General features: G+C 72.3%; 49 protein-coding genes and 1 pseudogene (1 of these 50 running past the window's edge). 22 read left to right on the forward strand and 28 right to left on the reverse strand.

Annotated features, from left to right (window positions below; translation table 11 throughout):
- Positions 1-304: 304 nt before the first annotated feature.
- Positions 305-1,075, reverse strand: a complete 771-nt coding sequence (locus JS756_RS12320) for an SDR family oxidoreductase (RefSeq protein WP_205383084.1) — start codon at positions 1,073-1,075, stop codon at positions 305-307.
- A gap of 130 nt (positions 1,076-1,205) precedes the next feature.
- The gene (locus JS756_RS12325; protein WP_307790544.1) at positions 1,206-2,240 is read right to left on the reverse strand and encodes a Gfo/Idh/MocA family protein; all 1,035 of its coding nucleotides are present in this window, start codon (positions 2,238-2,240) and stop codon (positions 1,206-1,208) included.
- 109 nt (positions 2,241-2,349) lie between these two features.
- On the opposite strand from JS756_RS12325, the gene JS756_RS12330 reads away from it, so the two are divergent.
- The 5 genes from JS756_RS12330 (at position 2,350) to JS756_RS12350 (ending at position 7,557) form a co-directional block, all read left to right on the forward strand.
- Positions 2,350-3,717, forward strand: coding sequence for a multidrug effflux MFS transporter (locus tag JS756_RS12330; protein ID WP_205383086.1), 1,368 nt, complete (start codon positions 2,350-2,352; stop codon positions 3,715-3,717).
- Entirely contained in the window at positions 3,630-4,883 is a 1,254-nt protein-coding gene (locus JS756_RS12335; RefSeq protein WP_438817303.1) for a serine hydrolase domain-containing protein, read from the forward strand. The genes JS756_RS12330 and JS756_RS12335 overlap by 88 nt, the downstream gene beginning before the upstream one ends.
- 201 nt (positions 4,884-5,084) lie before the next feature.
- Positions 5,085-5,450, forward strand: coding sequence for a hypothetical protein (locus tag JS756_RS12340; protein WP_205383087.1), 366 nt, complete (start codon positions 5,085-5,087; stop codon positions 5,448-5,450).
- 46 nt (positions 5,451-5,496) lie between these two features.
- Positions 5,497-6,507 carry a small ribosomal subunit Rsm22 family protein gene (locus JS756_RS12345; RefSeq protein ID WP_205383088.1) on the forward strand — a complete coding sequence of 337 codons (1,011 nt, stop codon included), beginning with the start codon at positions 5,497-5,499 and terminating at the stop codon, positions 6,505-6,507.
- Between the two features lie 312 nt (positions 6,508-6,819).
- Positions 6,820-7,557 (forward strand): bifunctional DNA primase/polymerase, encoded by a 738-nt coding sequence (locus JS756_RS12350; RefSeq protein WP_205383089.1) that lies wholly within the window; start codon positions 6,820-6,822, stop codon positions 7,555-7,557.
- A 21-nt stretch (positions 7,558-7,578) separates the two neighbouring features.
- On the opposite strand, the gene JS756_RS12355 is transcribed toward JS756_RS12350, so the two are convergent.
- The 4 genes from JS756_RS12355 to efeO all read right to left on the reverse strand — a co-directional run bounded on the left by JS756_RS12355 (position 7,579) and on the right by efeO (position 12,040).
- Entirely contained in the window at positions 7,579-8,586 is a 1,008-nt protein-coding gene (locus tag JS756_RS12355; RefSeq protein ID WP_205383090.1) for an SCO2278 family lipoprotein, read from the reverse strand.
- Between the two features lie 142 nt (positions 8,587-8,728).
- A complete protein-coding gene (efeU, locus tag JS756_RS12360) occupies positions 8,729-9,583 on the reverse strand; it encodes an iron uptake transporter permease EfeU (protein ID WP_205383091.1) in 855 nt (284 codons plus the stop codon).
- Between the two features lie 5 nt (positions 9,584-9,588).
- Positions 9,589-10,884: an iron uptake transporter deferrochelatase/peroxidase subunit gene (gene efeB / locus JS756_RS12365; RefSeq protein WP_205383092.1), complete on the reverse strand. Its 1,296-nt coding sequence runs from the start codon at positions 10,882-10,884 to the stop codon at positions 9,589-9,591.
- A 16-nt stretch (positions 10,885-10,900) separates the two neighbouring features.
- The gene (efeO, locus tag JS756_RS12370; protein ID WP_205383093.1) at positions 10,901-12,040 is read right to left on the reverse strand and encodes an iron uptake system protein EfeO; all 1,140 of its coding nucleotides are present in this window, start codon (positions 12,038-12,040) and stop codon (positions 10,901-10,903) included.
- Between the two features lie 454 nt (positions 12,041-12,494).
- On the opposite strand from efeO, the gene JS756_RS12375 reads away from it, so the two are divergent.
- Complete coding sequence (locus tag JS756_RS12375; RefSeq protein ID WP_205383094.1) at positions 12,495-13,139, forward strand: PhzF family phenazine biosynthesis protein; 645 nt, start codon at positions 12,495-12,497, stop codon at positions 13,137-13,139.
- A gap of 13 nt (positions 13,140-13,152) precedes the next feature.
- On the opposite strand, the gene JS756_RS12380 is transcribed toward JS756_RS12375, so the two are convergent.
- Both JS756_RS12380 and map read right to left on the reverse strand, forming a co-directional pair.
- A complete protein-coding gene (locus tag JS756_RS12380; RefSeq protein WP_205383095.1) occupies positions 13,153-13,800 on the reverse strand; it encodes a biliverdin-producing heme oxygenase in 648 nt (215 codons plus the stop codon).
- A 122-nt stretch (positions 13,801-13,922) separates the two neighbouring features.
- Positions 13,923-14,780 carry a type I methionyl aminopeptidase gene (gene map / locus JS756_RS12385; RefSeq protein ID WP_205383096.1) on the reverse strand — a complete coding sequence of 286 codons (858 nt, stop codon included), beginning with the start codon at positions 14,778-14,780 and terminating at the stop codon, positions 13,923-13,925.
- 58 nt (positions 14,781-14,838) lie between these two features.
- On the opposite strand from map, the gene JS756_RS12390 reads away from it, so the two are divergent.
- Complete coding sequence (locus JS756_RS12390; protein ID WP_205383097.1) at positions 14,839-15,072, forward strand: hypothetical protein; 234 nt, start codon at positions 14,839-14,841, stop codon at positions 15,070-15,072.
- Here JS756_RS12390 and JS756_RS12395 read toward each other — a convergent pair whose 3' ends face one another.
- On the reverse strand, positions 15,073-16,386 hold the full coding sequence (locus JS756_RS12395; protein ID WP_205383098.1) for an MFS transporter: 1,314 nt from the start codon (positions 16,384-16,386) through the stop codon (positions 15,073-15,075).
- 53 nt (positions 16,387-16,439) lie between these two features.
- Positions 16,440-17,039 (reverse strand): hypothetical protein, encoded by a 600-nt coding sequence (locus JS756_RS12400; protein ID WP_205383099.1) that lies wholly within the window; start codon positions 17,037-17,039, stop codon positions 16,440-16,442.
- A 536-nt stretch (positions 17,040-17,575) separates the two neighbouring features.
- Between JS756_RS12400 and npdG the strand changes: the two genes are divergently transcribed.
- Together npdG and JS756_RS12410 are read left to right on the forward strand one after the other, a co-directional pair.
- Positions 17,576-18,280 carry an NADPH-dependent F420 reductase gene (gene npdG / locus JS756_RS12405; RefSeq protein WP_205383100.1) on the forward strand — a complete coding sequence of 235 codons (705 nt, stop codon included), beginning with the start codon at positions 17,576-17,578 and terminating at the stop codon, positions 18,278-18,280.
- 4 nt (positions 18,281-18,284) lie between these two features.
- The gene (locus JS756_RS12410; protein ID WP_205383101.1) at positions 18,285-18,512 is read left to right on the forward strand and encodes a hypothetical protein; all 228 of its coding nucleotides are present in this window, start codon (positions 18,285-18,287) and stop codon (positions 18,510-18,512) included.
- Here the strand turns inward: JS756_RS12410 and JS756_RS12415 are convergent.
- Positions 18,497-19,264: a site-2 protease family protein gene (locus JS756_RS12415; RefSeq protein ID WP_205383102.1), complete on the reverse strand. Its 768-nt coding sequence runs from the start codon at positions 19,262-19,264 to the stop codon at positions 18,497-18,499. The two genes, JS756_RS12410 and JS756_RS12415, sit on opposite strands and share 16 nt — an antisense overlap.
- A 301-nt stretch (positions 19,265-19,565) precedes the next feature.
- On the opposite strand from JS756_RS12415, the gene JS756_RS12420 reads away from it, so the two are divergent.
- Entirely contained in the window at positions 19,566-23,387 is a 3,822-nt protein-coding gene (locus tag JS756_RS12420; protein ID WP_205383103.1) for an AfsR/SARP family transcriptional regulator, read from the forward strand.
- Between the two features lie 21 nt (positions 23,388-23,408).
- Here JS756_RS12420 and JS756_RS12425 read toward each other — a convergent pair whose 3' ends face one another.
- Together JS756_RS12425 and JS756_RS12430 are read right to left on the reverse strand one after the other, a co-directional pair.
- Complete coding sequence (locus JS756_RS12425) at positions 23,409-24,236, reverse strand: ABC transporter permease (RefSeq protein WP_205383104.1); 828 nt, start codon at positions 24,234-24,236, stop codon at positions 23,409-23,411.
- Positions 24,233-25,258, reverse strand: coding sequence for an ATP-binding cassette domain-containing protein (locus JS756_RS12430; RefSeq protein WP_205383105.1), 1,026 nt, complete (start codon positions 25,256-25,258; stop codon positions 24,233-24,235). The genes JS756_RS12425 and JS756_RS12430 overlap by 4 nt, the downstream gene beginning before the upstream one ends.
- Positions 25,259-25,693: 435 nt before the next feature.
- Here JS756_RS12430 and JS756_RS12435 point away from each other — a divergent pair, with 435 nt between their 5' ends.
- A complete protein-coding gene (locus tag JS756_RS12435; RefSeq protein WP_205383146.1) occupies positions 25,694-25,894 on the forward strand; it encodes a DUF2191 domain-containing protein in 201 nt (66 codons plus the stop codon).
- 78 nt (positions 25,895-25,972) lie between these two features.
- Here JS756_RS12435 and JS756_RS12440 read toward each other — a convergent pair whose 3' ends face one another.
- From JS756_RS12440 to JS756_RS12450, 3 genes are all read right to left on the reverse strand, one after another.
- Entirely contained in the window at positions 25,973-27,019 is a 1,047-nt protein-coding gene (locus JS756_RS12440; protein ID WP_205383106.1) for an endonuclease/exonuclease/phosphatase family protein, read from the reverse strand.
- 183 nt (positions 27,020-27,202) lie between these two features.
- Positions 27,203-27,838 carry a TetR/AcrR family transcriptional regulator gene (locus tag JS756_RS12445; protein ID WP_307790533.1) on the reverse strand — a complete coding sequence of 212 codons (636 nt, stop codon included), beginning with the start codon at positions 27,836-27,838 and terminating at the stop codon, positions 27,203-27,205.
- A gap of 53 nt (positions 27,839-27,891) precedes the next feature.
- Positions 27,892-29,481, reverse strand: coding sequence for an MFS transporter (locus JS756_RS12450; RefSeq protein WP_205383107.1), 1,590 nt, complete (start codon positions 29,479-29,481; stop codon positions 27,892-27,894).
- A 168-nt stretch (positions 29,482-29,649) separates the two neighbouring features.
- Here JS756_RS12450 and panB point away from each other — a divergent pair, with 168 nt between their 5' ends.
- Positions 29,650-30,525, forward strand: a complete 876-nt coding sequence (panB, locus tag JS756_RS12455; RefSeq protein WP_205383108.1) for a 3-methyl-2-oxobutanoate hydroxymethyltransferase — start codon at positions 29,650-29,652, stop codon at positions 30,523-30,525.
- 228 nt (positions 30,526-30,753) lie between these two features.
- Here the strand turns inward: panB and JS756_RS12460 are convergent, their stop codons facing one another.
- On the reverse strand, positions 30,754-32,616 hold the full coding sequence (locus JS756_RS12460) for a DUF2207 family protein (protein WP_205383109.1): 1,863 nt from the start codon (positions 32,614-32,616) through the stop codon (positions 30,754-30,756).
- Positions 32,617-32,959: 343 nt separating this feature from the next.
- Between JS756_RS12460 and JS756_RS12465 the strand changes: the two genes are divergently transcribed.
- Complete coding sequence (locus JS756_RS12465) at positions 32,960-34,900, forward strand: S53 family peptidase (protein ID WP_205383110.1); 1,941 nt, start codon at positions 32,960-32,962, stop codon at positions 34,898-34,900.
- A gap of 138 nt (positions 34,901-35,038) precedes the next feature.
- Positions 35,039-36,793, forward strand: a complete 1,755-nt coding sequence (locus JS756_RS12470) for an NAD+ synthase (protein WP_205383111.1) — start codon at positions 35,039-35,041, stop codon at positions 36,791-36,793.
- A 22-nt stretch (positions 36,794-36,815) separates the two neighbouring features.
- Here JS756_RS12470 and JS756_RS12475 read toward each other — a convergent pair whose 3' ends face one another.
- The gene (locus JS756_RS12475; RefSeq protein WP_307790534.1) at positions 36,816-37,382 is read right to left on the reverse strand and encodes a DUF305 domain-containing protein; all 567 of its coding nucleotides are present in this window, start codon (positions 37,380-37,382) and stop codon (positions 36,816-36,818) included.
- 41 nt (positions 37,383-37,423) lie between these two features.
- Here JS756_RS12475 and JS756_RS12480 point away from each other — a divergent pair, with 41 nt between their 5' ends.
- Positions 37,424-37,858 (forward strand): RrF2 family transcriptional regulator, encoded by a 435-nt coding sequence (locus tag JS756_RS12480; protein ID WP_205383112.1) that lies wholly within the window; start codon positions 37,424-37,426, stop codon positions 37,856-37,858.
- A gap of 58 nt (positions 37,859-37,916) precedes the next feature.
- Here the strand turns inward: JS756_RS12480 and JS756_RS12485 are convergent, their stop codons facing one another.
- Positions 37,917-39,110, reverse strand: a complete 1,194-nt coding sequence (locus JS756_RS12485; protein ID WP_205383113.1) for a globin domain-containing protein — start codon at positions 39,108-39,110, stop codon at positions 37,917-37,919.
- 302 nt (positions 39,111-39,412) lie between these two features.
- Between JS756_RS12485 and glnA2 the strand changes: the two genes are divergently transcribed.
- Positions 39,413-40,774, forward strand: a complete 1,362-nt coding sequence (gene glnA2 / locus JS756_RS12490) for a gamma-glutamylpolyamine synthetase GlnA2 (RefSeq protein ID WP_205383114.1) — start codon at positions 39,413-39,415, stop codon at positions 40,772-40,774.
- Positions 40,775-41,036: 262 nt separating this feature from the next.
- On the opposite strand, the gene JS756_RS12495 is transcribed toward glnA2, so the two are convergent.
- The 4 genes from JS756_RS12495 to JS756_RS12510 all read right to left on the reverse strand — a co-directional run bounded on the left by JS756_RS12495 (position 41,037) and on the right by JS756_RS12510 (position 45,712).
- The gene (locus JS756_RS12495; protein ID WP_205383115.1) at positions 41,037-42,182 is read right to left on the reverse strand and encodes a hypothetical protein; all 1,146 of its coding nucleotides are present in this window, start codon (positions 42,180-42,182) and stop codon (positions 41,037-41,039) included.
- 276 nt (positions 42,183-42,458) lie between these two features.
- Entirely contained in the window at positions 42,459-43,229 is a 771-nt protein-coding gene (locus JS756_RS12500; protein ID WP_205383116.1) for a transposase, read from the reverse strand.
- 43 nt (positions 43,230-43,272) lie between these two features.
- Positions 43,273-44,934: a DUF6119 family protein gene (locus JS756_RS12505; protein ID WP_240203681.1), complete on the reverse strand. Its 1,662-nt coding sequence runs from the start codon at positions 44,932-44,934 to the stop codon at positions 43,273-43,275.
- A 145-nt stretch (positions 44,935-45,079) separates the two neighbouring features.
- On the reverse strand, positions 45,080-45,712 hold the full coding sequence (locus JS756_RS12510) for a hypothetical protein (RefSeq protein WP_205383118.1): 633 nt from the start codon (positions 45,710-45,712) through the stop codon (positions 45,080-45,082).
- Positions 45,713-45,848: 136 nt separating this feature from the next.
- Between JS756_RS12510 and JS756_RS36720 the strand changes: the two genes are divergently transcribed.
- Together JS756_RS36720 and JS756_RS38550 are read left to right on the forward strand one after the other, a co-directional pair.
- Positions 45,849-47,051: a hypothetical protein gene (locus JS756_RS36720; RefSeq protein WP_240203622.1), complete on the forward strand. Its 1,203-nt coding sequence runs from the start codon at positions 45,849-45,851 to the stop codon at positions 47,049-47,051.
- 149 nt (positions 47,052-47,200) lie between these two features.
- Positions 47,201-47,287, forward strand: a pseudogene (locus JS756_RS38550) (glutamine synthetase); the annotation flags it as partial.
- Between the two features lie 345 nt (positions 47,288-47,632).
- Here JS756_RS38550 and JS756_RS12520 read toward each other — a convergent pair.
- The 5 genes from JS756_RS12520 to JS756_RS12540 form a co-directional block, all read right to left on the reverse strand.
- On the reverse strand, positions 47,633-48,652 hold the full coding sequence (locus tag JS756_RS12520) for a TolB family protein (RefSeq protein WP_205383119.1): 1,020 nt from the start codon (positions 48,650-48,652) through the stop codon (positions 47,633-47,635).
- Positions 48,649-50,031, reverse strand: a complete 1,383-nt coding sequence (locus tag JS756_RS12525) for an MFS transporter (protein WP_205383120.1) — start codon at positions 50,029-50,031, stop codon at positions 48,649-48,651. The genes JS756_RS12520 and JS756_RS12525 overlap by 4 nt, the downstream gene beginning before the upstream one ends.
- Before the next feature lies 1 nt (position 50,032).
- Positions 50,033-50,923: an alkaline phosphatase family protein gene (locus tag JS756_RS12530; protein ID WP_307790536.1), complete on the reverse strand. Its 891-nt coding sequence runs from the start codon at positions 50,921-50,923 to the stop codon at positions 50,033-50,035.
- Positions 50,924-51,340: 417 nt separating this feature from the next.
- Complete coding sequence (locus tag JS756_RS12535) at positions 51,341-51,814, reverse strand: carboxymuconolactone decarboxylase family protein (RefSeq protein WP_205383121.1); 474 nt, start codon at positions 51,812-51,814, stop codon at positions 51,341-51,343.
- Positions 51,815-51,915: 101 nt separating this feature from the next.
- Positions 51,916-53,307, reverse strand: coding sequence for an aminopeptidase P family protein (locus tag JS756_RS12540; RefSeq protein ID WP_205383122.1), 1,392 nt, complete (start codon positions 53,305-53,307; stop codon positions 51,916-51,918).
- A 156-nt stretch (positions 53,308-53,463) separates the two neighbouring features.
- On the opposite strand from JS756_RS12540, the gene JS756_RS12545 reads away from it, so the two are divergent.
- The 4 genes from JS756_RS12545 to JS756_RS12560 all read left to right on the forward strand — a co-directional run.
- Positions 53,464-55,815, forward strand: a complete 2,352-nt coding sequence (locus JS756_RS12545; protein WP_307790538.1) for a collagenase — start codon at positions 53,464-53,466, stop codon at positions 55,813-55,815.
- 62 nt (positions 55,816-55,877) lie between these two features.
- Entirely contained in the window at positions 55,878-57,077 is a 1,200-nt protein-coding gene (locus JS756_RS12550; RefSeq protein ID WP_205383124.1) for an NAD(P)/FAD-dependent oxidoreductase, read from the forward strand.
- The gene (locus JS756_RS12555) at positions 57,074-57,409 is read left to right on the forward strand and encodes a (2Fe-2S)-binding protein (RefSeq protein ID WP_205383125.1); all 336 of its coding nucleotides are present in this window, start codon (positions 57,074-57,076) and stop codon (positions 57,407-57,409) included. The genes JS756_RS12550 and JS756_RS12555 overlap by 4 nt, the downstream gene beginning before the upstream one ends.
- Positions 57,406-57,671 carry the beginning of an FAD/NAD(P)-dependent oxidoreductase gene (locus JS756_RS12560; protein ID WP_205383126.1) on the forward strand. It continues 1,180 nt past the right edge of the window, so 266 of the gene's 1,446 nt are visible here — the first part of the coding sequence; the start codon lies at positions 57,406-57,408; its stop codon lies off the right edge, out of view. The genes JS756_RS12555 and JS756_RS12560 overlap by 4 nt, the downstream gene beginning before the upstream one ends.

Here is a 57,671-nt window from a genome sequence, read left to right on the forward strand (position 1 = left end):
TCGCCCGACCCGCTCAGGATGTCGTGCGGAGGCCCTGCCGCGGGTGGGCCCTTCCGTCGCGCGTCCCGGGACCGGGGCCGGATGTGCGGCAGCCGTCCCGCGCCCCGGTGTACACCCCGCGGTCCCGCGCGGGGTCCACCCCCAGCCGGTGCAGCTGCGGGACGGCTGCCGCTTCCCCCCTCGGTATGGCTCACGGAGGGCCAGTGCTTCAACTGTGAAGCTCTGATGGAGAAGAGTTGAGCATAAGTCCCCTATCGGCTGCAATAGGGCGGATGTTCAAATTCCGCTTGTGTGGATCGAGGGCTCAGCCCCGCCCCACGTAGGGCATCGTCGTCGCCAGTACGGTGGCGAACTGGACGTTCGCCTCCAGCGGCAGCTCCGCCATGTGCCGCACCGTGCGCGCCACGTCGGCCACGTCCATCACGGGCTCGGGCACGACCTCGCCGTTGGCCTGGAGGATCCCCTCCCGCATACGGGCCGTCATGTCGGTCGCCGCGTTGCCGATGTCGATCTGGCCGACGGCGATCCGGTGCGGCCGCCCGTCCAGGGACAGTGACTTGGTCAGCCCGGTCAGCGCGTGCTTGGTGGCCGTGTAGGCGGTGGAGTGCGGGCGGGGCGTGTGGGCCGAGACGGAGCCGTTGTTGATGATCCGGCCGCCCCGCGGGTCCTGCTCCTTCATCCGGCGGTAGGCGGCCCGGGCACACAGGAACGCCCCGTTGAGGTTGGTGTCCACCACCTGCCGCCAGGCGTCGTAGGACAGCTCCTCCACCGGCACCCCGCCCGGCCCGCTCGTCCCCGCGTTGTTGAACAGCAGGTCCACCCGGCCGAAGCGTTCGACGGTGGCGGCGAAGAGCGCCGTCACGTCCTCGGGGCGGGTGACGTCGGTGCGCACGGCGAGGGAGGGGGTGCCCGGCGCCAGCGCGGCCGTCTCCTCCAGGGCCTGCGCGCGGCGCCCGGCCAGGGCCACCGACCAGCCGGCGCCCAGCAGTTCCACGGCGACCGCGCGGCCGATCCCGGACCCGGCGCCCGTCACCACGGCGATCTTGGACTGTTCGATGGTTCGCTCGGCGTTCATGGTGGGGCAGCGTAGGTGAGGGGCCACGGGGTGGGACCAGTTGTTCCGCCATGCGGCTGCCGTTCGGGTGCCGGCCGCCCCGGCGCCGCGCCCCTGCGCCCGTCCGCCCCGCCCGGACGGCGGCCCGGGCTCAGGCCGGCACGAGGCCCGGGGCGGGGTCCTCCTCGGGGGCGTCGCCCGGGTAGCGCACGCCGATGCGGTCCCGGATCGCGTCGAGCGTGCGCATCACCGCGAGCGTGCCGTCCAGCGGGACGAGCGGCGACTCGGTCTCACCGGCCCGCAGCGCGCGCATGACCTCCCTCGCCTCGTGCCGGAACGTCGTGCGGGGGCCGTCCGCCGGGTCGGCCGCGAACTCCTCGGGATCGCGGCCGTCGCGGTGCAGGACGAAGCGGTCGGGGTGGAAGAAGCCGCCCGGGACGTCGATCCGGCCCCGCGCACCGGTGACGGAGGCGGTGGCCCCGGTACCGCAGACGACGGAGCAGTGCACCGAGGCGAGCGCGCCGTGGTCCCAGGCGAGCAGTGCCCCCGTCTGCAGGTCGACGCCCTCGGCGGACAGCACGGCGTGGGCTTCGACCTGCGAGGGCTCGCCGAGCAGCAGCTGCGCGAAGGAGACCGGGTAGACGCCGAGGTCGAGCAGGGCGCCCCCGCCCTGCAGCGGGTCGCGCAGGCGGTGGGCGGGCGGGAACGGCCCGGCCAGGCCGAAGTCGGCCTGTACCGTGCGCACCTCGCCGATCGCGCCGTCCTCGACCAGCCGCCTCAGCCGCCGCACGAGCGGATTGCAGTACATCCACATCGCCTCCATCAGGAAGCGCCCCCGCCCGCGGGCCAGTGCGACCAGTTCCTCGGCCTCGCGCAGGTTCAGGGTGAACGGCTTCTCGCACAGCACGTTCCGCCCGGCCTCCAGGCACAGACCGGCGGCGGCCCGGTGCGCCGAGTGCGGGGTGGCGACGTACACCACGTCGACGTCCTCGTCGGCGGCGAGTGCGGCCCGGTCGCCGTAGGCCCGCGGGATCCTGAAGCGCTCCGCGAACGCCGCGGCCGACGCCGGGGTGCGCGACGCGACCGCCACCACCTCCGCTTCCGGCAGACCGACGAGATCCGCCGTGAAGGCCGCCGCGATGCCGCCCGTCGCCAGGATCCCCCACCGCACGCCGCCCGCCGCGATACCGCCCCGCCTCACTGTTGCACCTTCAAGCAACTCGTACGCACCTGAGAGCATAGGGGCCGCATCTGTCGCAGCGGGAGCCGGACGGCCGGACGGAAGGGAGGGGCGCATGCCCGAGGGAGGGGCACCGATACCCGAGGCGGGACGGGCGGCGGCCGTGCCGGGCACGGGGCCGCAGGCACCGGGCGGCGACGTCGCGTCGGTGACCGCCGCCGCGCAGCGCCGCACCGGCCTGCTCGTCACACTGGTCCTCGGCGGACTGGCCGCCACGCCGCCACTGGCGATGGACATGTACCTGCCCTCCTTGCCGGAGGTCACCCGATCCCTGCACGCCCCCGCCGCCACCGTCCAGCTCACCCTCACCGCCTGCCTGGCCGGCATGGCGCTCGGGCAGCTGGTCGTCGGCCCGATGAGCGACCGGTGGGGCCGCCGCCGCCCGCTGCTCGCCGGCCTCGCCGTCTACGTCGTCGCCACCGCGCTGTGCGCGATCGCGCCGACGGTCGGGATCCTGGTCGCCCTCCGCCTCGCGCAGGGACTCGCGGGTGCCGCCGGGATCGTGATCGCGCGGGCCGTCGTCCGGGACCTCTACGACGGCGTGGCCATGGCCCGGTTCTTCTCCACCCTCATGCTGATCTCGGGCGCCGCCCCGATCGTCGCGCCGCTGGTCGGCGGGCAGATCCTGCGGGTGACCGACTGGCGGGGGGTGTTCGTCGTCCTCACCGCCGTCGGGGTGATGCTCGGCGCGCTCGTGTGGTTCCGGCTGCCGGAGACCCTGCCGCCCGATGCGCGCCACTCCGGCGGCGTCGGCGAGGCGCTGCACTCCATGCGCCGGCTCCTGGCCGACCTCCCCTTCACCGGGTACATGCTGGCCGGTGGCTTCGCCTTCGCCGCGCTCTTCGCCTACATCTCCGCCTCGCCCTTCGTCGTCCAGGAGATCTACGGCGCCTCCCCGCAGACCTTCAGCCTGCTGTTCGGCCTGAACTCCGTCGGGCTGGTCGCCGTCGGCCAGATCAACGGAAAGGTGCTCGTCGGCCGGGTCCCCCTGGACCGGGTCCTCGGCACCGGCCTCGCCGTCGTCGTCCTCGCTGCGACGGCCCTGCTGCTGATGGCGGCCGGCGTCTTCGGCGAGGTGGGACTCGCGCCGGTGGCCGCGGCCCTGTTCGTGCTGATGTCCGCGATGGGCGTCACCCTGCCCAACACCCAGTCCCTCGCCCTGCTGCGCACCCGGCACTCCGCCGGCTCCGCCTCCGCCCTGCTCGGCACGTCCTCCTTCCTCGTCGGAGCGATCGCTTCCCCGCTCGTCGGCATCGCCGGGGAGCACACCGCCGTTCCCATGGCCGTCGTCCAGCTGGTGGCCGGACTGGTGGCGCTGGCCTGCTTCGTGGCAATGTGCCGTCCCTGGAGGACGCGAGCGGACGCGGAGGACGGGACCACGCCCCGTCCCGGCGCGGCCGGGAACCTGGGGGAAGAGAGCTGAGCGCGCCGAGACTGCGCAGGGACACACCCGAGCGGGCCGGACTCGACCCCGGGCAACTGCACCGCATGGTGCGCGAGGTCCGCGGCCTCGTCACCGGGAGACGGCCCTGGGCGGCCGGCGCCGTCGTCGTCGCCGGGCGCGGCCCCGTCGTGGCGGTGGAGGCGGCGGTGGGAGACGCCGTCCGGTACGCCGCCTACGACCCCGGCAGCGATGCGGGCGTCGAACTCGACGCGTCCGACCGGGTCCCGACGACCGTGGACACGCCCTTCGACCTGGCCTCCCTGACCAAGCTGTTCACCTCGGTCGCCGCCGTGCAGCAGATCGAGCGCGGCACCCTCGGCATCGACGCCCGGGTCGGCGCGTACCTCCCCGACTTCCGCGGGGCCGCCGAGCACGGTGTCACGGTACGGCAGCTGCTCACCCACACCTCCGGACTCGCCCCCGAGGTGCCGCTGTACGACTGCGCCGACGACGCGGAGCGCCTGGCGCTGCTGCGGGCCCAGGAACCGGTCGGCCCGCCCGGCGGCCACCTCTACTCCGACGTGAACATGCTGCTCCTCCAGCACCTCCTGGAACGCCTCACCGGCCGCACCCTGGACGTCCTCGTCCACGAGGGGATCACGCGCCCTCTCGGCATGGCCGACACCCGCTTCGGCCCCTGCCCCGGCGCGGCGGCCACCGAGGACCAGCGCCGACCGTGGGCCAAGGCCGACCGGGGCATGCTGCGGGGCGAGGTCCACGACGAGAACGCCTGGGCGCTGGGCGGCGTCGCCGGGCACGCGGGCCTGTTCTCCACCGGCCGCGACCTGGCGGTCTTCTGCCGCGCCCTGCTGGCGGGCGGCGCCTACGGACCGGCCCGCATCCTCGGCCCGGACTTCGTCGAACTGCTGCTGGCGCGGCCGGGGCTGGGGTTCGCCGTGGACCAGGAGTGGTTCATGGGGGAACTCGCGGGGCGCGGTGCGGCGGGCCACACCGGTTTCACCGGGACCTCGCTGGTCCTGGACCCGGCGACGGACACCTTCCTGGTGCTGCTGGCCAACACGGTCCACCCGCGCCGCCGCGCCCCGGACAGCCGGCCGCGCGCGGCGGCGGCGACCCGGCTGGCGCGGGCCGTGCGCGCGGCCCCCGGGGCGGCGGGACCGGCCGGGGCGGCCGGATCGGCGTGATCGGCAAGGCGACGCGACACGGCGGCACGGCGACGCGCCACGGTGCGCGGTCGTTCGGCGCAGGCCCGCGCGGTGCCCGGCGGTCCGGCGGGCCGGACCGCGCCGCGGCTCCGCCCCTTCGGCGGCCCGGAGCCGCGCACTATCCTGGGACCGGCCCCGCCACGTGGACGGGGCGCCGGTACGCGCGGCCAGGGGGAGCTGATGGACTGGATATGGATCGTTCTCATCGTGTTCTGGACGGGGGGATTCGCCTGGGTCGCGGACAACGTCCGCACCGCGCTGCGCAACCGCCACGAACGCCGCCTGCAGATGATGGAGGCCGCCCGGCAGGAGCGCCTGGCCGTCGAGGCCGCGCACCGCACGCCCGAGCCCGTCTGCGGCTGCACCCACCACCTCGCCAAGCACGACAAGCAGGGCCGGTGCCACGAGCGGGTGGAGGTGCCGACGGCGTGGGACGAGAACAAGAAGCCGGTGCGCTACGAGGCCGGGCAGTGCAACTGCCAGCAGTACGTCGGACCGCAGCCGTTGTCCCAGGTGTACGCCGAGGAACTCACCGACCGGGCCTGACCGTGCCCGTCACGGCCACCCGGCGGCCCGGTGAGACAATCACCGGGTGAACGCCCCCGCCTCCCCGCACGCCTCCTCGGTCTCCCCGGCCGGCGCCCTGCGCGGCGCCCTCGCCGACCTGCTCGACGGCCTCCCGCCCCGGCAGGCCGCGCAGGCCGTGGAGCGGCTGATCGGCCACTACCGCGGGGCCACCCCGACCGACGCGCCGATCCTGCGCGACCGGGCCGACGTGGCCGCCTACGCCGCCTACCGGATGCCGGCGACCTTCGAGGCGGTCCGCTCGGCGCTGGAGGCGTTCGCGGACGCGGTGCCCGGCTGGGTGCCCGCGGGGCACGTGGACGTCGGCGGCGGGACGGGGGCGGCGACGTGGGCCGTCACCGCCGTCTGGGACGGGTCGCGGCCGGTCACGGTGCTCGACTGGGCCGAGCCGGCGCTCGCCCTCGGCCGGGAGATCGCCGCCGCGAACCCGGCCCTCTGCGACGCCCGCTGGGAGCGCGCCCGGATCGGGGCGGCGCTCACCCTCGACCGTACCGACCTCGTCACCGTCTCCTACGTCCTCAACGAACTCACCGCAGCCGATCGCGCCGCCCTCGTCGACGCCGCCGCCTCGGCCGCGCAGGCGGTCGTCATCGTCGAACCGGGCACTCCCGACGGGTACGCCCGGGTCATCGAGGCCCGCGAGCGGCTGGCCGCCGCCGGGTTCCGCATCGCCGCGCCCTGCCCGCACAGCGACGCCTGCCCGATCGTGCCGGGCACCGACTGGTGCCACTTCTCGGCCCGGGTCAGCCGTTCCTCCCTGCACCGCCAGGTCAAGGGCGGCTCGCTCGCCTACGAGGACGAGAAGTTCGCCTACGTCGCCGCCGGCCGTGTCCCCGTCGCCCCGGCCCCGGCCCGCGTCGTCCGCCGGCCGCAGATCCGCAAGGGCCAGGTCCTGCTCGACCTGTGCCTCGAAGGCGGCCGCCTGGACCGCGCGACGGTCACCAAGCGGCACGGCGAGCAGTACCGGGCGGCCCGGGACACCGAGTGGGGCGACCCCTGGCCCCCGCACGCCGGCTGATCCGCCAGGCCGCCCGCGCACCGGGCCGTTGCCGAACGGGCGCCCCGGAACCCCGCCGGTGGGCACCCGGAACCCCGCCGGTCGACACCGGGTGCCGCGCCCGGTCGCCCACCCGAAGGCCCCGCCCCGCCGGACCCGTCGCCGCGCCGACGCCGCCGCCCCGCCGTCTCCGGTGACGTCCCTGACGGGCTTGATCCGGAATCATGCGCTCCTCGTACCGCCTGCCCGGATTGGGTGGTCCGGCCCCCCGATGGGCGGGAAGGTGGGACCATAGGGCATGCTGTTCTGCACGACAGCGAGGCGAGGGGATAGATGAGCGCGGAGTTCGGTGGCCGTACCGGCCTGCGGGGCAGGCTCACCCAGTGGCTGCGCGGAGGCGATGCGAAGCAGACCGCCGACGACGGCGGCCGCGAGGCCCTGCTGCTCGCCGCCGCCAGGGCCGGACTGCCTCTCGCCCCCGCCGCGCACCCTGCGCCCGGCTACCGCTGCTCCTGCGACCGCGTCGGCTGCCCCACCCCGGCCCGGCACCCGGTGTCGTTCGCGTGGCAGACGCAGTCCACCACCGACCGCGCCCAGATCGAGCGCTGGGCCCGCCACCAGCCGCAGGCCAACTTCATCACCGCGACCGGCATGGTCCACGACGTCCTCGACGTCCCGCTGGAGGCCGGCCTGGAGGCCCTGGCCCGCCTGCTGGACGCGGGGATCGAGGTCGGGCCGGTCGCCGAGAGCGACGACGGCCGCCTGCTGTTCTTCACCCTCACCCGAGGCACCCCCGAGGACGAGGACGAGTGGTGGCCGTGCGAGCTGGACTGCCACCCGGAGACCATGGACGAGCACCCCGGCCTGCGCTGGCACTGCCGTGGCTCCTACGTGCTCGTACCGCCCGCGCGGCTGCCCGGCGAGGACGGGCGGACCGTGCACTGGGTGCGCGGCCCCGAGCAGCCGCTGCCCGACCCGCTGAGCCTGCTGGAGGTCCTCACCGACGCCTGTGCCCGGTATGTCGGCGAGGACCCGCACCACGCGGGCACGGCCTGGCCCCTGCGCCACTGAGCACGGAGCGCGGCGCCCCGCTCAGCCGCCCTGGGCGGCCGTCATACCCTGGACCCGGCCCAGCACGACCACCGTGCCTCCGGCGCCGCCGGAGCCCTTCGTGGGATCCAGGGCCACCTCGCCGGAGACGAACTCCATCGTGAAGGACTGCTTGATCTCGCCCTTCGTCAGGGCGAGCACGTCCTGGTTCGGCGTCGGCACGGTGGCGCCCGCGGCCGCGGTCTGCTTGCGGTAGTGGTGGGTGGTGAAGAACACCAGCGCCCCGCCGTCCGCGGTGCGCAGCGCGAGCGGCGCGTGGTCGCCGTCGGTCAGCGGCTCGTCGATGTACTGGGTGGCCAGGCCCGGCTTGCTGGCGTTCTTCTCGCGCTGCGCGCGCCAGGCGCTGGTGTGGGCGCCGTCCGCGAAGGGACCCTTGCCGCTCTGCAGGTAGTCGACGTAGGCGGTGCTCAACTCCTCCGGGCGGACCGCCAGTTCCGGTGAGTCGGCGGGCACGGCCTCGGCGAACCCGTCGGAGTCCCGGGCGAACTGCGGCACGGCGCCCCGGGGGACCGGCGCCAGATACGACACCTGCCAGGGATCGTCCAGGTCATGACGGAGGAAGACCAGCAGCCAGCGTGCCGAGGAGCTCTTGCTGGACCGGGCGTCGGCGACGAACCAGCGCGGCCAGCCCGCCTTCTTGGGGATGGTGAACTTCGCGTCGGTCAGCTTCAGCGGCGTGTGCCGCGGGTTGCCGTCGGGGTGGTTGGCGTGCCCCGCCGTCAGCCGGGCCGTGTCGATGTCGGCCAGGGACCCGGTGGTGTAGTCGGCGTCCAGGGAGCCGTCGTAGGCCCGGTCGGCCCGGTTGTACGCGGTCGTGAACTGCTCCAGCGCCTTCGCCGCCTCGCCGGGTGTGGTGGCCGGGAGCACCGCGCGCTCCCCGTGCACCACCACGCATCCGCCGGTCGTCAGCGACAAAGCGGTCAGTGCCGCTGCTATGAGTGCGTTCCGCTGACGCCTGCGAAGGCGTCGACCGCTGCGTTGCGTGGTCATCGGGCTCCTTCACTTCCCCTTCCCGGAGGCGAAACCCTACCGGGACGGGGCGACGCGCGGGCGCCGGGTGCCCTTCTCGGGACCCGGCGGGCGCCGGTCGCGGGGAGGCGGGACGGCGATGAGCGCCGCCCCCGACACCCCGTCAGGCCTTGCCGCGCACCGGCGGAGGCGTCTGCTGCCGCTTGCCGCCGGAGGCGAACCCCGCCGGCGCGAGGAACAGCACCAGCACCGGGACCAGGTACAGCAGCCACACCGTGACCTGGAGGACGGTCGGGTCGGGCTGGAAGTTGAAGACGCCCTTCAGGAGCGTCCCGTACCAGCTGTCCGGCGGGACGGCGCCGCTGATGTCGAACGCCGTGTCGCGCAGGCCGGGCAGCCAGCCGGCCTCCTGCAGGTCGTGGAAGCCGTAGGCCAGCACGCCGGCCGCGACGACGACCAGCATCCCGCCGGTCCACGTGAAGAACTTCGCGAGGTTGATCTTCAGGGCACCCCGGTAGAACAGCCAGCCGAGCAGGACCGCCGTGGCCAGGCCCAGCGCCACGCCGATCAGCGGGCGCGGGGTGCCGTCGGAGGCGGCGTGGACGGACGCCCACACGAACAGGGCGGTCTCCAGGCCCTCGCGGCCGACGGCGAGGAACGCGGTGGCCACCAGCGCGGCCGTTCCCATCTGCAGCGCCGCGTCCAGCTTGCCGTGCAGCTCCGCCTTCAGATGCCGGGCGGTGCGCCGCATCCAGAACACCATCCAGGTCACCAGGCCCACGGCGACGACCGACAGGGTGCCGCCGAGCGCCTCCTGCGCCTCGAAGGTCAGCTCCTGGGAGCCGAACTCGAGCGCGCAGCCGAAGCCGAGGGCGATCGTGACGGCGATGCCGATGCCGATCCAGATCGGCCGGATGGCGTCCCGGCGGCCGGTCTTGACCAGGTAGGCGATGAGGATGCAGACGACGAGGCTGGCTTCCAGCCCCTCGCGCAGCCCGATCAGGTAGTTGGAGAACACGGGCCCTACGCCTCCTCGGAGAACAGGGTCCGCCCCCACCAGTCGCCCTGGTCGAGGACGCCGGGCGGGACCGCGAAGACCGCCGAACCCACGTGCTGGATGTACTCGTTGAGCGCGTCGCCGTGCGACAGCCGCTGCTGGATCTGGATGAAGCCCTTGCGGACGTCGCGCTGGTAGGCGAGGAAGAACAGCCCCGCGTCCAGGCGGCCGAGGCCGTCGGTGCCGTCGGTGAAGGAGTAGCCGCGGCGCAGGATCGCGACCCCGTTGTTGGTGTCGGGGTGCGCGAGCCGGACGTGCGCGTCGGGCTTCATCGCCTTCAGGAACGGCTCGTCCCGCTCCTCGGCCCTGCCGACCGGCGCGCCCTCGCCCTTGTCCCGGCCGAAGATGTCCTCCTGCTCCTGCAGGGACGTGCGGTCCCAGGTCTCGATGTTCATCCGGATGCGCCGGGCGACCAGGTAGGAGCCGCCCGCCATCCAGGACGAGCCCTTGCCGCCGTCCTTGCCGTCCACCCACACGAACCGCTCGAGCCGTTCCGTCTCCGTCCCGGCGATGTTGCGGGTGCCGTCCTTGAACCCCATGAGGTTGCGCGGGGTCTGCTCGTCCGGGGTGGTGGAGGAGGTCTTGCCGAAGCCGAGCTGGGACCAGCGCACGGCGACCTTGCCGAAGCCGATGCGGGCGAGGTTGCGCACGGCGTGCACGGCGACCTGCGGGTCGTCGGAGCAGGCCTGGATGCACAGGTCGCCGCCGCTGCGGTTCCGGTCGAGGTTGTCGCCCGGGAACTTCGGCAGGTCGACCAGGGCCTCGGGCCGCTTGTCGGCCAGCCCGAACCGCTCGAACAGCGACGGGCCGAAGCCGATGGTGAGCGTCAGCCGCGACGGCTTCAGGCCGAGTGCCTCACCGGTGTCGTCCGGCGGGGCCTCGGGGAGCCCGCCGTAGGCGCCGTCGCCGACCGCCTTGCCGGCGGTCATCCGGCGGGCGGCCTCGGTCCAGTCCTTCAGGAGCTGGACGAAGGCGTCCCGGTCGTCGGTCTTGACGTCGAAAGCGGCGAAGTGGAGCCGGTCCTGCACGGGCGTGGCGATGCCGGCCTGGTGGGGGCCGTGGAAGTCCACGGCCGCGCCCATGGCGGCACCGGCGGGGTCCATGTCGTCGCCGGTGCGGGTCATGGCGACGGCGCCGCCGGCCACGGCGGCACCGAGTGCGATCCCCGCGCCGCCCCAGCCGATCACCGAGCGGCGGGAGGGGGCCGTGTCGGGGCCTGCGGCCTGCGCGCCGGCGCCCTGGGTCTCCTGGGAGTCCGTCATTGCTGGGTGTCCCTCACTACTTCACGACGACGGCGGCGGCGAGCTTCGACAGCGGCTCCGCGAGCGCGTTCACCGCGTCCGAGAGCTTCTTGCGGTCGGCGTCGCCGACCTTGTCGTAGGACGTGAACACGTAGGAGCCGGAGTCGGCGCGGTAGTGGTCGAGCAGTGCGTTCAGCTCGGCGAACTGCGCGTCCAGCTCGGCCGTCAGGGCCTTGTCGTTCTCCTGGGCGACCGGCTTGAGGAGCTCGTACGACTTCTGCGCCCCCTCGACGTTGGCCTTGAAGTCGACCAGGTCGGTGTGCGAGTAGCGCTCCTCCTCGCCGGTGACCTTGCCGGTGGCGACCTCGTCGAGGAGTTCCTTGGCGCCGTTGGCCATGGAGGTCGGAGTGATCTCGGCCGTGCCGACGCGGCTCTGCCAGTCCTTGAGGTCGGTGACGAGCTGGTCGGCGAGGGCCTTCTCCTCGGCGCCGATCCTGCCGTCGTGCCACAGGGCCTTCTCCAGCCGGTGCCAGCCGGTCCATTTCTGGCCGGTCTCCAGGCCGTCCTCGCGGACGTCGACCTTGGGGTCGATGTCGCCGAAGGACTCCGCGACCGGCTCGGTGCGCTCCCAGCCGATGCGCGAGAGGGCGTAGGCCTTCTTGGCGGCCTCCACGTCGCCTGCCTTGACCGCGGCGGCGAACGCCTCGGCCTTGGGCAGCGTCTCGTCGGCCTGGGTTTCGGCGTACGCGCGGTAGGCGGCGACGGCCTTGTCCAGGCGCGGGTCGCGCGCGGCGGCGGCCTCACCGGTCACGCTGAGCTTCTGGCGGATGCCGTGGCCCTTCATGCCGGGCAGGCAGGCGATCTCGTAGTCGCCGGCCTTCACCTCGGCGGTCAGCGTGTACTTGGTGCCGGGGCCGATGTTCTCCTTCTCGGAGACGATCCGGTCGTCCGGGAAGAGGATCTCCACCTCGGTCGCCTTGGAGCCCTTGTTCTCGATCTTCAGCGTGACGTGGCCGGCGGGCACCGACGCGACGGACGTCTCGCAGGTGCTGTCGGCGGCGGTCACCTGGATCGTACGGTCGTCGTCCGCTTCGCTCTTCTGGGTGCAGCCGGTGACGGCGGTCAGGGCCGCCGCCGTGGCGACGACGGTGACGACGGGCAGTCTGGCGGCTCGCATACGGGCTCCTGGCAGATGACTTCTACGGCTGAAAAGCGTCGTGACAGCCCTCACGGGATTTGGTGAGGCTCGCCTAACTTATCTAAGCCTTGCCTGTCTGATAACCGTGCGTGCCGTGATTCACCTCTCATGGGCGGCGCAGGGGTACGAGGTGATCTCGGCCATGCCAAGTGAACGCCATGGGATGGTCAAAGAAAGGTCAAGAGGTGTGTTGTGGGTCCTCTCCCGTCACTCGGTGAACGGGGTGACGGATGGCCGCGGGCCGCGGCACGGCGGGCGCACGGGATCACCGCCGGCGGCGGGCGGCGGCGGTGAACCCCGTTTCGTGCACCGCCGTGGCCCCGCGCCCCCGGCGAGCGCCCGGCCCGGTGCCCACCCGGGCCCCGACCCCCCGCCGGGCGCCTCCGCGGGCGGGGGACACCCCCGCGGCGCCGTGCGATGCTTCAATGCCCGGGTGACTGACTACGACGTACTGCGCGTCTTCTGTGCGCCGAACGGCGGATACGGCAACGAGCTCGGCGTCGTCCGGGACGGCTCCGTCCTGCCCGGGCGGGACGACCGGCAGGCCCTCGCCGGCAAACTCGGCTTCAGTGAGACGGTGTTCGTCGACGACCCCGAGCGCGGTGTCGTCGACATCTACACCCCCACCCTGCGCCTGCCGTTCGCCGGTCACCCCTGCGTCGGCGCGGCCTGGCTGCTCGACGTGCCCGAACTGGTCACGCCGGCCGGGGTGGCCGGTGCCCGGCAGGACGGGGAGTTCAGCTGGATCGAGGCGCGGGCCGAATGGGCCCCGCCGCGCACCCTGCGGCAGTACGGCAGCGCCGCCGAGGTCGACGACCTGCCCGTCCCGCCGCCGGGGGAGTGGATCTACGCCTGGGCCTGGGAGGACGAACCGGCCGGGCGGATCCGCGCCCGCGCCTTTCCCGGTCGTGGCGACGGTATCGAGGAGGACGAGGCGACCGGCGCGGCGGCCCTGCTGCTCACCGCGCGGCTCGGCCGCGCCCTCAACATCACCCAGGGCGCCGGCTCCCAGATCCTGACCGCACCCCAGCCGCACGGCTGGGTGGAGATCGGCGGACGGGTGTTCCTGGAGCGCTGAGTCCGGCAGGGGCTCACGCGCTCAGCGGGAACTCCTCGCCCAGGTCCCGGAGCACCGCCGTGTTGAACGCGAACGCCCGACCGCACTCGGCCACCACCCGCTGCCGCTCCAGCTCGTCCGCGCGGATGCCGTCCAGCAGCCGCCGGTATTCGCGCTTGAACGCGGCCGGATCGGGGACCTGCTCGAAGACGTAGAAGCGGACCCCATCGCCCTTGCGGGTGAAACCCCAGGTCCGCTCCGCCCGGTCGCGGATGACCTGGCCGCCGGACAGGTCCCCCAGGTACCGGGTGTAGTGGTGGGCTACATATCCGGCGGGCCACCGCTCGGCGCACTCGCGCACTCTGCGGGCATACGCCTCGGTGGCCGGCAGCGCGCTCAGGCCGGCCCGCCATCCGGGGCCCCGCAGGTGCGCCAGGTCCCGCTCCAGGGCCGCGAGCCGGAACAGCTCCGGCCGGACGAACGGCCCCGCCGCCGGATCCGCCGCCAGCCGGTCGGCGGCCGCCTCCAGGGCCTCGTACACGAACCACAGCTGCTCGGTGTACCGGGCGTACGCGTCGACGCCGAGCCGACCGCCGAGCAGGTCGCTCATGAAGGTCGAGGTCTCCGCCTCCACGTGCTGCGCGTGGGACGCCGTGCGGATGACTGCGGAGAAGGACTCCATGCCGCCCCGTCTCTCGGGTGAGGCTCACCCGGGTCGATCGGCTTACCGACAATCTGTCGGTAAAAGGCTACAAGAGAAAGCCCGCCCCCGGCGGAGGACGGGCTCCCGGGTGCGCACCCGCCTCACGGCAGGGTGAGGATCTCCGCGCCCGCGTCCGTCACCACCAGCGTGTGCTCGAACTGGGCCGTGCGCCTGCGGTCCTTCGTCACCACCGTCCAGCCGTCGTCCCACATGTCGTACTCGTGCGTGCCGAGCGTCAGCATCGGCTCGATCGTGAACGTCATGCCGGGCTGCATGACGGTCGTCGCGTGCGGGCTGTCGTAGTGCGGGATGATCAGGCCCGAGTGGAACGACGTGTTGATGCCGTGACCGGTGAAGTCCCGCACGACGCCGTAGCCGAAACGCCTGGCGTACGACTCGATGACCCGGCCGATGACGTTCACCTGACGGCCCGGCTTGACCGCCCGCACGGCCCGGTCCAGGGCCTCACGCGTGCGCTCGACCAGCAGGCGGCTCTCCTCGTCGACGTCCCCCACCAGGTAGGTGGCGTTGTTGTCGCCGTGGACCCCGCCGATGTACGCCGTCACGTCCAGGTTGACGATGTCGCCGTCGCGCAGCACCGTCGAGTCCGGGATGCCGTGGCAGATCACCTCGTTGACCGAGGTGCACAGCGACTTCGGAAAACCCCGGTAGCCCAGCGTGGAGGGGTAGGCCCCGTGGTCGCACATGTACGCGTGCGCCACCTTGTCCAGCTCGTCCGTGGTCACACCCGGCGCGATCAGCTTCGCCGCCTCCGCCATCGCCCGCGCCGCGATCCGGCCCGCGACGCGCATCGCCTCGATCGTCTCCGGCGTCTGCACCTCCGGACCGGTGTACGGCGCCGGGGCGGGTCTGCCGACGTACTCGGGGCGGCGGATGTTTCCGGGCACGGAACGGGTGGGGGAGATCTCCCCCGGCACAAGCAGTGACTGGCCAGACATGCCGGCGAGTCTATCCAGCGGGCATGGGGGAACATGTCCCTGGCGAGAGGAGCTGGTCATGGCCCTGTTCAAGAAGCGCACGGTCGGCAAGCCCGGCGAGTGGTACTACTGCCTGGAGCACAAGAAGGTCGAGGAGGGGCCCGAGTGCCCGGCCAAGGACCGGTTCGGCCCGTACGCCTCCCGGCAGGAGGCCGAGCAGGCGATGGAGACGGCCCGCGAGCGCAACCTCGAGTGGGAGAACGACCCGCGCTGGCACGACGCCCCCGCCGACACGGCCGGCGACGACGACTGATCAGGCGTCCGCCGTCCGGCTCAACGGCGCGGCTGCGCGCCGCGCGCGCAGCCGCGCCGCGTGCTCGCTGGTGCGCACGTCGTACGTCATCAGCTTCGGCAGACACAGGGCCAGCAGCCCCACCGCACCGGCGCACGCCAGCCCACCCGACCACACCGACGCCCGCACGCCCCACCACGCGGCGAAACCGCCCGACCGCACCTGCCCCAGTGTCGGCCCCACCGAGTAGGACAGCAGCTCGATCCCCGAGAGCCGCCCCCGCAGCTCGTCCGGGACGGTCTGGTTCCACATGGCGCCCCGGAAGATCCCGCTGACCATGTCGCAGCCGCCGGCCACCGCCAGGAACAGCAGCACCAGCCACACGTCGCCGACGACACCGGCCGCCGCCACGGCCAGCCCCCACAGCGCGGCCGACAGCACCACCGCCCGCCCGTGCCGGTGCACCCGCGCCGTCCAGCCCCCGGTCACGCTCACCAGCAGCGCGCCCGCCGGCACGGCCGCGTACATCAGGCCCAGCGCCCACGCGGCGTCCAACTCGTCCGCGAGGAACGGCAGCACGGTCAGCGGCATCGCCAGGAACATCGCGGCCAGGTCGACCACGTACGTCCCCAGCAGCTCCTTGCGACTCCAGGCGTACCGGGCGCCCTCGGCGACGGCCCGCAGGGAGGGCGCGGCCGCCTCGTGGGAGGCGGGGGAGGAGGCGATGCGCACCAGGAACCCCAACGACGCCGCGAACGTCGCGGCGTCCGCCGCGTAGGCCCAGCCGAGGCCGGCGTACGCCACCACCACGCCCGCCGGCGCGGGGCCGGTGACACCGCCGACCGTCCAGCGCAGCGAGTTCAGCGACACCGCGGCCGGCATGTCCTCGTGGGCCACGATCCGCGGCCACAGCGAGTCCAGGGCGGGCCGCTGGACGGAGGTGAGCGCGGAGGAGAGCGCGGCCACCGCGTACAGCGGCCAGAGGGCCGGGCGCGGCAGCAGCGCGTTCACCAGCAGCACCGCACTGAGCAGTCCCAGCCCCAGCTCGGTCCGCACGATCAGGGTCCGCTTGTCGAACGCGTCGGCCAGCACGCCACCGTAGAGCCCGCACACGACCAGTGGCACGAGCTCGACGGCGCCGATCGCCCCCACCGCCGCGGCCGACCCGGTCAGCTCCTTCATCTGCACCGGCAGCGCGACGAACGTCAGGAACGTCCCGAAGTTCGACACCAGCCCCGCCAGCCACAGGCGCCGGAAGTCCGCGGAGGCCCGCCAGGGGGAGAGATCGGGCAGCAGGGCGCGCAGGCGCGCCGCGGTGGGGGAGGCGTCGGTCACCCGAGGACGGTCGGCGCGGCCGGCGGGCCCGGGCAACCGCTTTTCCACACGGGTCACCAGGGGGACGGCGGCGGTGCCGTCAGCGACTCCACCAGCCGCGCCAACCGGTCCCGCAGACGCCCCCGTCCCCCGGGCACCGGCACCGCGTTCTCCCCGGCCGCCGCGCTCACCAGGTGCTGCACGGTGTCCAGGTCCAGCTCCGCGCCCTCCGGCACGGCCAGGGCCTCGTGCGCCACGACCGCCAGTTCCCCCGTGCCGCCGCCGAGCGCCAGCACCGTCACCCCGGCCCGCCGCGCGGCGTGCACCCGCTCCAGCAGCGGCGCGTGTTCCGCGGGGGCCACGACCAGAAGGGTCTCCCCGCGCCGCGCCGCCTCGATCCGTCCCGGGCCGACCGCGAGGTGCGCCGGGTCGCCGGGCCGCGCGTCGTACCGCACCAGCGTCGGCGCCAGCTCCGGCACGCCCGACCAGGCGGCCTCGTCGACCAGATGGGCGGCCAGGTGCCACGGCTCGTACTCCGGCGTCCCCACCAGCAGCAGCCCGCCCCCGTGCGACACGACCGAGCCCCGCAGCACCCCGGCGAACCTCCGGGTGGCCCCCAGCCACTCGGTCCCGGCGAGCACGTCGCGCAGCAGCGCGACCCGTACGGCGTCCATGCGGCCGCATCCTGCCGCACCCCGTCGGCCACGGCGCCGCGTTCGCCCCGGATTCCCCCGACCCGGGGACACGGTCGCGCCCCCCGGGCGCCCCGGCGTGCATCGCCCGCACGCACCGGGCGCGCGGACCGGCACACGGACCCGGTCCGGCCCCTGCTCCGGAGCGGGCCGGGTGCCTGCCCGGGTCCCGCCGCGGAGCCGGTGCGGGTGGAGGGGGCCGGTGCCGGTGGGCCGTGCGCGCCGGCGGAGTGCGGCGCCGTCCCGGACGCGGCCGGCCCGCCCGTGCGGCACCCGGGCGCGGCGCCGTCGGCCGGTACGCGCCCCTTCGTCCGCGGTCGGCATGTCCGTATGTCGGCATGGTGCGCCCGCCGCACGGCCGTTGACGCCACGGGCCGCGGGGACGGCGCCGCCGACGCGTCCCGACTGCCGTGCCCCGGGGGCGACTTCGGCGGCTGCGCGCCGGTCGTCGGGCGCCCCGTCCGTGACGGACCTCACCCGTGCCCGTGGGTCCGCGTGCGCGGACGTAGAGTCCCTCCATGACCTCTACCGACAGTGCACAGAAGGCTCCCGCCAAGGACCCCTGGGACCTGCCCGACGTCTCCGGGCTCGTCGTCGGCGTGCTCGGCGGGACCGGGCCGCAGGGCAAGGGCCTCGCCCACCGGCTCGCCAAGGCCGGGCAGAAGGTGATCATCGGTTCCCGGGCCGCCGACCGCGCGCACGCCGCCGCCGACGAACTCGGCTTCGGCATCGAGGGGGCCGACAACGCCGAGTGCGCCCGGCGCAGCGACATCGTGATCGTCGCGGTGCCCTGGGAGGGCCACGGCGCGACGCTCCGCTCGCTGCGCGAGGAACTGGCCGGCAAGCTCGTCGTCGACTGTGTCAACCCGCTCGGCTTCGACAAGAAGGGCGCCTTCGCGCTGAAGCCCGAGGAGGGCAGTGCCGCGGAGCAGGCGGCGGCCCTGCTCCCGGACTCCCGGGTCACCGCGGCGTTCCACCATCTCTCCGCCGTCCTGCTCCAGGACTCCGCGATCGAGGAGATCGACACCGATGTGATGGTCCTCGGCGAGGAGCGCGCCGACGTCGAGATCGTCCAGGCCCTCGCCGGCCGCATCCCCGGCATGCGCGGCGTCTTCGCCGGCCGGCTGCGCAACGCCCACCAGGTGGAGTCGCTGGTGGCCAACCTGATCTCGGTCAACCGCCGCTACAAGGCGCACGCGGGGCTCCGCGTCACGGACGTGTGACGGCATGGGGGACACTGTTCGGCGAAGCAGTGTCCCCCGACAGGAGCCCCCCGTCATGCCCCGCCTCGCCCTCTACACCCTGATCGTCTGCGTGCTCGCCGTGGCCGCGGCCGTGGTCTCCTTCGTCCAGGGCAGCTGGCTGGGGGTCGTCTGGCTGCTGCTGGCCGGGGTGTCGTCGAACATGACCTGGTACTACGTGCGGCAGAGCCGGTCGGCTCACCAGAACCGGTAGAGGCTCCAGCCGCGGGCGGTGACGGCCGGGTCGACGCCCAGTCCGCCCAGGACCGTGTCGACCAGACCGAAGAACACGCTGTTGACCTCCGGCACCCACAGCAGCGCGAACACGAACAGCAGGCCGAACGGCGCGAACGGCTCCACCTGTCGGCGCACCCCGTGCGACAGCCAGGGCTCGATGACGCCGTAGCCGTCCAGGCCGGGCACCGGCAGGAAGTTCAGGATCGCCGCCGTCACCTGGAGCAGCCCCAGGAAGGCGAGCGCGTACCGGAAGTCCGGCGGCACGCCGTCCAGCGCGTCCAGCCAGAACGGCGCCGTGCACGCCGCGGCGAACAGGACGTTCGTCAGCGGGCCGGCCGCCGAGATCAGGCTGTGCCGCCACCGGCCCCGGATGCGGCCCCGTTCGATGAAGACGGCGCCGCCCGGAAGGCCGATCCCGCCCATGATCACGAACAGCACCGGCAGCACGACACTGAGCAGCGCGTGGGTGTACTTCATCGGGTTCAGCGTCAGATACCCCTTCGCCCCGACCGTGATGTCGCCGCTGTGCAGGGCGGTGCGCGCGTGGGCGTACTCGTGCAGGCACAGGGAGACGACCCAGGCGGCGGTCACGAACAGGAACACCGCCACCCCGGGCTGCTCGGCGAACCCGGTCCACAGGGCCCAGCCCGCGACCAGGGTCACGGCCAGGATGCCCAGGAAGACGGGGCTGATGGTGCGCTCGCCGGGGCGGGCGGCGGTGGTGGTCATGGGGCTCCCTGACTGGTCGTCCACGCGTGGGCCTGCCCGACCGTACCGGGCTCGGACGGAAAACGTCTCGCGCGGGGGCACCGGTTCCCTGGAAGGTGGAAGCCGTGGGACCGCGGCACGTGCACGTCCCGGGCCGCCGTCGGACCGGGCGCGAGGACCGGAAGCAGCCGGACGGCATCGCAGCCCACCGCCCCCGCCGCCGCCCCCGACCCCCTCCCCGCCCGGCACCGGGCGCCCCGCCGCGACGGTCCGGCGCCACGCCGCCCGGACCCCGTGACCGGCCCTGACCCCACCGGAGACAATGGACCCCGTGCGCTACCGCATCCTCGGCACCACCCAGGCGATCCGCCCCGACGGCACGGCCGTCGCCGTCGGCGGTCCACGGCTGCGCGCCCTGCTGACCGTGCTGGCCCTGCGCGCGGGCCGTACCGTCCCCGCGGGCCTGCTGGTGGAGGAGGTGTGGGCCGGGGACCCGCCGGCCGACGCGCCGGGCGCCCTCCAGGCACTGGTGGGACGCCTGCGCCGGGCCCTCGGCGCCGACGCGGTGGTCTCCGCCGGCGGCGGCTACCGGCTGGCCGCCGGGCCCGACGCCGTCGACCTGCACCGTTTCGAACGGCTCACCGCCGACGGGATGCGCGCCCTGGCCGACGGAGACGCCGCCAAGGCCGCCGCCCTCCTGGACGACGCCCTCGCCCTGTGGCACGGGCCCGCCCTCGCCGACCTGCCCGCGAGCACCGCGCAGGCCGCCCGCTGGGAGACCCGCCACCTGGACGCCCGCCGCAGCCGCCTCACCGCCGCACTCGCCCTCGGCGAGGCCGACCACGTCCTGCCCGACCTCACCGCGCTGTGCGACGCCCACCCCCTCGACGAGCCCCTCCAGACCCTGCGGCTGCGGGCCCTGCACGCCACCGGCCGCACGGCCGAGGCCCTCGCCGCCTACGACGGGGTCCGCCGCCTGCTGGCCGATCGCCTGGGCTCCGACCCGGGCCCGTCGCTGCGGGAGCTCCATGCCCGGCTGCTGAACCCGGACACCGGTCCGGGCCCGGCCGCCGCCGGGACGGACGGGGCCGTGCGCGGCGCGTGCGCGGCGCGCGGCGGCCACGCCTCGGATGCCGTCCTTGCGGCCCCCGCTGGCCCGGCTCCCGCTGGGCACGACGGCACGGGCGGCGCTCCCGGCCCCCGGCCCCCCGCCGACGGCGGGCCGGGCGGCCCCGGCGAGGCCGCGACCGGCACGCGGGCCGACCGCACCAGCGGGACGGGCGGCGGCGCCGGGAACGGCGGGACGCCCCAGGGCGGCCCCCGACCGGCCGGTGGCCCGCAGGCCCGCCCCGGCACCCGGAGCCACGGCACCGGTCCGGACACCGCCGCACATCCGCCCGCCCCCCACGCCCCCGGCGCCGCGACCGGACCCGGGGAACCGCGGCATGCCGCCGGGGATCCGCACCACACCGCCGGGTCCCGGGCCCCGCAGGCTCCCGCCTTCCCCCGCGGCGCCGCATCCGCGCCGCAGCCGTACGGCATCCCGCGCCACACGCCCGGTGCTTCCATCACCCCCGTCCCGGCGCAGGGCGGCCCGCGGGAGCAGTCCGGCGGCCCCGCGCCCGCCTCGGTGTCCGCGCCCCTCGGCAACCTCCGTGCCCGGCTCACGTCCTTCGTCGGGCGGGAGGACGACATCGAGGCGATCCGGCGGGATCTGGCCGGGTCCCGGCTCGTGACGTTGCTGGGGCCGGGCGGCGCCGGCAAGACCCGGCTGTCGCAGGAGGCCGCCGAGACCGTGCAGGACGCGACCCACGACGGGGTGTGGCTGGCCGAGCTCGCGCCCGTCGACGACCCCGAGGCGGTGCCCGAGGCCGTGCTGACCGCCGTGGGCGCCCGGGAGACCGTGCTGCGCGGTGCGGGCGCGGAGGAACTGCGGGCGGTGGCCGAGCGCCACGACGACCCCGTCGTGCGCCTGGCCGAGCACTGCGCACGCCGCCGGATGCTGCTGATCCTCGACAACTGCGAGCACGTCGTCGACGCGGCGGCCCGCCTGGTGGCGGAGCTGCTGGCCCGCTGCCCCGGTCTGACCGTGCTCGCCACCAGCCGCGAACCCCTCGGTGTGCCCGGCGAGATGCTGCGCCCGGTGGAACCGCTGCCGGAACCGGTGGCGCTGCGCCTGCTCGCCGACCGGGGTGCCGCGGCCCGGCCCGCGTTCCGGCTCGAGGACGACCCCGACGCCTGCGCCGAGATCTGCCGCCGCCTCGACGGCCTGCCGCTGGCCATCGAACTGGCCGCCGCCCGGCTGCGGATGCTGACGCCCCGGCAGATCGCCGACCGCCTCGACGACCGCTTCCGCCTCCTCACCTCCGGCAGCCGCACCGTGCTGCCCCGCCAGCAGACCTTGCGGGCCGTCGTCGACTGGTCCTGGGACCTGCTCGACGAGGACGAACGCGACGTGCTGAGCCGCCTGTCGGTCTTCGCCGGCGGCTGCGACCTCCGCGCCGCGGAGGCCGTGTGCGGCCCCGCCGCCTTCGACGCACTCGGCCCGCTCGTCGACAAGTCCCTGGTCCAGGCCGCCCCTTCGGGCGACGGACAGATGCGCTACCGGCTCCTGGAGACCGTCGCCGAGTACGCGGCCGAACGCCTCGACGAGGCCGGCCTGCGGCAGACCGCGCAGCGCGCGCATCTGATCCACTACCGTGAACTCGCCCGCATCACCGACCCGTTGCTGCTGGGCCCGGAGCAGCGCACCGCCATCGAGCGGATCGAGCGCGAGTACGAGAACCTGCGCACCGCGCTGCGCCACGCGATCGCCGAACGCGACGAGCAGGAGGCCCTGTGCCTGGTGCTGTCGCTCGGCTGGTACTGGCAGATGCGCGACCTGCGCCTGGAGGCCCGCCACTGGTCGGCGGAGGCCATGGCACTCGGCCCCGACCCCTTCAGCCGCCCGGTGCGCCCCGCCGAGCCGGTGTGGGAACGCTGCACCTCCGTGCCGCCCCCGCTGACCGGTGAACTGCTCGCGGAGGCCCGGCGCGGTCTTCACCTGATCCACGTCGCCTGCATGGACACCGAGCTGGAGGCCTGGCAGACCCCGCAGGCGCAGGACAAACTGCGCATCATCGGCGAGACCTACCGCCCCGGCCTGCCGCAGACCTGCCGCGCCCCGGGCTCCGCCTGGTTCTACGCGGTGCTGCTGACCGGGGACATGGAGCGCGTCCGCGAGATCTTCGACGCCTCCGTCCGCACCTGCCGCAGCCGCCCCGACTTCGAGTGGGAGCTGGCGGTCTGCCTCGGGATCCGCGCCAACCTGACGGCCAACCGCACCGACTGGGCGGGCGACGCCACCCGCGACGCCGACGAGGCACTGGAGATCTTCCGCCGGCTCGGGGACGCCTGGGGCACCGCCGAGGCGCTGTCGGCGCGCGGCGAGGCCAGGGAGCGGCGCGGCGAGTACCGCGCGGCCGCCGCCGACTACGAGGAGGCCATGACGCAGGCCGAACGGCTCGGTGCCCGTGCCCAGACGGCGGTGCTCACCGCCCGGCTGGGCACCGCGCTGCTGGAGGCCGGCGACGCCGAGCGCGGCGAGGCGTTGCTGCGGCACGTGGTGGAGCAGCGGGACATCGCGCACAACGAGGCCATGCCCGCCGCACGCCTCTTCCTGGCCGGCTGGCTCGGCACCACCGGCCGCACCGCCGAGGCCCGCGAGCACCTCGGACGGCTGCGGGAGGACTTCAGAGCCGCGACCTTCGTCGTCTTCGACGGCTTCATCCTGGGCTCGGAGGCATGGCTGGACGTGGTCGACGGCGACCACGAGGAGGCCCTGACCAAGACCCGCCGGGCGCTGGAACGTGCCGAGGAGCCGCTGTCGCGGGTGATCGTGCCGCACATGCGCGCCGTCTGCCTGACCCTCGCCGCGAACGCCCTGGCCGCCATCGACGGCGGCTCGCGCGCCCGGGACGCCGCCCGCTGCCTCGGCGCCGCCGACGCGGCGCTGCCGCCCGGCCACGTCGCCGGCTACCAGGAGCGCGCGGCCCGCGCACGTGCCGTGGCCGCGGTGCGCGCCGTCCTCGACGACGCGCAGTACACCGCCGCGCACGCCGAGGGCGGCGGTCTCTCCCCCGAGGAGGCCGCCGCCCTCGTCTGAGCCCCCGCGCCGGAGCGGGCGTCAGCTCTTGGTGCGGAACTTGTGGATGGCGACCGGGGCCATCACGGCCGTGATCCCCACCGACCAGGCCACCGTCACCCACAGGTCGTGCGCGACCGGGCCGCCGGTCATCAGGCCGCGTGCCGAGTCCGCGAGCGTGGACAGCGGGTTGTAGTCGGTGAAGGCCTGCAGCCAGCCCGGCATCGAGTCCGTCGGCGCGAAGATCGACGAGCCGAACTGGAGCGGGAACAGCACCAGGAACCCCATCGCCTGCACGGACTGCGCGTTCTTCAGCACGACGCCCAGGGTGAGGAACACCCACATGATCGACGACGCGAACAGCGCGGACAGGCCGACGGTGGCGAACAGACCGGGCCAGTTGTCGATGTGGAAGCCGACCAGTGTGGCGACGACCATCAGCACGGCCGTCGCGAAGAGCATCCGCACCAGTTCCACGGTGATCTTCGCGAACAGCACCGAGCCGCGGCCGATCGGCAGGGACCGGAAGCGGTCCATGACCCCGCTGTTGAAGTCCTGGCTGAAGCCGGTGCCGACGCCCTGGGACAGCGTCATGCTCATCATCGCGACCATGCCGGGGATGACGTACTGCACGTACTGGCCCTGACCGCCGCCCAGCGCCTGCCCGATCGAGCCGCCGAAGACGTAGACGAACAGCAGGGTGAACACCACCGGCATGAGCAGCGCGTCGAACATCGACTCGGGATCCTGCCGGATCCACAGCAGGTTCCGGCGGACGAGCGCACCGGTGTGCCGCAGGTGCCCGCGCAGCGGGATGCGGGCGTCGGAGGCGCCGGAAGCGTGGGCGGAAGGGGCGGTGGCGGTGCTCATACGGCGACCTCCTGGCGTTCGTCGGCGGGCCGGGCGTCCTGCGGGGCACTGGCGCGGTGGCCGGTGAGGGAGAGGAACACCTCGTCGAGACTGGGCAGTTCGGTGGAGATGGAGGCGAGCGTGATGCCGCGTGCGGTGACGGCGCCGACGACGGCGGTCAGTTGCTCGTCGCCCAGGACCGGCACCAGCACGGCCCCGCGCTCGGCGTCCACGGTGGTCGTGGCGAGCCCGGTGATGCCCAGCTCGTCCAGCCACCCGGCGAGCGGCCGCAACTGGAGCGGGTCGGCCGGTTTGATCCGCAGGGTCCGCCCGCCGACCCTGGACTTCAGCTCGTCGATCTTCCCGCCGGCGATGACCTTGCCCCGGTCGACGACGGTCAGCTCGGACGCCAGTTGCTCCGCCTCCTCCATGTACTGCGTGGTCAGCAGGACGGTCACCCCGTCCCCGACCATCCGCTTGACCTCGGTCCACACCTCGTTGCGGGTGCGCGGGTCGAGGCCGGTGGTGGGCTCGTCGAGGTAGAGCACCGCCGGTTGCCCGATCATCGAGGCGGCCAGGTCGAGCCGCCGCCGCATACCGCCGGAGTAGGTGCTCGCCGGGCGCTTGGCCGCCTCGGTCAGCGAGAACCGCTCCAGCAGTTCGTCGGCGCGTGCCCGGGCGACCTTGCGGGGCAGGTCGAGCAGCCGCCCGATCATGTAGAGGTTCTCCCATCCGGGGAGCTTCTCGTCCACGGAGGCGTACTGCCCGGTGAGCCCGATCGCCCGGCGCAGCTGCCGCGGCTGCCGTACCACGTCGTAGCCGGCCACGGTCGCCTGCCCGGCGTCGGGCTCGATCAGGGTGGACAGGATCCGCACGAGGGTGGTCTTGCCGGCCCCGTTCGGACCGAGCACCCCCATCACGGTGCCCTCGCGGACGTCCAGGTCCACCCCGTCCAGCGCCTTGGTCTCGCCGTAGTGCTTGACCAGCCCCCGCACGGTCACGGCGTTCTCCGCACCGCTGGGCTCGTTGTCGATTCGCGTCATGACCACGACGGTGCCAGGAGCCGCCGACAAACCACCGACAGGACGCCGACAACCGTCCGACGGCACCGACAACGCACCGACAGCCCTCCGACACCGGCCCCGCACCGGACCTTGAACCGGCCTTCTCGCCCGCGGCGATCCCCGCGCCGAGGGGGACGCCCCTCACCCCGCTCGCCGCGTGCGTGCCCCTTGCGGGCCGGGCGCAGCGGCTGAGCGGGGCGGCGGAGAACCCCTCCGGCGTCGGGCCGGCACGGCGGCCGTCGGGCTCCCGCCGGTGCACCGGGACCGGGCGGTCCGTGGCGTGCCGCCGGGCCCCGGGCGCCGGGCGGCCGGTGCCGCGTCGCGTGGCGTTCCCGCCCTCACCCCGTCCCGCGACGGGCACACTGTCCCTGACGCCGCGGTGGAGCGCCGGTGCGACGCGACGAGGGGGGCACAGTGGCCGAGGTGAGTATCAGTCTCGACGCCGAACTCGTGGTGGAGGTCATGGTCCTGGCCGGGATCGGTTCGCCCCAGGACGCGGTCGAGGCGGTCGTGCGGGACTACATCGCCCGCGGCCACCGGACGGAGGCCCGCACCGAACCCACGGACCGCGGCCTGCGCGAGGTCGACCGCGAACCGCAGGATCCGCAGGGCTGAGCCACCGGAGGCGATCCGCCGCGCACCCCGCCCCGGCGGGCCCGGTGCGGGGGACCGCGGCCCGCCGGGGCGACACGCCTACGACCGCGTGACGTCGACCCGGGCGGCGATCGGCAGGTGGTCGCTCCCGGTCGCGGGCAGCGTCCACGAGCTCTCCGGCTCGACGCCCCTGACCATGATCTGGTCGATGCGGGCCATCGGGAACGACGCCGGCCAGCTGAAGCCGAAACCGCTGCCCGCCGCGCCCTGCGTCGAACGCATCTGCGAGGTCACGGCGTTGAGCGAGCGGTCGTTCATGGTGCCGTTGAGGTCGCCGAGCAGGACCACCTTGCCGAGGGGCTCGTGGGCGATGGCCTCGCCCAGCGCGTCCGCGCTCTTGTCGCGCTGCCGGGCGGTGAAACCGGCCTCGATCTTCACCCGCACCGAGGGCAGATGGGCGACGTACACGGCGACCTTCCCGGCGGGCGTGGCGACGGTGGCGCGCATGGCGCGCGTCCAGCCCAGCTCGATGTCGACGGCCCGCACGTCGCCGAGGGGGTACTTGCTCCACAGTCCGACCGTGCCCTGCACCGAGTGGTACCGGTAGGCCGTCGCCAGCGCCTGCTCGTACGTCGGGACCGCCGAGGCCTTCAGCTCCTCCAGGGCGACCACGTCCGCGCCCGAGGCGGCGACGTCACGGGCGGTGCCGGACGGATCGGCGTTGTCGGCGTTGACGTTGTGCGTGGCCACCGTCAGGTCGCCGCCCGAGCCGGTCCGGTCGGTGATCAGCCCGCCGAAGAGGTTCAGCCAGACCACGGTCGGCAGCACCAGCGCGATCAGCGCGGTCGCGGACCGGCGCAGCAGCGCGACGGCCAGCAGCACCGGGATCAGCACACCGCACCAGGGCAGGAACGTCTCGGTGAGACTGCCCAGGTTGCCGATCGTGTTGGGGATGTGCGAGTGGACCACCATCACCAGTGCGAGGAGCATCGCGAGCACCGCCGCCACGATGCCGCGGCGCCAGATCCGCGGGTCGCCGCGCCAGGGGCCGGTGAGACGGGCCACCAGGCGCCGGAGGCGGGATCCAGGTCGCTCGTAGCCCGAGCCGCCGTCGTCCTTCTCCGTCACGTACGCCTGCTGCGCCATACCGCCGCCTCACTACCTGCCGTGCACACCGTCGCCCCCCTGTGTCCATGACCCTAGGGGATGAGCGGCTCCCGTCCCGCCGTCCCGCGGCGGCCGTACGGCCACGAGGACGTCCGGGGCGGCGCGGTGAGTTCCGGACGGGCCGTCAACAACGGGTTCTGTGACGAAACCCGCACATCGGCGCTACGAGCGGCAGGGACCGCCGGCCCGCAGACCGGTCAGGACCGCGTCGACGATCTGCTCCGAAAGACCCTCGGGCAGGTCCGCTTCGGGACGCAGGACGGACCGGATGAGCATGGGGCCGACGAACATGTCGTTGGCCAGCTCCAGATCGATGTCGGCGCGCAGTTCACCGTTCAACTGCCCGCGTCGCAGTACTTCCAGGCCCATCCTGCGGCGCGGGGCGATGACACAGGCGCTGTAGGCGGCCCAGATCTTCGGGCTGCTCTTCATCTGGGTGTGCGCGTTGTGCAGGATCGCCGAGGCCCGGCTGGCGACACCGCGCTGCCGCAGCGACTCCAGCAGGACGACCAGGTCGTCCCGCATGGAGGTGCCGGGCAGCTCCGGGTCCTCGGGCTCGGCGGCCCGGAGCACGTCGACGAAGAGCTCCTCCTTGCCGCTCCAGCGGCGGTAGATGGTGGCCTTGCCGACTCCCGCGGTGCGGGCGATGCGCTCGATGGACAGCTCGGCCAGCGGCACGCCGTCCTCCAGCAGCTTCATCGCGCCCTCCAGGATGGCGCGTTCCACGGCCTCGCTGCGGGGCCGGCCCCGGGCGGGGGTCGGTACCGCCGCCAGACCCTGGTTGTCGGCGAGGCTCACGTGTGTCGGTCCCTTCGTCTGATGCCGAGGACATTCTCCCCCGGCTCCGGGGGCTACTCCCCGGCGGCCACCAGTTCCGGTTCCCCCTCTCCGGTCTGCGGCTCCGCCGGCCGCCCCGGCAGGAACAGCGCGACGACGACCGCTCCGGCCACGGCGACCGCGGCGCCGCCGAGCGCGGTGACGTGCATCGCGTGCAGGAAGGCGTCGTTGGCCGGGCCGACCAGGGCCTTGCCCTGCGGGCCGAGCTTCGCGGCGACGCCGAGGGTGGCCTCGATGGACTCGCCCGCCGACTCCCGCAGGCCGGGCGGCAGGGAGCCGAGCTTGTCCTCGATGCCGCCCCGGTACGCGGTCGAGAGCACGGAGCCCAGGACGGCGATACCGAGAGCGCCGCCGACCTGGCGGAAGGTGTTGCTCAGCGCGGAGGCGGAACCGGCCTTCTCGCGGGGCAGGGCCTGCATGATGACGACGCTGACCGGGGTCATGATGTGCGCCATGCCGGTGCCCATGAGGAAGAAGACGACCTCCAGCACCCAGATCGGGGTGCCGGTGTCGAGCACGGCGAACGCGCCCAGCATCGCGGCGATCAGCAGCATGCCCGCGGTGGTCGTGGCCCGGTTGCCGAAGCGGTCGACGAGCAGCCGGGCGCGCGGCGCGAAGATCATCTGTGCGGCGGCCAGCGGCAGCAGGAGCAGGCCGGTCTGCAGGGGCGAGTAGCCGCGCACGCTCTGGGTGTAGAAGACGGAGAAGAAGGTCACGCCCATCAGGGCGAAGAAGACGAGCGCGATGGCGGCGATCGCGGCCGAGAAGACCTTGTTCCTGAAGTAGGCGATGTCGATGGACGGATGGTCGCTGCGCTTCTCGAACACGACGAAGGCGACCAGCGCCGCGAGACCGGCGCCGATGGTGGCGAGGACCGTCGGGTCGGTGAAGTCGGCGAGTTCGCCGCCCTTGATGATGCCGTAGACGAGCAGGACCAGGCCGACGATGGAGAGCACGACCCCGACGGGGTCGATGCGGCCGGGGTTCGGGTCGCGGGAGTCGGGCACCAGCCAGAGCATCAGCGCGAGCGCGAGCAGCACGATCGGCACGTTGACCAGGAAGATCGAGCCCCACCAGAAGTGGTCCAGCAGCACTCCGCCGGTGATCGGGCCGATGGCGATGGCCAGACCCACGCCGCCCGCCCAGATGCCGATGGCCTTGGGCTGCTCGTCGCGCTCGAAGACGTTCATCAGCACCGCCAGGGTCGCGGGCATCACGAAAGCGGCTCCGAGGCCCATCACCGCGCGGAAGGCGATCAGCTGGGCCGGGGAGCCGGACTCGGCGGCGAGCGCGGAGCCGATGCCGAAGACGGCGAGCCCGCCCAGGAGGACCTTCTTGCGGCCCAGCCGGTCGCCGAGCAGGCCCGAGGAGAACAGCAGGCCCGCGAAGACGAGGGTGTAGGCGTTGATCGCCCATTCCAGCTCGCTCTGGGTGGCACCGAGCCCGGTGGGGGCGGGCGTCGAGATGGTCTTGATGGCGACGTTCAGGATCGAGTTGTCGAGGACGACGATCAGCAGGCTGAGCATCAGCACGCCGAGAATCGCCCAGCGGCGCCGGTGCACCGCTTCCGGTATACGGCCGGAGGAGACGGCTGGAGTGGTCATGGCATAGAGCCTAGGCCATTTCCGATACGGAACCGTCTCGTATTGGAATTCTTTACTGATGCCTTACCCGCGGGGGGTGGTCTGGCCTCGCCTGGCACGAAGTGCCACCATGGACTCGGTCCGGGGACGCCGTCAGGGCGCCTCGAGATGACGTAAGGAGCCGTTGCCATGACGCAGCTTCCGGCTGCCCAGACTGCGCAGCACAAGCCCCAGGACGGCAGCAAGGCGCTGTACGGGGGAAAGAGCACCCGCCGCATCACCGTCCGTGACATCGCCCTCGCCAAGGAACGCGGCGAGAAGTGGCCCATGCTCACCGCCTACGACGCGATGACCGCGTCCGTCTTCGACGAGGCCGGCATCCCGGTGATCCTCGTCGGGGACTCGGCGGGCAACTGCCACCTGGGCTACGACACGACCGTCCCCGTGACGCTCGACGAGATGACGATGCTGTCGGCGGCCGTCGTACGCGGCACCGGCCGCTCGCTCGTCGTGGGCGACCTGCCCTTCGGCTCCTACCAGGAGGGTCCGGTGCAGGCGCTGCGCTCGGCGACCCGGCTGGTGAAGGAGGCCGGGGTCCAGGCGGTGAAGCTGGAGGGCGGCGAACGGTCCTACGAGCAGATCCGGCTCCTCGTCGAGTCCGGCATCCCGGTCATGGCCCACATCGGGCTCACCCCGCAGTCCGTCAACGCCATGGGCTACCGCGTGCAGGGCCGCGGCGAGGAGGCCGCCCAGCAGCTGCTGCGCGACGCCAAGGCCGTGCAGGACGCCGGCGCCTTCGCCGTCGTCCTGGAACTGGTCCCGGCCGAGCTGGCGGCCGAGGTGACGCGCACGCTGCACATCCCGACGGTCGGGATCGGCGCCGGCGCGGCCACGGACGCGCAGGTGCTGGTGTGGACCGACATGCTCGGTCTGACCCAGGGGCGGGTGCCGAAGTTCGTCAAGCAGTACGCCGACCTGCGCCAGGTCATGGGCGATGCCGTGAAGGCGTTCGCCGAGGACGTCGTCGGCGGGGAGTTCCCGGCGGCGGAGCACGCCGTCAACTGAGCCACTGCGGCACCGGGCAGCCCGCCGATCGTCCCCCGTCGGCGGGCTGCCCCCTTTCTCCGCGGCGGCGCCCGGCGAGCGCGCCCCGCACGCTCCGTTGCTGCCCGCTGCCCGCTGCCCGCTGCCCGCTGCCCGCTGCCTGCTGCCTGCTGCCCGCTGCCCGCGAGCGGACCCCGGGACGGCTGTGGCCGAGTCCCGCGCCGGAGCCGTTCCCGGAGCGGGGCGTCGTCACCAGGAGCCGCCTCCGCCTCCGCCCCCGCCGTCGCCGACCGAGAAACTGCTGTCGGAGCCCGAGGAACCGGATGAGACGGAGCCCGAACCGGACGCGGAGCCGGAGGAGCGGGCCGGGGCGGGGGCCCGGGTGGTCGAGGCGACCGACTCCAGGATCACGACGTACATCAGCGCGTCGTGGAACACCGAGCTTCTGGCCGCGGGCCGGTGCCGGGCCGCGGCGGCAGGCGGCGCGCTCGTCGACTCGGAGACCGCGTCGGACCAGCGGTCGGCCACGCCCAGGGACACCGCCCAGGCGGTGTACCGGTCCAGCAGGCCCGCGTCGGCCGCCTCCTCGACCTGCTGGGCACCCGCTCCGGCGAGGTAGCGGCGGAAGCCCTCGACGTGGAGCCACTGCGCGGTGCCCCGCGGCGTGAGGATGCTCAGTTCGTCGGCCCCGGCGACCAGGGCGGTGCCCGCGCCGACCGCGGTGGCGGCGAGCGGCAGCAGCACGGACCAGAACCCGTGGCCGCCGCCCGCCGCCACCGCGGCCACGATCACGGCGACCAGTCCGGCCGCGGCGCCGAGGACGCCGGTCAGCCGGACACGGCGCTGCCGCGTGTGCCGGTCGGGTTCCCACAGGTCGCTGTTGTCGCGCCAGCGCGTGAGCCGGGCGGCGATCATCGCCCAGGCCTGGGTGAAGCGCCAGTCGTAGGACTTGCCGAGCGTGAGGGAGTCGCGGCCGGCGAACGCCCGGTCCAGGACCTCCCGGACAGCGCGGTCGCCGCGCGGGGTCTGCCCCCGCCCGGGGCGGGTGAGCGTGGGGAACGACTCGTTGTCGTCGATGACCAGGTAGCCGTCGATCGAGGTGCCCAGCAGCCAGGCGACCCGGTGCTGCGGCAGGACTTCGTCGGTGAGCAGCACCCCGCCCTGTGCCGGGGTCAGCCGCTCGGGCGGGGACGGGACCTCGACGGCCAGGGAGGCCATCCGTGCGCGGTCGATGCGGCGCACCTCGCCGCCGGTGCCCGCGTCGGCGGCCGGCAGGGCGTCGGCCGCGATCCGCTCGCGGCCCGCCAGGCGCAGCAGACGCGCGGTGACCGCTCCGGCGGCCAGGGCGATCGCGGCGGCCCACAGCCCGACCCACGGTCCGGAGGGCAGGTGCCTGGTGGGCGGAGGTCCTGACGGTTCGTTCGCCGTCGGGGGCGCGGTGTCCAGGGCGGCGGTGGAGACGGCGCGGAGGGAGGCGCCGCGGTGGGCCTCCAGGCTGCCGAGATCGAGGGTGAGCCGGCCGGGTTCGGGCCGGCCGACCGGGCAGGGTTCCTGGGAGCCCTGGCGCCCGGTGACGCAGCGGATGCCACCGAAGTCGAAGGGGCCGGTCACCTGGATCTCGATGTCGTCGAGCGGGACCTGCCACCCGGTGCCGACCGCGTTCCAGTCGAGCCTGCCGCCGGGCGCGACACCGGCCAACTCGTACTGGATGCGGTAGCGGTGACGGCCGGTGAGCGTGCGGTGGGCGTCTCCGACGCGGATCCGGGTCGCGTCGCCGCCGGCGGCGACCGCGTACGGCACCGCCTCGCCGTCCAGGGTGGCGCTCACCTCGGCGTCGTCCGCGAGGCCGGGGACGTCCCGGAAGATTCCGTGCCGGCGCCCGGTCCCGAAGTCGTAGTCGATCACCTCGGTGATCCGGGCGCTGCCGCCCGCCGACAGCTCGGCCGTCGACCAGAGGCGGGCCACGTGCTCGGACTGGGACAGGAAGGCGCTCAGCCAGGTGGCGAAGGCCGCCGCGCAGCCGAGCACCAGAGCGGTGACGACCACGGCCACCGTGCTCCGTCTGCGTCTTCGGCGTACCGCCCTCGTCGTCTCGTCCTTGCCGCTGCTCACGGCACCCCCCGCTCGTCCGGCCGACCCGTGCCGGCGATCCGATCATGTGCACATCGTGCGGCGGGCAGCGTAGCGCGGGCGCCCGCGTGACGGACCGGGCCGCACCCCTCGGCCTGCCCTGATGTGTCCCTGCCCGGTCCGTGCCGACCGCCTCGCGGCGGCCCTCCCCCCACCGGCGCGTCCGCTGCCGAGTGCCAAGTCGGCATTCCGCAAACACTCTTGACGTCCTTTTGGTCAAGGGAGAACTCTTTTTGATCTCCCCATTCCCCTGACATGAACCGTTCATCGAGAGAGTGGCCCCCGTCGAGTGATCACTCGCGACGAACCGCACACAGGGGGTTCTATGAGATCCAACCGCGCCAGGATGCGCGCCGGAGTGAGCCTGGCAGCCACCCTGCCCATGCTCGCGGGCGCGCTGGCGGTCGGGATACCCGCGGCGCACGCCGCGGAGGGAGTACACCGGAACACGCTGGCCGGGACCAAGCCGGCGTGGGCCACTGCCAGGGCGGACAAGGGCGCCACCTCGAACAGCGCCCAGGTCTCCGCCCGGGTCTACCTCGCCGGCCGGGACGCCGCCGGGCTCGCGGCGTACGCCCGGGCCGTCGCCGACCCGTCCTCGCCCGAGTACGGCAAGTACCTCACCGCCGACCGGGCCCGCGCCCGCTTCGGCGCGACCAAGGCCCAGATCGACGCCGTCACGTCGTGGCTGACGTCGGCCGGCCTGAAGGTGACCGGCGTGACGCAGCGCTACGTCTCCGTCAGTGGCGACGTGGCCGCCGCCGAGCGGGCCTTCGGCACCCAGATGCACAACTACGCCAAGAGCGGCCGGACCTACCGTGCGCCGGCCGCCTCGGCGAGCGTCCCGGCCCACCTCGCCGGCGCCGTGCTGACCGTCACCGGCCTGGACAACGCCCCGCACAAGGCGAACCACAAGGACCAGCTGCCGCCGCCGGACTCGGTGTTCCGCAACTCCGGGCCGTTCTCCTCCTCCTACGGCTCCCGCACGGCCCGCACGCTGCCCGACGCCTACGGCGGGAAGATCCCGTACGCGGTGAAGGGCTACACCGGCCGGCAGCTGCGGTCCGCGTACGGCGCGGGCCACTACACCGGCAAGGGGGTGCGCATCGCCATCACCGACGCGTACGCCTCGCCGACCATCGCCTTCGACGCGGCTTCCTACGCCCGGAAGCACGGCGACGCCCGCTGGACCACCGGCCAGCTGCACCAGTCCCTGCCCGGTGCCTACACCCACACCGAGGAGTGCGGGGCGGCCGGCTGGTACGGCGAGGAGACCCTGGACGTCGAGGCCGTGCACGCGGTCGCGCCCGCGGCCCAGGTGACCTACGTCGGCGCCGCCTCCTGCTACGACGACGACCTGCTCGACTCGCTCGGCAAGATCGTCGACAACCACCTGGCCGACATCGTCTCCAACTCCTGGGGCGACATCGAGGCCAACCAGACGCCGGACCTCGCCGCGGCCTACGACCAGGTCTTCCAGTTCGGCGCGGTCGAGGGCATCGGCTTCTACTTCTCCTCCGGCGACAACGGCGACGAGGTCGCCAACACCGGCACCAAGCAGGTCGACACCCCGGCCAACTCCGCCTGGGTGACCGCGGTCGGCGGCACCTCGCTGGCCGTGGGCAAGCACGACAAGTACCTGTGGGAGACCGGCTGGGGCACCGAGCGGGCCGCTCTCGCCGCCGACGGCAAGAGCTGGACGGACTTCCCCGGCGCCTTCACCTCCGGTGCCGGCGGCGGCACCAGCCGGACCGTCGCGCAGCCCTACTACCAGAAGGGCGTCGTCCCGGACGCGCTCGCCAAGGCCAACAACGCCGCGGGCAACCGCGTCGTCCCGGACATCGCGGCGATCGCCGACCCGAACACCGGGTTCCTGGTCGGGCAGACGCAGACCTTCCCCGACGGCAGCCAGCGGTACAGCGAGTACCGCATCGGCGGCACGTCGCTGGCCGCGCCGGTCATCGCCGCCGTCCAGGCCCTCGCCCAGCAGGCCCGCGGGGGCAAGGCCCTCGGGTTCGCCAACCCGGCGATCTACGCCCGGTACGGCTCGAAGGCGTACCACGACGTCACCGACCAGCCGACCGGCACCGACCTCGCCGTGGCCCGCGTGGACTACGCCAACGGCTACAACGCCGCCGACGGCCTGATCACCTCGGTGCGCAGCCTCGGCAAGGACAGCTCCCTGAAGGCGGTCAAGGGCTACGACGACGTCACCGGCGTCGGCTCGCCCGCCCGCGGCTACGTGCAGTCCTACCGCAGGCACTGAGCCCTTCCGGGCCCGGTACGGGGGTGGGCGCCGGCCCGCCCCCGTACCGCGTGCGCCCGGAGGGCGCACCGGCGGGCGTGGGGTGGCCCACACCCCGCGCCACCCCATCGCGTCGCTCTGACGATTACACTGGGCCGCGTGCCTCAACTACGTCTCGCCCTGAACCAGATCGACTCGCGCGTCGGCGACCTCGCCGGGAACACCGAGACGATCGTCCGCTGGACCCGGCACTCCGCCGAGCAGGGGGCGCATCTCGCGGCCTTCCCCGAGATGGCGCTGACCGGCTACCCCGTGGAGGACCTGGCCCTGCGCCCGTCCTTCGTCGAGGCCTCGCGCGCCGCCCTGCGCGCCCTCGCCGCCCGCCTCGCCGACGAGGGGCTGGGCGACCTGCCGGTGGTGGTCGGCTACCTCGACCGCAGCGAGGCCGCCCAGCCGAAGTACGGCCAGCCGGCCGGCGCCCCGCAGAACGCCGCCGCGGTACTGCACCGCGGCGAGCTCGCGCTGACCTTCGCCAAGCACCACCTGCCGAACTACGGCGTCTTCGACGAGTTCCGCTACTTCGTCCCCGGCGACACCATGCCCGTCGTGCGGGTGCGCGGCGTCGACGTGGCCCTGGCGATCTGCGAGGACCTCTGGCAGGAGGGCGGCCGGGTCCCGGCGGCCCGCTCCGCCCGGGCCGGCCTGCTGCTGTCGATCAACGCCTCCCCCTACGAGCGCAACAAGGACGACACCCGGCTGGACCTGGTCCGCAAGCGCGCCCAGGAGGCCGGCTGCACCACCGCCTACCTGGCCATGATCGGCGGCCAGGACGAGCTGGTGTTCGACGGCGACTCGATCGTCGTCGACGCGGGCGGCGACGTCGTCGCCCGCGCGCCGCAGTTCTCCGAGGGCTGCGTGCTGCTCGACCTGGACCTGCCCGCCGCCGACCCGAACGCCCCCGAGGGCGTCGTCGACGACGGGCTGCGCATCGAGCGCGTGGTGCTCTCCGCGGACCCGCTGCCCGCGTACGCGCCGCAGCACACCGGCGGCTACGCCGAGCGGCTGGACGACGCGGAGGAGGTCTACTCCGCGCTGGTCGTGGGCCTGCGCGCGTACGTGCGGAAGAACGGTTTCAGCTCCGTCCTGATCGGCCTGTCCGGCGGCATCGACTCCGCCCTGGTCGCGGCGATCGCCTGCGACGCGATCGGCCCCGAGAACGTCCACGGCGTGTCCATGCCGTCGAAGTACTCCTCGGAGCACTCCCGCGACGACGCGGCCGAACTGGCCCGCCGGACCGGACTGAACTTCCGCACCGTGCCGATCGCCCCCATGGTCGACGCCTACATGGCGGCCACCGAGCTGACCGGGCTCGCCGAGGAGAACCTCCAGTCCCGGCTGCGCGGCACCCTGTTGATGGCCATCTCCAACCAGGAGGGCCACATCGTCCTCGCCCCCGGCAACAAGTCCGAGCTGGCGGTCGGCTACTCCACCCTGTACGGCGACTCGGTGGGCGCCTACGGCCCCATCAAGGACGTCTACAAGACCTGGATCTGGCGGCTGGCCGAGTGGCGCAACGAGGCGGCCCGCGACCGCGGCACGCCCCCGCCGATCCCGGAGAACTCCATCACCAAACCGCCGAGCGCCGAACTGCGCCCCGGCCAGGTGGACACCGACTCCCTGCCCGACTACCCGGTGCTGGACGCGATCCTGGAGCTGTACGTCGACCGGGACCAGGGGGCCGACGCGATCGTGGCCGCCGGCTTCGACCCGGAGCTGGTGACCCGGACCCTGCGCATGGTGGACACGGCCGAGTACAAGCGCCGCCAGTACCCGCCGGGCACCAAGATCTCGGCGAAGGGCTTCGGCAAGGACCGCCGCCTGCCGATCACCAACGGCTGGCGCGAGACGGCGTGAGACAGGCGGGGCCGCGCCGGGGCTACGGTTTCGGCGCGGCCCCGCGCTTCCTGAGCAGGTCGGCCATGAGCCCGGTCTCCGACTTCTGCGCGTCGACCGTGCGCTGGGCCGGCCGCTGCGCCGCGCCGACCGTGCACCGGGCGACACAGCCCTCGGCCATGTGCACGCCGCCCCGGTGGTGGTCGGTCATCAGCCGGAGGGACAGCACCTCGGCCTGCCGGCCGCTGAGCGGCCCGAGCCGCTTCGGATCGCGGTCGGTCGCCATCCCCGGCACCAGCGCCCCGTCCCCGCGCGCGGGCATCGCGCGCATGCCCGTCCAGGCCGTCGGCGGCTGCGGCGACACCTCGGGCAGGCCCCACAGGTCCAGCCGGCCCGGCAGCGTCGGTGAGGACGCGGGGCCGCGCTCGCGGTCCTGCCCGGCATGCCGGGCCTCCTCGATGCGCGCCCTAGCGTGCCGCGCTGTTGCTGTCGGTGGCGGATCCCACGGGGGGATGTCCTTCGTGAGGCCAGGGCCACGGACGAGTGCGCCGATGCCGATGGGGCGGCGGACTCCGGTGCGGGGCGGGTCCCGCAGCGGGCGGCGGTGCACGATAAGTGGTATCCGTGATGCGGATTATCTAGGCTGCCGGTATGCGGCTTCTGCGCTCCACCGACCTCGCCCTGCGGTTCCTGATGCGGCTCACCGTCGTGGAGACGTCCACCCCGACGACCCGCGACGTCGCCGCGGACATGGACGTCCCGTACACGCATGCCGCCAAGGTCGTCGCCGAACTCCAGCGGCTGGGACTGGTCGACGCCCGCCGCGGCCGGGGCGGGGGGTTGTCGCTGACCGAGAAGGGCCGCACGGCCTCCGTGGGCGCCGTCGTGCGCACCTTCGAGGGCGAGGGCGACGTCGTGGACTGCGAGGGCACCACGCCCTGCCCCCTCAGTCCGGGCTGCCGGCTGCGCGGGGAGCTGCGCCGGGCCCAGGAGGCGTTCTACGCGGCGTTGGACCCGGTGACCGTGGCGGATGTCGTCGCCGAGCCGACCGGGCCGCTCCTCCTGGGCCTGCCCAAGGCCCCCTGACCGGCCGCCCGGCGTCCGGCCGTCCGGTCGAAGGGGCCGCAGGGTCCGGGGGCCCGAGTCAGGGCCGGGCCAGCCAGAGGTCCGGGCCGAAGACCTCGTAGTGGACGTCTGCCGGGGCGACGCCCTTCTCGATCAGCCGGGTACGCACCGCGCGCATGAAGGGCAGTGGACCGCACAGGTACGCGCGCGTGCCCGCCGGGACGGCGACGCCGTCGAGGTCGACGAGCCCGGTACGGGCGCCGGCCGGGGCGTCGTGCTCGTACCACAGGTGCAGCGACGCGTCCGCGAGCTTGCCGGTGCGGGCCTCGTGTTCGGCGCGCAGGGCGTGGTGGGCGGGGGAGCGGTCGCCGTGCACGACGGTGACCGGGCCGCGGTGCCCGTCCTCCGACAGCTGCGCCAGCATGGCGATCATCGGGGTCACGCCGATGCCGGCCGAGGCCAGCAGCACGGGCGCGTCCGGGGCGTCTTCGAGGACGAGGTCGCCGTACGGGGCGGACAGCTCCAGGACGTCGCCCGCCTGCACGCGCGTGTGCAGGTGGTGGGAGACCTCGCCGTCCGGGGTGCCGTCGCCCGCCACCCGCTTGACGCTGATCTGCCGGACGGTGTCGGCGGGCGCGCCGGAGAGGCTGTACTGCCGTATCTGCCGGGCGCCGTCCGGCAGCTGCACGCGCACCGACACGTACTGACCGGCCCGGAAGGGCGGCACCGGGCCGCCGTCGAGGGGCTGGAGCCGGAAGGTGGTGACGTCGGCGGTCTCCGGGACGCGCTCGACGACCTCCCACCGGCGCCGGCCGCTCTCGGGGTTCTCGCCGTTCTCCTGGTAGAGCCGCTTCTCGATGGCCACCAGGGCGTTGGCCATCAGCCAGTACACCTCGTCCCAGGCCGCGGCGACCTCGGGGGTGACGGCCTCGCCGAGGACGCCGGCGATGGCGGCGAAGAGGTGCTCGTGGACGATCGCGTACTGCTCGGGCGTCACGCCCAGGGAGGCGTGCTTGTGGGCGATCCGGCCCAGCATCGCGTCCGGCCGCTGCCCGGGGTGGTCCAGCAGGTGGGCGGCGAAGGCGGCGATGGAGCCGGCCAGGGCCCGGCGCTGGGTGCCGGCGGCCTGGTTGCCGCGGTTGAACAGGTCCCGCAGCAGTTCGGGGTGGGCGGTGAACAGGCCGGCGTAGAAGCGCTCGGTGATCTCGTCGAGGTGCGCGCCGACGGCGGGCAGGGTCGCACGGACCACGGCGGCGGACGGGTCGGACAGCATCAGGGCCTCCTTCGGGCTCGGCTGGCGTCCGCACCGTATTAAAACTTGCATCTGAGATGCAAATTAAGGGGGGTGGAGGGAAGCCGCACCGGACCGGCCGTTACGGATGCGGGTCCGAACAGGCAAGATGGGCGCAGAGCGGTACACCGGCCGGGCGCGGGACGTCCACGCCCGGGTCAGGCGGCCGATCATGGTCCGCAACGCGCATGAAATGGTGTTGTGGTGGGATGCTCAGGTGCCCGACCGCCCGCCCGCGGGACGTGGGACAGGCGGCCTGACCAGCAAGGATGGGGAAGCGGAAGATGGACAAGCAGCAGGAGTTCGTGCTCCGGACCTTGGAGGAGCGCGACATCCGGTTCGTACGCCTGTGGTTCACGGACGTGCTGGGCTTCCTCAAGTCCGTTGCCGTGGCTCCGGCCGAACTGGAACAGGCCTTCGACGAGGGCATCGGCTTCGACGGCTCCGCCATCGAGGGCTTCGCCCGCGTCTACGAGTCCGACATGATCGCCAAGCCGGACCCGTCGACCTTCCAGGTCCTGCCCTGGCGCGCGGAGGCCCCCGGCACCGCGCGCATGTTCTGCGACATCCTCATGCCGGACGGCTCCCCCTCCTTCGCCGATCCGCGCTACGTGCTCAAGCGGGCCCTGGCCCGCGCCTCCGACCTCGGGTTCACCTTCTACACCCACCCCGAGATCGAGTTCTTCCTGCTCAAGGACCGGCCGCTGGACGGCTCCCGGCCGACTCCCGCCGACAACTCGGGCTACTTCGACCACACCCCGCACAACGTCGGCATGGACTTCCGCCGCCAGGCCATCACCATGCTGGAGTCGATGGGCATCTCGGTGGAGTTCTCCCACCACGAGGGCGCCCCCGGCCAGCAGGAGATCGACCTGCGCTACGCCGACGCGCTGTCCACCGCCGACAACGTCATGACCTTCCGCCTGGTGATGAAGCAGGTGGCGCTGGAGCAGGGCGTCCAGGCGACGTTCATGCCCAAGCCGTTCAGCGAGCATCCGGGCTCCGGCATGCACACCCACCTCTCCCTCTTCGAGGGCGACCGCAACGCGTTCTACGAGTCCGGCTCCGAGTACCAGCTCTCCAAGGTCGGCCGCTCCTTCATCGCGGGCCTGCTGCGGCACGCGGCCGAGATCTCCGCGGTCACCAATCAGTGGGTCAACTCCTACAAGCGCATCTGGGGCGGCACCGAGCGCACCGCCGGCGCCGGCGGCGAGGCCCCCTCCTACATCTGCTGGGGCCACAACAACCGCTCGGCCCTCGTCCGCGTCCCGATGTACAAGCCCGGCAAGACCGGCTCCGCGCGCGTGGAGGTCCGCTCCATCGACTCCGGCGCCAACCCCTACCTCACCTACGCCGTCCTGCTGGCGGCCGGCCTGAAGGGCATCGAGGAGGGCTACGAACTCCCGCCGGGCGCCGAGGACGACGTGTGGGCACTGTCCGACGCCGAGCGCCGCGCGATGGGCATCGAGCCCCTCCCGCAGAACCTCGGCGAGGCCCTGACCCTGATGGAACGCAGCGACCTGGTCGCCGAGACCCTCGGCGAGCACGTCTTCGACTTCTTCCTGCGCAACAAGAAGTCCGAGTGGGAGGAGTACCGCTCCGAGGTCACCGCGTTCGAGCTCCGGAAGAACCTGCCGGTGCTGTAGGGGCAGGTGGGAGCGGGTTCCTCCCCCTGCCACTCTGGGGGGTCGACAGTGAAGTTAGTCGACCCTCACAGCGTCTCGCTGAGTCTGGGCCGTCTCTGGGCCGTCTGGCGTCCGGTCCGGATCCCTGGCGCCATGAGCGGCCGAGCGGCACGTAAGCTGTGTGTGAGTAGCAGGCGGAAGCGCGTGCCATATTCGCTAGCACTCGCCTTTGGTTCCGAGGCGCATCCCCCATGAAGCAGACGGTCTCCACTCGTGGCGCGGCTTATTTGGCCGCTTTCATTGCATCCTCTCGAAGCTCCTCTTCAAGCTTGATGCCAAACCTCTTCCAGGGTGAGCGGAAAGTTTTTCCTCTTCTTCCGACCTTTTGTTCGACCATGGATATCGAACACTGGAGAATTCCGCTGTCATATGCGGATTTGAGCTGCACATTATTGTCAAGCGCTTCGGAGACCAAGACCAATTTCACTGTGCTCTGGGGTGCTAGTGAAAGATAGTGCGGAGCACTAGTGGGTATCTCTGTTGATTTTCCTTGGCCGTCTGTGAAGCTGTCGACCCTCAGGAGGATCGGGGCTATCTTCTTATCGGCGCCCCTCGTGACGAGACTTGCGTACGGGTTCACGACTGCTAGGCGGTTGCCCTTGTTTGTGGCCACAGCGTCAATCTCGAAGGGGCCCAGTTCCACGCTTCGCTCAAGTGTCGAGACTATGGCTGCAACCCGAAGCGATTCCCTTTCTAGGACTTGCTGGGCATATTCTAGGCACGCCGTAATGGCATTTTGGTCGAATTGCTGGAGGGCTCCCAAAAATCGCGAGGCAGATTTCAACCTGAAATGGGCGTCATCGCCCCCTATGACCCATGTTCCAGTTTTCTGGGGGAGGTCGATTAGCACCTTTATGGTGCCATCTTCCTGCGGGGTTGTTAGTACTTCGAACAGAGACCCCTCCTCATTGAGCTCGTGAACGTTTGGCGTCCTGCTGTCCGAGGTGCCCCCTGGGTCAAATTGCTTACGATATAGGCCGTCATGGATTACCGTAGTAATTATCCAGCTACCGGCAATTTTCTGCACGGCCTCAAGTCGCTCGTCTTCGTCTGCCGCTTGTGGGACTTCCTTTAGCAACTCCGATACAGTCTGCTTTCCCGAGGGGCAACTATTGGCAAATTCTTGGCAAGCTTGTATTTCGCGCTCAACTCGGTTTGATCTGCTGTGGGTATCCAGATCAGGCCCCCAGGTGAAATCGCGCGTTAGGTCCACCACGTCCTGAGGGACGCGCACAGTCGTATTTGAGTCCTTGGCCTTCGCTATCGAGATCATCGATAGCTGTGGCCGTTCGCGGGCAAGCCACCATGTGGCGAACGCCCCCGCCACTCCACCAAATATCAGTGTCAACAGAAGACTGGTGACCGCCATGGTAAACACTCGCAAAAGGCGTTGTATGTGCGATGCTGAAGCTCAATAGGCCGCGATAAATCCCCGCAAGGCCTCTCTCAGAACTTCCCCGATTCCCCTACATTCTTATTTTACTGGTCAGGACCCTATGTCGCACCTTGGCCGGGGTTTGAACGATTAGACGGCTCTGACTCATCGGTGGGTGGTGCCAACGGCCGCGGACCGTCGGCACCAGGGGCGCTAAGGGCTGTCCCGTAAATGATCTCTGACGTGGCTGGTGGCCTGCTGGATTCTGTGTTACCCGGCGAGGACGAGGTTGTGCAGGCGGGCGATGCCGAGGATGGCGTGGTGGACGCCGTCGCCTTTCAGTCGGCAGTCGCGGAGGATCTTCCAGCCCTTCATCCGGGCGAAGACGTGCTCCACGCGGGCGCGGACTTTGCGGTGGGAGGCGTTGTGTTCCTCCTTCCAGTCCGGGAGTTCGGTCTGACCCTTCTCGCGGCGGTGCGGGATGACCAGGCCGGTGCCCCGGTAGCCGCCGTCCGCGATCACCGTGGTCTTGCCGACGGTGTCTTTCGCGCCGGAGAGCTCCCATGCCTTGCAGTCGTTGCGGTTGCCCGGCAACGGCCGGCCGACCGCGACGACGAGCCGGGTGTCGGCGTCGATGACGACCTGGTGGTTGGTGGAGTACCGGTAGTTCTTGGACTGCTCGGCGACGGTGTGGTCGCGGGTGGGGACCAGGGTGCCGTCCACGATCAGCACGGTGTCCTTGCGGAACCGCTTGCGCTGCTGGAGCGCGAGCGCGGGTCCGAGGTGGTCGATGATGCGGTCGGCGGCCGACTTGGACACCCCGAACAGCGGGGCCAGCTGGCGCAGGGTCAGGTTTGTCCGCCAGTACGCGGCGACCAGGAGCACGCGGTCCTCCAGTGGCAGGCTCCAGGGCCGGCCCTTGCGAACCGGGTCCGCACCCTCACGCCGGAGCGCGGTGATCAGCTTGCCGAACTGGCGCGGGCTCAGCCCGGTGAACGGGGCTATCCAGGAGGGCTCAGACGCCGTGATCACACCAGACACGTCAAGATCATCTCATGTATCACCAGCAGTTACGGGACAGCCCTTAGGTAATTTGTATTCGGGCCAGCGTGGGTTTAACCCGGAGACGTTCGAGTCTCTTTGCGAAGTCTCGCAAGTTGACCTTACTGAAGGTGGGCAAGTCGATGATGGCACGGTCCTTCTTCTTGAAGGCAATCGCGTATGCAACGATCTCGGGCGCCCTGCTGGCAACCTCTTTCATGCGGGAATCGCTGATTTCAACAAAGTCGATGAACTTTTGCCGGTAGTCTTTGTCTGCGCCGAGGAGTACGGCAGATACGTACCCCTGCGAGAAGAGATGACTCAGCGTCTGACTCTTCTCGTACTTCTTGACGTGTATCAAATATCCATCGACATGCAGGAGATCGCAAACCTCAACCATGTCGCCTAGTGAGGTCACGCGTTCCGTATCGAAGAGCAGGAGGTCATTTCGGCGCTCGTCTGCGACATTCTCGTTGTAGATTGTTTCAGTCTTCTCCGACTTGCGCCAGTCGCGCAGATTGAGCACATCCGTGACGTCCTCGATTTCTGCAAGGTCTGCGTCAAGCTTGCGTGCGTATTCTTCGGCAAGGGCAAACCACTTGCCGAGAGTCAGCAAATACCGCCGCTCCTCGCTAGAAGCCTCAAATACCAGCCAATTCTTCAAGGGCATGAGCGGACTTGCGGCGTGACCTTCAGAATCAACCGCTATTACCTTGATTGAGTTGAGGGATGATCGGCCAAATGAGCCGCCCGATGCAAAAAGGGCATCCCGCAGCGCATCAATGCTGAATTCGTCGAAATTTTGATAGTGTTCTCCTCTTTGCACGACTACCTCATGCACGTTCTCTATGGATAGCGCGTCCGGGGGAGCGAAGCTAAGGACTTGCGTTGTCAAGCCGTCCACTTCATCCGAGACGACTTGTGTGGCGGAGTTGACACGCTCACTGAACAGTTCCTGTGCAAGCAGTCGTTCGAGGTCTGCAACTACCGGATCGTTTCCGCGTAGCGGCTCAAGCGCGTCAATGAATAGAAGGTCTTTCTTGGCTTCTGCGCTATCCACTCTCGAAAGGATCAAGGTCAGTACTTCCTCGACCCTGGACAGATTGGTCTCCGCCTTAAAGGCAATAGAGTCAGTGGCCACCACCGCACCGAGGTCGGGCAGGTCGAGCATATCTGTGTCTACCTCGCCTACCATGCGACGGACGAACTCGCCTTCCAGCTCCAAGTCAAAGTCGCGAATGGCGGTACGCGTGGGTATTTGGACAGCCTGCGTACGGGCGGAGGCGTCGATCCTGCGGCTGCGTATTTCGTTTACTGCATCAGGATTCAAGCAGCGCGCGGCGAAGCGTAGCCCAAAGTTGGGTTCGATAGCTGACCATTCAAGGCTGGAACTCCCATAGCCGAAGCAGACGGCGAATAGTCTCTGCTTCACGGGAAGGAAAATAACCAGCCTATTCGACAGGTTCAGCACTTCATCGAGTCCAGGGAATGTCGCGATGAGAGACTCGGCCCAAGGGGGCGTGCTTTCCGACTTAGATCGAAGGAATGCTCGGCAGCCGGAAGGTGCAGAGTTGCTGGACGCTAGCTCGTGCATCGCCTTTTTGCCGCCAGGTCGACACTCTGAGCGTAACGCTCTGAGCGGATCGTCGATACCCTCGCGAACTAGATAGCAATTGAACCTCAGCTTTGCGCGACCCTCTGTCATGATGATCACCCACTCCTCAGGATATGAGTTGTAGCAGGCTAGGGCCACCCCGTAAAGAGGTTGAAAGTTAATCGAATGTGTGGCCGAATATTTTGCGTACCCAGCAACCCGCCCGACTCACCCGGGCAGGTTGCTGCGGCTCCTCTCATTCGCGCTGCGAGTCCCATCGCTCCGAGGCTACGCCCTGACGGCTCAGGAAGCTCGCCATGGCTGGCGAGAGCGGCGGAGCGATCTTGAAAGATGTGCCGTAGATGCGCTCCAGGTCAGACCAGATTGTCTCCATGAGCCCGGTACCTCTCTCGAATGGATGGATCCAGATCCAGTCCAGCCAGCGTTCGCCCGCCTCGACGCTGAGGCCGGCAGCACCAACAGCGACCGGGAATGTCGCCCGGAGCTTTCGTGAGCTGAAGAGCACGCCTTCCACGGACTGCTCAAGGTCTGACTCTCGTTGCTCAGCCACGAAGGGCGGGAAGTCGAAGCGAAGCTCTGCTTTGAAGTAGCGTCCGAAGGTTTCGACGGCTGTCCGTAGCTCCATATCGTCGCGAGCAGGGATCGCCACTCCGAGCCGAGGTGGATCGACGTGTAGGAGGGGATGCATCTCGATGTGCCACCGCTGGTGAGCGGGCCAGGCCTCCAGTTCCGCACGGCGTTCATCGAGGACGGCCGCGCGGTCTGAAGTGGGTAGATCTTCTATGCGCATGCCGAAGTGTTTTCCCAGAGCCGTGCGCCCCAGTGGCGAGAATCGCGCCATGTTGGGGAGGGCGAAGCTGCCACGCATCAGTGCTGCGCTCCCCGCCGACCGTGCCTTGTCCACCGGAGGCCCCATTGTCAGTGCCGTACCGCACCATAGACGGCAGACGTTCACCACCGGCTGGGAGACCGTAGGTTCCCTGGAACAGAGGAGCAGATCTGACGTGCACAACAACCTGATCTACCTCACCGACGGTCGGGGTAGGGTCGACGCTACCCAGCTCAGCGACATCGAGTGGGCACGACTCGTCACCGACAACCGTGACTCCACACGTCGCCAGCTTGTGAAGTGCGCCTGGTGCTGGGACGAAGACAGGGTCACGCACTGGATGAAGACCTACTCCCGCAATAACGGTGCCCGTGTCATCTCTCATCAGCCCGGTGAATGCGCCGACCACCCGTATCAGGCGTTGGAGAGCGACGAGCACAAGGCGTACTGCGATCGTGTCGAGCGTGTAGGTGTGGCCGAAGGGTTCCAGGCCCGGCGTGAAGCCCGTGCCGGCGACGGTCGCACGCGGTCCGATGTTCTTCTCGTCGGCAGTCGGCACGTCTCCTACGAGATGCAGCACTCACCGTTCAAGCAGGGATATGGGGCGAAGGAGCGAACGCGCCGGTCCCTCGCCGCTAAGCGGGATGCAGTTGCCTGGCACACCGACAGTGCCATGATCGCTGGCGGCGCCAGCGTCGCCATGCTCCGCTCTAACCAGGCTCGTCTCCCCCAGATCGAGAATCCGCGATATGAGCTGCGCATCCTCGGTGGGTATCGGAAGGTTCTTGTCTGGGAGTGCACCAGCCGCGAGGGGCATCGCTGCCCCCGGGGGCGCTATGTCGGCTGTGGTGCTACCCATGTCGACTCGCAGCCCGGGGCCATCACACTGGACGACTTCATACGCCAGGCCCCCGCAGGCCTGGTGTTGCCCGTCCGACCTCTGGAACGTAATGGCTTCTGGGCCTCAATCCGGGACTACGAGATCTGGATAGATCACTACGGTGTGGCCAGCCGACCCGGCGGCCGCAGAGCGCCCCAGCGCCAGTCCGAGCGGCAGGCGGACGGGCATTCGCGCCGTACAGCGGCCGAAGACCATGCGCCCGTCTTTCCCCAGCAGCGCACCGACACCCCCCAGGTCGTGACTGACGTCCCTGACGAATTGATCAATCTGGAACGATCGGCCATGGGTGAGCATGCGAAGCTCGCCAGCCTCGATGGTGGGGCGTACGACGCGCAGTGGAAGGTGTGGCGCACAGCGGCGGAGAACTTCCACTCAGCTGTCACCGAGCACGCAGCGCGAGACGACGTGGCCATGTCGCGGTATGAGGTGGAGCAGGCGGCGAAAAGGGCCGCACGGCGCTCGGCGCAGGAGAGCTGAGGCGCTACTCCTCCGAGCATGGGTGGGGCCGTCCCTGGGCCGTCGAAGGGCGGCCCACAGCGACCAACAACGACCAATGACGGCCGTTCGACTGCAGGTCAGCGCCGCGTCAACGTCGATCGCCCGAGGCCACTCCGGGGCAACGTCACTTCCTGCGCAACAAGAAGTCCGAGTGGGAGGAGTACCGCTCCGAGGTCACCGCGTTCGAACTCCGGAAGAACCTGCCGGTGCTGTAGGGGCTGGTCGAGGCGGGTTCCCCGCTGAGAGCGCGAGGGGGCGGACGGTCGCGGACCGTCTCCGGGCCGTCGGAACGAACCGCGTCCGCCCGCCCGGCCGTGCCCGGTCCGCCCTGGCGGCACGCCCCGAGGGCCCGCCCCGTCTGCGGCCCGAAGTGCGTGGAACTCCTGCCTCCGGCTCTTGACCCGGAGCGTCTCGGCGGCCACCGTGGAGGGAAGGCGACAGTCCGGTACACGCTCTGCCGCACCCCGGGAGCAGGAGGGGAGGCGAGTGGATGACGACCAGACCCAACGCACGGCGGATGGCGGAGGCCCTCGGCCCCGTACCGCCGTGCGCGGGTTCGCCTACGGAAGGAAGGCGGGCGACACCGCCGCGGTGCTGAGGCGCCGCGGCGCTCCCGTGCCGTCGGAGGGGACCGCGTACAGGTCGGCGCCGTAGTCACCGGGCAGGGCGTAGACGAGGGTGCGGGTGTCCTTCCACACCGCCTGGTCGTCCACGCTGCGCCGCTCGGCCAGTGGGGTCTCCCGCCCGGTGCGCAGGTCCAGGACGTACAGCCGCCAGGGGGCGTCCGCGGGGAGTCCCGGCACCCGCTTCTTGAAGGCGATCCGCGTCCCGTCGGGGGACAGGGAGGGGCACTCCACGTTCGCGCGCAGGATCGTGACCGTACGGGTCCGCAGATCGCCGTGGACCAGGTGGGTGCGGCCGCCGGTGGCCAGTGTGGCGTAGAACGTGCGGTCGTCCGGCGCGAACGTCACACCCCAGAAGTTCCTGTCCGGCGCGTGACGGGTGCGGCCGTCCTCGACGACGCGGAAGGACTCCAGGGACCCGATCAGCTCGCCCGTGACGATGTTCACGATCGCCGCGCGCGTGGAGAAGCCGGTGCCCGCGTAGGAGTCGCCGCCCACGAACGCCGTCCAGGCCGCCCAGTGCCCGCTCGGGGAGACCCGGGCGCGCGAGGGGATGCCCGGGACGTCGTACCGCCGGGTCACGTGCAGGTGCGCGTCCAGGACGACCGCGCGGTAGGTGTCGGAGACCGGGCCGTGCACTGCCTGGAGGCAGACGCCGGTGCCGGCCGCGGCGTGGAAGCGCAGGCACGTGACGCCCGACGGGGTCCGCGGGCCGGAGGGGTCCGCGGCCGGGACCGCGGTCAGCTCGTCGCGGTGCGGACCCCATGCCGTCGAGCGGAAGACCATGGTGCCGTGTGCGGTGAGCGTGACCCGGCCGGAGGCGATCTCGGGGCCGCCCGGCCGGGCCCGGTCGCGGCGGTCCGCGCGGGCGGAGGCGTGCAGCACCGCCGCCAGCGCGACGGCGGCCAGGACGGCGACGGACCCCGCGAGGACCAGGACGCGCAGTCGGAGGGTCATGCGGCGGTCTCCCGGGCCGGGCGCAGGGACACAAAGCACCAGGCGGCGCACACGGCCAGCGCCGCTGTCGACGCCAGCAGCGCCGTGCGGTCGCCCCACAGCGTCCAGGCCGCGCCGAACAGCATCGAGCAGGCGAACCGGGCCAGCGCCTGACCGGTCTGCACGACGGCCAGACCCGAGGAGCGCAGGCTCTCGGGCACGGTCTCCGAGGCCGCCGCCATCAGTACGCCGTCGGTCGCCGCGTAGAAACCGCCGTGCAGCAGCAGGACGGCGTACGGCAGCGCCGGGCCGTGCCAGGAGGCGAGCAGCAGGGTGTAGGCCGCGAGCAGCGCGCCGTGCCCGGCCAGGAACACCCGCCGTCGGCCGACCCGGTCCGCCAGTCTGCCCAGCGGCACCGCGAGCAGCAGGAAGGCCGCGGCCGTGCCCAGCGGCAGCAGGGCGAACCAGCGGTCGGGGACCCCGAGGCGGCGCTGCAGCAGCAGGTAGACGAAGGAGTCGCTGACCGTGGCCAGGCCCAGGAGCAGGGCGCAGACCGTGATCCCGCGCAGTTCCCGCCCGCGCAGCAGGCCGGCCGCCGCCCGCAGGGTCGGCCGTGCGGCCGGGATCGGGGCCGAGGACGGGGCCGGAGCCGGGGACGGGGACGGGGACGGGGCTGGAGGCTGGGTCGAGGTCGAGGTCGAGGTCGAGGTCGAGGTCGGGGGCTGGGCCGGGGCGGCCGTGGGGCGGGCCGGACCGCCCGGCACGAACAGCACCAGCACCAGGACGCCCACGGCCGCCACGCAGAAACTCGCCGTGAACACCGCGTCGTAGCCGTCCACGGTCACCCGCAGGATCCAGAACGCGGCCAGCGGGCCCAGCAGGGCGCCCGCCGTGTCCATCGCCCGGTGCACACCGAAGGCCCGGCCGCGTGACTCCGGCGAGGACGACAGGGAGATCAGCGCGTCGCGGGGCGCCGTCCGCAGACCCTTGCCGGTGCGGTCGGCGGCCAGGACCAGGCCGATGGGGGTGAGGGCGTGTGCCACCAGCAGCAGCGGCCTGCACAGGGCCGAGAGGCCGTAGCCGAACCCCGCCACCCACTTGTGCCTGCCGCCGCCCCGGTCGGCGAGGTGGCCGCCGGCCAGGCGCACCGCGGCGGAGAAGCCGTTGTAGATGCCGTCCAGGAGCCCGAACCCCAGCGGCGACAGGCCGAGCCCCGCCACCAGGTACAGCGGGAGCACCGCCGTCACCATCTCCGACGACACGTCGGTGATCAGGCTGACCGTGCCGAGCGCCAGGACCGTGGGCGCGACCGCGGCGCGACGCCGCCCGGCGGGGTGCCGGACGGCGCCGTCCGCGGACGCCGGCGCCGGGGTCCCGGCGCGGCTGTCCGCCACGTACATCTCAGGACGCCCAGATGCCGGTGATGTCCTGCGCGGAGGCGGCGTTGCCGGCGTGGGTCGTCAGCCCCGCCATGTCCTCCAGGGTGCGCAGCAGGTCGTAGTGGTCGTACGTCGTGGAAGTGGACGAGCCGGCCGTCACCGGCTGGCCGTAGAGCACGGTCGCGATGCGGTTGCCGCTGAGCCGGTTGTCCTCGTCGAAGGTGACCACGAGCAGGCTGTTGTGCGTCCGGGCCCAGGTGGCGTAGGCGCCGAGGTTGTTCTTCAGCCAGGTGTCGCCGGTCCTGACCGAGCAGTCGTGCATGTCGTTGCACAGGTCGGGGACGACGAAGGAGACGTCGGGGAGGGTCGAGTAGTCGGTGGGGAACTGGGCGAGGGTGTGCGCGGACGAGGTCGGCACGTTGCTGAAGCCGAACCACGGGTTGTGCTTGCGCGCGTACCTGCCGCTGCTGCACGTGGTCGAGCCCTGGTTCGGCAGCCCCTCGTTGTAGCTCGCCCAGGTCTTCTGGGAGGAGAGCAGTTCGGAGGCCAGGTTGGGGGCCGAGGAGAAGCCCGGCGTGAAGCAGCTGTCGTCGGTGATGCCCTGGGTGGAGCCGGAGAACAGGGCGAAGTAGTTCGGCTGACTCGGGTGCGTCTCGGCGTAGGACCGGGTCAGGTCGGCGCCGCCCGACTTGAGCGAGTTGATGTACGGGGCGCGGGAGGAGCCGATGATCTGGCCGTAGGCGTGGTTCTCGAAGACCACGACGACCACGTGGTCCGGGGTCGGTACGCCGTTCGCCGCCTGGGCGGGGGAGGAGCCCCCGAGACCGGTCCACAGGCCGACGGCGGCGACCGCGAGGGCGAGCGCGGACGCCGCGGCGGTACGGCCGCGGCGGAACACGGAACTGCGGGACACATCTACCTCCGATGAGGATGGACGGGGGTGACGGTGCAGACAGATCATGCTCACGCCAACAATCCACCACCCCACGCCGTCCGGCCCGATGGGTGAACAGGCTGTGAACGGCTCGGGCAGGCACCGCCGGGTGGCCGGGTGGCCGGGTGGCCGGCCGGTCGGCAAACCCGGCGCGGCGGTGCGAGCGAACCGCCGGGTCACGGCACCGCCCGGCACCGTGACCCCCGCCGGCCCGTCCCGTAGGGGACGGCGTCGTCGTCTCCCTCCACCGAAGCGGAGATCCGGGCCGGGCGCCACCCGGCCCACGCTCCCGTGTCCGGCGCCGGGCACACCCCCGTTCCTGCCGCGCCCGGCGCCGGGCGCTCCTCCTTCACGGCCGCCGCGTCCCGCGGCCCGTGCCGGCCCGCTGCCGCCGCGTCAGGCGAACATGCCCGGCTGGTACCAGCCGGCCGGCTGGCGGACGGTGACGTTCAGGCGGTTGAAGGCGTTGATCGTGGCGATCAGTCCGACGAGGGCGACGAGCTGGTCCTCGTCGTGGTACTTCGCGGCGTTCTCCCAGACGTCGTCCGGGACGCCGCCCGCGGCGTCGGCGATACGGGTGGCCTCCTCGGTCAGTTCCAGGGCGGCGCGCTCGGCCTCGGTGAACACCGTCGCCTCCCGCCAGGCCGCGACCAGGGCCAGGCGCACGGCGTCCTCGCCGGCCGCCACGGCGTCTTTGCTGTGCATGTCGGTGCAGAAGCCGCAGCCGTTGATCTGGCTGGCGCGCAGCAGCACCAGGTTCTGGGTCGCCTGGGGCAGTGCCGAGTCCGCGATCACCTTGCCGGCCGAGGTGAAGTGCTTCAGCAGCCGGCCGGCGAAGGCGTTGTCCATGAGGTTCAGGCGGGCGTCCATGGTGGTGTTCCTCCGTCGTCGTGCGGGCGTGTACACCTAGGTGACGGCGCGGTCCGGCGCGGTGTGACGGCCTGTCGCTGTGACCCGGGTCACCCTGCCGCTCAACGGCCTTCCAGCAGGGCGCCCATCCACTCCTCCACGGCGTCCGGTGTCCGCGGCAGCGCGGCGGACAGCAGGCGGGCGCCGCCGGCGGTGACCACCAGGTCGTCCTCGATGCGGACGCCGATGCCGCGCAGTTCGGCCGGCAGGGTGAGGTCGTCGGGCTGGAGGTACAGGCCGGGCTCGACGGTCAGGACCTGCCCTTCCTCCAGGACGCCGTCCAGGTACGCCGCGGCCCGCGCCCGGGCGCAGTCGTGGACGTCGAGGCCGAGCATGTGGCCGCTGCTGCAGAGCGTGTAGCGGCGGTGCAGGTCGCCTTCGGCGTCCTTCAGGACGCCCCACTCGGTCAGCCCCTCGGCGATCACCCGCATCGCGGCGGCGTGGAAGTCGCGGAACCGGGCGCCCGGCCTGAGCGCGGCGATGCCCGCCTCCTGCGCGGCGAGGACCAGTTCGTACACCTGCCGCTGGAGGGGGGTGAAGCGACCGGAGAGCGGAAGGGTGCGTGTGATGTCGGCGGTGTAGAGGGTGTCGGTCTCCACGCCCGCGTCGAGCAGCAGCAGTGCGTTCGGGTCCAGGGCGCCGTCGTTGCGGGTCCAGTGCAGGACGCAGGCGTGGGCGCCGGACGCGGCGATCGTCTCGTAGCCGGTGCCGTTGCCCTCGGCCCGGGCGCGCATCCCGAAGACCCCCTCGACCCAGCGCTCGCCGCGCGGGTGGGCGAGCGCGCGCGGCAGGGCCCGCACGACGTCCTCGAAGCCGGCCGTGGTGTGGTCGACGGCCAACTGCAGCTGGGCCGTCTCCCAGTCGTCCTTGATCAGGCGCAACTCCGACAGGGCGGCGGCCAGTTCGGGGTCGGTGGACGGCTCGCGGCCGGGCGGCAGGTGCTCGCCCAGCTCGGCGAGGTCGGCGCAGCGGATCCCGGTGAGGCGCTCGGCCTCGGCCAGGTCGGGGCGCCGGCCGACCCAGAACTCGCCGTGCCGCCGGTCCCGGTAGAAGGCGTCGGCGGGCCGCTCGGCCTGCCCGACGCGTGGTGAGCGGGGGCGTATGTACAGCACCGCCTCGTGGTCGTGCGCCCCGTGCGGCTCCAGCACCAGCACGTGGCCGGGCTGGTCCTCGCCGGTGAGGCCGGTCAGCCAGGCGTAGGCGCTGTGGGGCCGGAAGCGGTGGTCGCAGTCGTTGGAGCGCACGTTCAACTCGCCTGCGGGGACGACCAGTCGCTCGCCGGGGAACCGCGCCGACAGCCGGGCGCGGCGGATCGGGGTGACGGCGCGGGCGGGGACCCGGGCGTCGGCGGGCAGCGGCGACGGATCCCAGTCGCGGCTCATGGAGCGGGCCAACTCGGTGGAGACGGACAGGTCGTGACTGCCGACGCGCAGGCGCGTGGTGCTGTCGGGCATGACGGCTCCTGGAGGCAAGAACTGCTGAGGGGTTGTCAGTGCAATTTCACATTACTATGTTACAGCTCACATGGCAGTGGCATGCACGCCTCAAACTGCCCCGGATCGGTGTGCGTGCCCCATATCGAGCCACTCCCCACACACGAGGAGTCACAGGTGTTCCATCGACCACGCCTGTCCGTCCCGTCCCGGCGCAGATCCCTGCGCACCGCCCTGGCCGCCGCCGCGGTCGCCACCGCGCTGCTCGGTACCGCCGGTGCGCCCGCCACCGGCGCGCCCGCCGCCGCGCCGCGCGACCGCACCGGAGCCGCGCAGGCCGCGCCGGTGGGCGTCGCGGGCCGCTCACCGCAGGACGAGGTGGCCCGCCTCGACACGGCGCCGACCGCCGTCAGCCCCGTCGCCCAGGCCCCCGGCGGGCGACCTCCCGGCGGCCGGGTCCCCGGCCGGACCGCGCCACACCCCACCGCCCTCGCTGCCTCCGCCGCCTGCACCCTCGACGGCGTCACCGGCCTGGACCCCGAGCGCTTCGCCGACTTCCTGGCCGACCCGGGCGTCACCGCCGACGGCTGCCTGAGCGGCATCCTGTGGACCTGGGACGCCCGCCTCGCGCCCGTCATGGACGACGCCCACGTCCAGGCCGTCGCCCACCGGATCACGGCGCTGGCCGACCGGCACGACGGGCGCAACTCCAGCCACCTGCTGGAGATGTTCACCTACCTGCACGCGGTCGTGTACCACGACTTCTCCCGCGACGAGATCGACATCACCGACGCCCCGACCCTGGAGGCCGTGCGGCGGGCCGTGTACTACTTCGGCACCGCGGCCCACACCTTCGACGTCACCCGCAGTAACGCCGAGACTCTCCGCGAGGCCCTCTACACCGGCAGCGCGCCCGGCCTGCGCCAGTCCCAGCTCGGCCTGATCCGCAAGGTGCTGGCCACCCTGGACCGCTACCACACCGACACCTACGCCGACCCGTCCTGGGGAGGCGCCGCGCTCGCCGCGCTCAGCGTCAACTACCTCGGCCTGTACGCGGGCAACCACGACACCGCCTTCCGGACCCTCGTCGCCCGCGACGGCACCTACCGGGACGCCTTCCGCCGCTTCGCCGGCCACACCCACCTCAAGGGCACGCCCAACGCATGGGCCGTCCGGGACGCCCTGTCGGAGTACGCCCGCTTCGGCGAGGTCGAATCCCTGCGCAGGGGCATCGTCTCCGACCTCGGCACCCTCCTGACCGCCGTGACCCGTGACTGGGGCCGGGGCAGCGCCCCCTGGGGCAAGATCGTGTCCTGGCTCATCCACTACGACGCCTGCGCGCCGTACGCCGTGTGCAAGGACGACATCGAACGGCAGCTGTTCCCGCACGCCTACACCTACGACAACGGAGCCCTGAAGGTCCGCACCGCCCTCGACCGGGCCGTCGTCGACCAGCTCTACTACGCGAGCAAGCAGGTCGAGGCGCAGTTCCACCGTGTCCTCGGCACCCGGGAGCCGCTCGCGGGCGACACCAACCGCGTGCTGACGGTCGTGCTGTACGCCTCCCGCGCCGACTACGAGAACTACCACCCCCTGCTCACCGGCATGGGCACCAACAACGGCGGCATCTACATCGAGCGCGGCGCGACCTTCTACACCTACCAGCGGCGCGTCCCCCAGGACTCCCGGCTGACGCTGGAGGAACTGTTCCGCCACGAGTACGTGCACTACCTCAACGGCCGCTGGGCGGTGCCCGGCTACTTCGGTGAAGGCCCCTGGTACCGGAACGACCGCACCACCGCCATGGACGAGGGCACCGCCGAGTTCTTCGACGGCTCCACCCGCGACGACGGGGTCGCCGTCCGCAGGTCCCTGGTGCAGGGCGTCATCCGGGACACCGCCGGCGGCGGCCCGCGCATGAGCGTCGACCGGCTGCTGCACGCCACCTACGACGGCGACGGCTTCCGCTTCTACGACTACGCGGGCACGTTCTTCGAGTACCTGTGGAGCGAGCACCCCTCCCTGCTGCGCGAGATGTACCGGTACCTGCGGGCCGACGACCCCACCGCGTTCGACGCCTGGCGCGACCGCATGGGCGGCGACGCCGCGATCCAGCAGGGCTACGACGCCTTCCTGGACCGGCAGATCGCCCACGTCGACGACCTGTACGTGCCCGACACCGCCCATGTCCCCGACGGCCGGCTGCGGGAGACCACCGCGGACGCCGTGCGCACCACCTTCGCGAGGGCGACCTACACCGACCCGGCCTGCACGGCGAACGGGGACGCGGCCATGCCCCGTTTCGTCTGCACCGGCCGGATCACGGCACGGCTCGGCGACGCGGGGAACGCCGACCGGGTCTTCCGGGACATGTCGGAGACCGTCGACGGCTTCCTGCTCGACCGGGCCGCTCCCGCCTCGCCCAACCTGGCCGACATGAACTGCGACTTCGGGGAGGTCGACATCTGGACCGACGGCAGGGGCGGGACCTCGGACTACCGCTGCGAGGGGCCGCTGCGCCGGTCGTAGCGGGCGGCGGACGAGCCCCGGGAGGTCTTGTGGGACTCAGTACCATGTGAAATATTACTGACGTGCCCACGAAACAGCCCGCATCCCTGGACGCCGTGATCATCGGCGCCGGAGTGGTCGGAGCGGCGTGTGCGTACTACGCCACCCGCGCCGGCCTCTCCGTCGCGGTCGTCGACCGCGGCCCCGTCGCCGGCGGCACCACCGGAGCCGGCGAGGGCAACCTCCTCGTCTCCGACAAGGAGGCGGGACCCGAACTCGACCTCGCCCTGCTCTCCCTCCGGCTCTGGCGCGAACTCGCCACCCGCCTCCCGCCCGAGGACGCGATCGAACACGAACCCAAGGGCGGTCTCGTCGTCGCACCCGACGAGACCGCCCTCACCGCGCTCCGCGCCTTCGCCGCCGCCCAGCGCGCGGCCGGCGTCGAGACGCACGAGGTAGCCGCCGGTGAACTGACCGAACTCGAACCGCAGTTGGCCCCCGGACCGGCCGGAGGCTTCCATTACCCCCAGGACGCCCAGGTGCAGCCCGCCCGCGCCGCAGCGGCCCTGCTGCGCGCCGCCCGCAGCGCGGGTGCCCGCGTCCGGCTCGGCGAACAGGTCACCGCCGTCCTCACCGACCCCCACGGCGCCGTACGCGGCGTGCGCACCCCGTGCGGCGACCTCCACGCCGGTGCCGTCGTCAACGCCGCCGGCACCTGGGGCGGGCACGTCGCCGCCCTCGCCGGCACCCACCTGCCGGTGCTGCCGCGCCGCGGCTTCGTCCTCGTCACCGAACCCCTCCCGCCCGGCCTGATCCGCCACAAGGTCTACGCCGCCGACTACATCGCGGACGTCGCCAGCGGTTCGGCCGGCCTGCAGTCCTCCGCCGTCGTCGAGGGCACCCCCGCCGGACCCGTCCTCATCGGCGCCACCCGCGAACGCGTCGGCTTCGACCGCACCCTCTCGCCCGAGGCCCTGCGCCGCCTCGCCCACCAGGCCACGGCTCTCTTCCCCGTCCTGGCCGACGTCCACGCGATCCGCGCCTACTGCGGCTTCCGCCCCTATCTGCCCGACCACCTGCCCGCCATCGGCCCCGATCCCCGCGTCCCCGGCCTCCACCACGCCTGCGGCCACGAGGGCGCCGGCATCGGCCTCGCCCCGGCCACCGGCCTGCTCGTCACCGCCGCGCTGACCGGCGCCCCGCCCCCGGTGGCCGCCGGACCCTTCGGCCCCGGCCGCTTCCCGCGCCCGGACGACGCCCCGACTCCAGGAGCCTCCTCATGAGCCGCGCGCCGCGCACCCCGCTCGGCCTGGTGCGGGCCCAGCCCGAACCGCCGTACACCTTCACCTTCGACGGCCGCACGCTGACCGCCCTGCCCGGCCAGACGCTGGCCGCCGCGCTGTGGGCCGCCGGGATCACCTCCTGGCGCACCACCCGCGGCGGCGGCGCACCGCGCGGGGCGTTCTGCGGGATCGGCGTCTGCCACGACTGCCTGGCGACCGTCGACGGCCGCCCCAACCAGCGCGCCTGCCTGGTCGCCGTACGGCCCGGGGACACGGTCACCACCCAGGTCGGCACGGGACACGGCCCGGACGGGAAGGGCACCCCCTCATGACACCCCCCGCCGACCTCGCCGTCGTCGGCGCCGGGCCCGCCGGGCTCGCCGCCGCCGTCACCGCCGCCGGCCTCGGCCTGACCGTCACCCTCCTCGACGCCGGGGAGCGGCCCGGCGGCCAGTTCCACCGCCACCCCGCGCCCGGCCTCGGCGCCGCCCGGCCCGCCGCGCTGCACCACGGCTGGCGGCAGTTCACGGACCGGCTCGCCCGCCTGCAGGCCCACCGGGACGCCGGGCGCGTCACCCACCTGCCCGGCCACCA

Origin of the sequence: Streptomyces actuosus (assembly GCF_016921115.1) — a bacterium.
Taxonomy (GTDB): domain Bacteria; phylum Actinomycetota; class Actinomycetes; order Streptomycetales; family Streptomycetaceae; genus Streptomyces; species Streptomyces actuosus_A.

Coding starts and splice junctions, on each gene's coding strand:
- JS756_RS12320 (WP_205383084.1), bottom strand. CDS start 1,075: ATGAACGCCGAGCGAACCATCGAACAGTCCAAGATCGCCGTGGTGACG.
- JS756_RS12330 (WP_205383086.1), top strand. CDS start 2,350: ATGCCCGAGGGAGGGGCACCGATACCCGAGGCGGGACGGGCGGCGGCC.
- JS756_RS12340 (WP_205383087.1), top strand. CDS start 5,085: ATGGACTGGATATGGATCGTTCTCATCGTGTTCTGGACGGGGGGATTC.
- JS756_RS12350 (WP_205383089.1), top strand. CDS start 6,820: ATGAGCGCGGAGTTCGGTGGCCGTACCGGCCTGCGGGGCAGGCTCACC.
- JS756_RS12355 (WP_205383090.1), bottom strand. CDS start 8,586: ATGACCACGCAACGCAGCGGTCGACGCCTTCGCAGGCGTCAGCGGAAC.
- efeB (WP_205383092.1), bottom strand. CDS start 10,884: ATGACGGACTCCCAGGAGACCCAGGGCGCCGGCGCGCAGGCCGCAGGC.
- efeO (WP_205383093.1), bottom strand. CDS start 12,040: ATGCGAGCCGCCAGACTGCCCGTCGTCACCGTCGTCGCCACGGCGGCG.
- JS756_RS12380 (WP_205383095.1), bottom strand. CDS start 13,800: ATGGAGTCCTTCTCCGCAGTCATCCGCACGGCGTCCCACGCGCAGCAC.
- map (WP_205383096.1), bottom strand. CDS start 14,780: ATGTCTGGCCAGTCACTGCTTGTGCCGGGGGAGATCTCCCCCACCCGT.
- JS756_RS12390 (WP_205383097.1), top strand. CDS start 14,839: ATGGCCCTGTTCAAGAAGCGCACGGTCGGCAAGCCCGGCGAGTGGTAC.
- JS756_RS12400 (WP_205383099.1), bottom strand. CDS start 17,039: ATGGACGCCGTACGGGTCGCGCTGCTGCGCGACGTGCTCGCCGGGACC.
- npdG (WP_205383100.1), top strand. CDS start 17,576: ATGACCTCTACCGACAGTGCACAGAAGGCTCCCGCCAAGGACCCCTGG.
- JS756_RS12410 (WP_205383101.1), top strand. CDS start 18,285: ATGGGGGACACTGTTCGGCGAAGCAGTGTCCCCCGACAGGAGCCCCCC.
- JS756_RS12415 (WP_205383102.1), bottom strand. CDS start 19,264: ATGACCACCACCGCCGCCCGCCCCGGCGAGCGCACCATCAGCCCCGTC.
- JS756_RS12420 (WP_205383103.1), top strand. CDS start 19,566: ATGGACCCCGTGCGCTACCGCATCCTCGGCACCACCCAGGCGATCCGC.
- JS756_RS12425 (WP_205383104.1), bottom strand. CDS start 24,236: ATGAGCACCGCCACCGCCCCTTCCGCCCACGCTTCCGGCGCCTCCGAC.
- JS756_RS12430 (WP_205383105.1), bottom strand. CDS start 25,258: ATGACGCGAATCGACAACGAGCCCAGCGGTGCGGAGAACGCCGTGACC.
- JS756_RS12440 (WP_205383106.1), bottom strand. CDS start 27,019: ATGGCGCAGCAGGCGTACGTGACGGAGAAGGACGACGGCGGCTCGGGC.
- JS756_RS12450 (WP_205383107.1), bottom strand. CDS start 29,481: ATGACCACTCCAGCCGTCTCCTCCGGCCGTATACCGGAAGCGGTGCAC.
- panB (WP_205383108.1), top strand. CDS start 29,650: ATGACGCAGCTTCCGGCTGCCCAGACTGCGCAGCACAAGCCCCAGGAC.
- JS756_RS12465 (WP_205383110.1), top strand. CDS start 32,960: ATGAGATCCAACCGCGCCAGGATGCGCGCCGGAGTGAGCCTGGCAGCC.
- JS756_RS12480 (WP_205383112.1), top strand. CDS start 37,424: ATGCGGCTTCTGCGCTCCACCGACCTCGCCCTGCGGTTCCTGATGCGG.
- JS756_RS12485 (WP_205383113.1), bottom strand. CDS start 39,110: ATGCTGTCCGACCCGTCCGCCGCCGTGGTCCGTGCGACCCTGCCCGCC.
- glnA2 (WP_205383114.1), top strand. CDS start 39,413: ATGGACAAGCAGCAGGAGTTCGTGCTCCGGACCTTGGAGGAGCGCGAC.
- JS756_RS12495 (WP_205383115.1), bottom strand. CDS start 42,182: ATGGCGGTCACCAGTCTTCTGTTGACACTGATATTTGGTGGAGTGGCG.
- JS756_RS12505 (WP_240203681.1), bottom strand. CDS start 44,934: ATGACAGAGGGTCGCGCAAAGCTGAGGTTCAATTGCTATCTAGTTCGC.
- JS756_RS12510 (WP_205383118.1), bottom strand. CDS start 45,712: ATGCGTGGCAGCTTCGCCCTCCCCAACATGGCGCGATTCTCGCCACTG.
- JS756_RS12520 (WP_205383119.1), bottom strand. CDS start 48,652: ATGACCCTCCGACTGCGCGTCCTGGTCCTCGCGGGGTCCGTCGCCGTC.
- JS756_RS12525 (WP_205383120.1), bottom strand. CDS start 50,031: ATGTACGTGGCGGACAGCCGCGCCGGGACCCCGGCGCCGGCGTCCGCG.
- JS756_RS12535 (WP_205383121.1), bottom strand. CDS start 51,814: ATGGACGCCCGCCTGAACCTCATGGACAACGCCTTCGCCGGCCGGCTG.
- JS756_RS12540 (WP_205383122.1), bottom strand. CDS start 53,307: ATGCCCGACAGCACCACGCGCCTGCGCGTCGGCAGTCACGACCTGTCC.
- JS756_RS12555 (WP_205383125.1), top strand. CDS start 57,074: ATGAGCCGCGCGCCGCGCACCCCGCTCGGCCTGGTGCGGGCCCAGCCC.